At 58.2% G+C, this 41,829-nt stretch carries 32 protein-coding genes and 1 pseudogene; 13 read left to right on the top strand and 20 right to left on the bottom strand.

All coding sequences use genetic code 11. The annotated features are described in order from the left end of the window. A pseudogene (locus DC522_RS23270) lies at positions 1 to 609 on the bottom strand (IS701 family transposase); the annotation flags it as partial. A 480-nt stretch (positions 610 to 1,089) separates the two neighbouring features. On the opposite strand from DC522_RS23270, the gene DC522_RS23275 reads away from it, so the two are divergent. The 6 genes from DC522_RS23275 (at position 1,090) to DC522_RS23300 (ending at position 5,071) form a co-directional block, all read left to right on the top strand. Further along, the gene (locus DC522_RS23275) at positions 1,090 to 1,269 is read left to right on the top strand and encodes a Flp family type IVb pilin (RefSeq protein ID WP_116531000.1); all 180 of its coding nucleotides are present in this window, start codon (positions 1,090 to 1,092) and stop codon (positions 1,267 to 1,269) included. 111 nt (positions 1,270 to 1,380) lie between these two features. After that, on the top strand, positions 1,381 to 1,896 hold the full coding sequence (locus DC522_RS23280; RefSeq protein ID WP_116531001.1) for a prepilin peptidase: 516 nt from the start codon (positions 1,381 to 1,383) through the stop codon (positions 1,894 to 1,896). A gap of 61 nt (positions 1,897 to 1,957) precedes the next feature. Next, complete coding sequence (cpaB, locus tag DC522_RS23285) at positions 1,958 to 2,719, top strand: Flp pilus assembly protein CpaB (protein ID WP_116531002.1); 762 nt, start codon at positions 1,958 to 1,960, stop codon at positions 2,717 to 2,719. A 32-nt stretch (positions 2,720 to 2,751) separates the two neighbouring features. Next, entirely contained in the window at positions 2,752 to 4,095 is a 1,344-nt protein-coding gene (locus DC522_RS23290) for an AAA family ATPase (RefSeq protein WP_245444442.1), read from the top strand. 41 nt (positions 4,096 to 4,136) lie between these two features. Beyond that, positions 4,137 to 4,658, top strand: a complete 522-nt coding sequence (locus tag DC522_RS23295; RefSeq protein ID WP_116531028.1) for a TadE/TadG family type IV pilus assembly protein — start codon at positions 4,137 to 4,139, stop codon at positions 4,656 to 4,658. Positions 4,659 to 4,708: 50 nt separating this feature from the next. Further along, positions 4,709 to 5,071, top strand: coding sequence for a TadE/TadG family type IV pilus assembly protein (locus DC522_RS23300; RefSeq protein WP_165820270.1), 363 nt, complete (start codon positions 4,709 to 4,711; stop codon positions 5,069 to 5,071). Between the two features lie 61 nt (positions 5,072 to 5,132). Here the strand turns inward: DC522_RS23300 and DC522_RS23305 are convergent, their stop codons facing one another. Next, the gene (locus tag DC522_RS23305; protein WP_165820271.1) at positions 5,133 to 5,591 is read right to left on the bottom strand and encodes a pilus assembly protein N-terminal domain-containing protein; all 459 of its coding nucleotides are present in this window, start codon (positions 5,589 to 5,591) and stop codon (positions 5,133 to 5,135) included. Positions 5,592 to 5,806: 215 nt separating this feature from the next. Here DC522_RS23305 and DC522_RS23310 point away from each other — a divergent pair, with 215 nt between their 5' ends. The 3 genes from DC522_RS23310 to DC522_RS23320 are packed head-to-tail and all read left to right on the top strand — an operon-like array spanning position 5,807 to position 9,288. Next, entirely contained in the window at positions 5,807 to 7,306 is a 1,500-nt protein-coding gene (locus DC522_RS23310; protein WP_371680303.1) for a CpaF family protein, read from the top strand. 12 nt (positions 7,307 to 7,318) lie between these two features. Beyond that, on the top strand, positions 7,319 to 8,314 hold the full coding sequence (locus DC522_RS23315; RefSeq protein ID WP_116531005.1) for a type II secretion system F family protein: 996 nt from the start codon (positions 7,319 to 7,321) through the stop codon (positions 8,312 to 8,314). Between the two features lie 8 nt (positions 8,315 to 8,322). After that, the gene (locus DC522_RS23320) at positions 8,323 to 9,288 is read left to right on the top strand and encodes a type II secretion system F family protein (RefSeq protein ID WP_116531006.1); all 966 of its coding nucleotides are present in this window, start codon (positions 8,323 to 8,325) and stop codon (positions 9,286 to 9,288) included. 219 nt (positions 9,289 to 9,507) lie between these two features. On the opposite strand, the gene DC522_RS23325 is transcribed toward DC522_RS23320, so the two are convergent. The 16 genes from DC522_RS23325 to glgA (DC522_RS23400) all read right to left on the bottom strand — a co-directional run bounded on the left by DC522_RS23325 (position 9,508) and on the right by glgA (DC522_RS23400) (position 27,861). Further along, a complete protein-coding gene (locus DC522_RS23325; RefSeq protein WP_165820272.1) occupies positions 9,508 to 10,857 on the bottom strand; it encodes a pilus assembly protein TadG-related protein in 1,350 nt (449 codons plus the stop codon). 143 nt (positions 10,858 to 11,000) lie between these two features. Continuing rightward, positions 11,001 to 13,637, bottom strand: a complete 2,637-nt coding sequence (locus DC522_RS23330; RefSeq protein ID WP_165820273.1) for a hybrid sensor histidine kinase/response regulator — start codon at positions 13,635 to 13,637, stop codon at positions 11,001 to 11,003. Between the two features lie 62 nt (positions 13,638 to 13,699). Continuing rightward, entirely contained in the window at positions 13,700 to 14,431 is a 732-nt protein-coding gene (locus tag DC522_RS23335) for a response regulator transcription factor (RefSeq protein WP_116531009.1), read from the bottom strand. Between the two features lie 534 nt (positions 14,432 to 14,965). Further along, positions 14,966 to 15,538, bottom strand: a complete 573-nt coding sequence (locus DC522_RS23340) for a HupE/UreJ family protein (RefSeq protein WP_116531010.1) — start codon at positions 15,536 to 15,538, stop codon at positions 14,966 to 14,968. A gap of 16 nt (positions 15,539 to 15,554) precedes the next feature. Further along, the gene (ureG, locus tag DC522_RS23345; protein WP_116531011.1) at positions 15,555 to 16,178 is read right to left on the bottom strand and encodes an urease accessory protein UreG; all 624 of its coding nucleotides are present in this window, start codon (positions 16,176 to 16,178) and stop codon (positions 15,555 to 15,557) included. Further along, on the bottom strand, positions 16,175 to 16,876 hold the full coding sequence (locus DC522_RS23350; RefSeq protein WP_116531012.1) for an urease accessory protein UreF: 702 nt from the start codon (positions 16,874 to 16,876) through the stop codon (positions 16,175 to 16,177). Before DC522_RS23350 ends, ureG begins: the two co-directional genes overlap by 4 nt. After that, complete coding sequence (locus DC522_RS23355) at positions 16,869 to 17,354, bottom strand: urease accessory protein UreE (RefSeq protein WP_116531013.1); 486 nt, start codon at positions 17,352 to 17,354, stop codon at positions 16,869 to 16,871. The genes DC522_RS23350 and DC522_RS23355 overlap by 8 nt, the downstream gene beginning before the upstream one ends. A 1-nt stretch (position 17,355) precedes the next feature. Then, positions 17,356 to 19,083, bottom strand: coding sequence for an urease subunit alpha (gene ureC, locus DC522_RS23360; protein ID WP_116531014.1), 1,728 nt, complete (start codon positions 19,081 to 19,083; stop codon positions 17,356 to 17,358). Beyond that, the gene (locus DC522_RS23365; protein ID WP_116531015.1) at positions 19,083 to 19,703 is read right to left on the bottom strand and encodes an urease subunit gamma; all 621 of its coding nucleotides are present in this window, start codon (positions 19,701 to 19,703) and stop codon (positions 19,083 to 19,085) included. Before DC522_RS23365 ends, ureC begins: the two co-directional genes overlap by 1 nt. Positions 19,704 to 19,712: 9 nt before the next feature. Further along, entirely contained in the window at positions 19,713 to 20,567 is an 855-nt protein-coding gene (locus DC522_RS23370) for an urease accessory protein UreD (RefSeq protein ID WP_116531016.1), read from the bottom strand. After that, positions 20,542 to 21,237, bottom strand: a complete 696-nt coding sequence (gene urtE / locus DC522_RS23375) for an urea ABC transporter ATP-binding subunit UrtE (protein WP_116531030.1) — start codon at positions 21,235 to 21,237, stop codon at positions 20,542 to 20,544. The genes DC522_RS23370 and urtE overlap by 26 nt, the downstream gene beginning before the upstream one ends. Positions 21,238 to 21,239: 2 nt before the next feature. Further along, positions 21,240 to 21,992, bottom strand: coding sequence for an urea ABC transporter ATP-binding protein UrtD (urtD, locus tag DC522_RS23380; protein ID WP_116531017.1), 753 nt, complete (start codon positions 21,990 to 21,992; stop codon positions 21,240 to 21,242). 4 nt (positions 21,993 to 21,996) lie between these two features. Then, complete coding sequence (gene urtC / locus DC522_RS23385; RefSeq protein WP_116531018.1) at positions 21,997 to 23,133, bottom strand: urea ABC transporter permease subunit UrtC; 1,137 nt, start codon at positions 23,131 to 23,133, stop codon at positions 21,997 to 21,999. Continuing rightward, complete coding sequence (urtB, locus tag DC522_RS23390) at positions 23,130 to 24,719, bottom strand: urea ABC transporter permease subunit UrtB (RefSeq protein ID WP_116531019.1); 1,590 nt, start codon at positions 24,717 to 24,719, stop codon at positions 23,130 to 23,132. Before urtB ends, urtC begins: the two co-directional genes overlap by 4 nt. Before the next feature lie 63 nt (positions 24,720 to 24,782). Then, on the bottom strand, positions 24,783 to 26,057 hold the full coding sequence (gene urtA, locus DC522_RS23395) for an urea ABC transporter substrate-binding protein (RefSeq protein WP_116531031.1): 1,275 nt from the start codon (positions 26,055 to 26,057) through the stop codon (positions 24,783 to 24,785). Between the two features lie 274 nt (positions 26,058 to 26,331). Next, complete coding sequence (glgA, locus tag DC522_RS23400) at positions 26,332 to 27,861, bottom strand: glycogen synthase GlgA (RefSeq protein ID WP_116531020.1); 1,530 nt, start codon at positions 27,859 to 27,861, stop codon at positions 26,332 to 26,334. Between the two features lie 270 nt (positions 27,862 to 28,131). Between glgA (DC522_RS23400) and treZ the strand changes: the two genes are divergently transcribed. The 4 genes from treZ to glgX all read left to right on the top strand — a co-directional run bounded on the left by treZ (position 28,132) and on the right by glgX (position 39,487). Further along, positions 28,132 to 29,952, top strand: coding sequence for a malto-oligosyltrehalose trehalohydrolase (gene treZ, locus DC522_RS23405; RefSeq protein WP_116531021.1), 1,821 nt, complete (start codon positions 28,132 to 28,134; stop codon positions 29,950 to 29,952). Then, positions 29,949 to 34,805: a malto-oligosyltrehalose synthase gene (locus tag DC522_RS23410; RefSeq protein ID WP_116531022.1), complete on the top strand. Its 4,857-nt coding sequence runs from the start codon at positions 29,949 to 29,951 to the stop codon at positions 34,803 to 34,805. The genes treZ and DC522_RS23410 overlap by 4 nt, the downstream gene beginning before the upstream one ends. Positions 34,806 to 34,961: 156 nt before the next feature. Next, a complete protein-coding gene (gene glgB / locus DC522_RS23415; protein ID WP_205769739.1) occupies positions 34,962 to 37,205 on the top strand; it encodes a 1,4-alpha-glucan branching protein GlgB in 2,244 nt (747 codons plus the stop codon). 80 nt (positions 37,206 to 37,285) lie between these two features. After that, complete coding sequence (gene glgX, locus DC522_RS23420; RefSeq protein WP_116531024.1) at positions 37,286 to 39,487, top strand: glycogen debranching protein GlgX; 2,202 nt, start codon at positions 37,286 to 37,288, stop codon at positions 39,485 to 39,487. 9 nt (positions 39,488 to 39,496) lie between these two features. On the opposite strand, the gene glgA (DC522_RS23425) is transcribed toward glgX, so the two are convergent. Beyond that, positions 39,497 to 40,948, bottom strand: coding sequence for a glycogen synthase GlgA (glgA, locus tag DC522_RS23425; protein ID WP_116531025.1), 1,452 nt, complete (start codon positions 40,946 to 40,948; stop codon positions 39,497 to 39,499). Continuing rightward, positions 40,945 to 41,829 (bottom strand): sugar phosphate nucleotidyltransferase (locus tag DC522_RS23430; protein WP_116531026.1); only part of this gene is annotated, 885 nt, incomplete at its 5' end. The genes glgA (DC522_RS23425) and DC522_RS23430, both read right to left, overlap by 4 nt.

Genomic DNA, 41,829 nt, shown 5'->3' on the forward strand with positions numbered 1-41,829 from the left:
TCGGGCGGATAGACCTTCTGGATGCGAACCGTTCCGACGGCCCAGAGCAACCCGAGAGCCGAGAGCGCTTGGCGGAAAGGCGCGCTGATGCCGTAGCCGGCATCGGCCAGAACCGCCCCAAAGCTCACCCCCGCTTGCATGACCCGCCGCAGCTCCGCCAGAGCAATCTCGGGCTTGGCGCGTGCTGTCCACCCCCCTCGGGCACACCCGCGTGCTGCAGGCGCTGCGGATCGTTGGTCCAGGTCTCGGGCAGAAACAGACGCAAGCTGATCGGGATCGGCACCTCATCCTTGGCAAGCGCCAGCGACACCAATGCCTGACAGGTGGCCTTCTTGCCCACCGCTCCCGCCTACTGCGAGGCCACGCCCACGGAATGCGAGCCCATCTTCGGCAGCGCCGTGTCGTCGATCACCAGGATGGCGTCGGGTCCACCCACGAGCCGGTTGGCCTGGGCCAGGAGTTCGGCTTTCAGCGGCGTCTCGTTCCAGGGGCCGACCGCCAGAAGTGATGGAGTTGATCGTAATCAGCAGGCGCGACTCGAGCCGCCCTAGGCTGCAGGCTCTTGCGCTCGCCGGGCCCGATCAGACCCACCACATAGAGCGGGCCCATGCGCCGGCGCGCCGGATGATGAAGATGGGCGAGGAAGGGTTCAAGCCAGGACCGAAGTTCATGCTCCCAGGGCACTGAGGTGCTCATGGCTGGCCTCCAACTGAGATCCCTCAGCCAGAGAAGTCGCCAGAGCTCATCCAGCTCCTCAAACCTGCCAAAGTAGTGCTAGACCATTTGGATGAATGGAGCGCGCGACAAAAATGCGCGAGAAAGACCTCACTGGCACCTGCTTGCTCTCGCTAGCTCCGATGACGCGCTGCTAACGGAACTCCAAAAGATCTTTTCTTCCATCCTGAAGTAACGGCTCTCATCGCTAGGCCATTTGGCCGAACTCAGGCTCGTGGAAGCTCTAGGCCATCAGGCTGAATAGACCTGCCTACGAAAAAGTTCTTTAAATACCTTTAACACAGCCGCGAGGGCTTGTGGGGGGTCGCATCAAGCATGTGACAGACCAGTGTACTAAACCGAGGAACAAAAACTATGAAGTCTCTCGTTTCGCGCTTCCTGAAGAACGAGTCCGGCGCTACCGCTATCGAATACGGCCTCATCGCGGCCCTGATCGCAGTCGTTATCATTTTCGCAGTCACTTCGGTCGGCACTGAACTGACCACGACCTTCAATACAATCCAGAGCAAGCTCGCGGCCGCAAACAATCCGTAAGCTCAGCAAGAAGCGACGCCCATTCTTGGAGCACGGCGGAGGGGGCATCCCCTCCGTTCCTTTCTTTGGACCCTTTAAGCCTATTACGTCACAGATGTTCGAGGAGCAGCGATGACGATCTCCGCAGTAGCAGCGCTCACCGCAAGCATCTGCTTCGCTGCAGGGACGATCTGGGCGGGCCTCATGGATCTGGCCACGATGAAGATCCGTAATGAGCTGGTTCTTTTTCTTCTCGCCATCTATGCAGCCTTGGCACCGCTTGCCGGCTTCGGACCCGTGCAGATCGGGTGGAGTGCAGCGGTTGCATTAGCCGTCCTGGCCGGCATGTTTGTTTTCTTCGGCCTGGGATGGATCGGCGGCGGCGATGCCAAGCTCATCGCGGTGATGGTGCTGTGGCTCGGTGCAGAGCAGGCCCTGCCTTATGTCCTTTACATTGCCATCTTTGGCGGTGTGCTGAGCCTGCTCCTCCTGAAATTTCGTTCATTGCCGCTCCCGGCTTTCTGCACGCGCGTACCCTGGATCGTTCAGCTTCACTCGCGAGAGTCTGGCGTTCCCTATGGAATTGCTATCGCAGCAGCCGCTCTTTTCATGTTTCCGAATACGCCTTGGCTGACGGTGCTGTCATGAGACGGATCATCACCATGGCAGGCCTGAAAGCACCTTCTCACGTTCGACGGGGCCTTTGATCATGTTGCGAATTGCCATTCTCGTCATCGCTATCGCGGCCGGCAGCCTTGCCGGTTGGCTTGCATTATCGATGAGACCAGGTGTCGCCGTCACGACGGCTCCTGCACCGGCTCCCCAGGTCGCGATGATCGATGTTCTGGTTGCATCGGCAGAGCTGGGTCAGGGACAGTATCTGAACGATAAAAGCCTTCGCTGGCAGCCCTGGCCTGCCGATGCGGTCAGCCCCGGCTTCATCACCCGCTCTGCGCAGCCGGAGGCCATCAAAATTCTGACTGGCATCATGGTGCGTAGCCAGTTCGTCCCCGGGGAGCCGATCCGCGAAGAGAAGCTCTCCCGCAACGCGAGCCTGCTCGCCTCAATCCTCGCACCGGGCAAACGCGCAGTCGCCATCCGGATCTCGGTGGAGAGCACGGCCGGTGGGTTCATCCTGCCCAATGACCGTGTGGACGTGATCCAGACCGTCGCGCGTCCCGGACAGGGTCAAACCGACAATCTCAGCCGCACGATCCTCACCAATATCCGTGTGCTGGCTGTCGACCAGAAGATCGAGGAAGCCAAAGGACAGCCTGTCGCTGTCGGCAAAACGGCGACTCTTGAGCTCAGCCCATCTCAGGCCGAAGCCATCGCGGCAGCCCAGGCGTCGGGCATTCTCTCTCTTTCGCTTCGTTCGGCTGCCGACAACGACGACGAACCTTTGCTTCGTCAGGAGAGCGTGTCCGTGCGGATCCTGCGGGCGGGCCAAAGCGAAGTTGTGAAGTTCTAGCACGCGGACCTGCGACAGGATCGCTCTTTCAGATGACGGACATGACTTTCGACATGGCAGACGACCTTCCCCGCACTGCGACACGGCAGGGTCTTGACCAGACCGCACCGTCAACGGACACTTTGGAGGACATCGCTCGCACTCGCGAAGCCGTGCGTATCCCACGCGTCAACATCGATGCATTCTGCGACAGCTCGGATGTGGCTAGCGTCATCGAGAATGCAGCCCGTGATCGTTTGATGTCACGCACACGGGTCAATGTGCGCATGGGCGGCTTAGGGGCTGCCATCGAGCATTATCGCCAGACATCAACTCCTAACCTCGTCATCGTTGAGAGCCGATCGGCCCGAAATGTTTATCTTGCCGATCTCGACCGTCTTGCCGAAGTGTGCGATCCAGGAACACGCGTCATGGCGATTGGCCATGCCAACGACATCGTGTTCTACCGTGAGCTCATCAAGCGGGGCATCAGCGAATATCTCCTCGCGCCGGTGGATCCTGTCTCGCTGATTGCATCGATTTCCGGCGTCTATGGCGAGAACAGATCAAGCAAGCTCGGCCAGACCTATGCCTTCATCGGCGCCAAGGGCGGTGTCGGCTCGTCGACCCTCGCACACAATGTCGCTTGGACGATTGCCCGTCAGCTCAGCTCTGACGTGATAATCGCCGATCTGGATCTCCCCTTCGGAACTGCCAGCCTCGATTTCAATCTTGATGGCGGGCCGGGTATCTCGGAAGTGCTCCAGGACACGGGCCGCCTCGACGAGGTGCTTCTGGACCGTCTTCTGGCCAAGTGCGGTGATCATTTGAGTCTCCTTTCCGCTCCGACGGACCTTGAGAAGGCCTATGACCTCCACGAGAGCGCGCTCGAGCCTCTGATCGACGTTGCGCAATCGAGCATTCCCTTCACGGTTCTGGATATGCCGCATATGTGGACCTCCTGGGCCAGGAATGTGCTGGTCGCCGCGGATGAGATCGTCATCACGGCCGTGCCGGATCTCGCTAACCTGCGCAATGCGAAGAACATGATCACTGTTCTGCGGCAGGCGCGCCCTCATGATCCTCCGCCCAAGCTGGTTCTGAACCAAGTCGGCATGCCGAAGAGGCCCGAGATCAAGCCTAAAGAATTTGCCAAAGCCATTCAGCTTGAGCCGATTGCCTGCATAGGTTTCGAAGCACAGCTGTTTGGAACGGCCGCAAACAAGGGACAGATGATCGCCGAAGTCTCTGGCAAGGGAGCAGCGCCCAAATCCTTTGGGGAGATCGCTGATATCCTGACGGGTCGAAAGGATGCGAAGCGCTCGCAGAAGAAGGCTCTCAGCCTGGGATCTCTGTTCGGCACGATGAAGCGCGGCTCCGGCTCAGTGAGGAAGTAAGCGAGGTCACGGCCGTGCAACGGGATCTTGCGCCACTCACGATGATTGGGAGAACCCTCTCGGCACTGGGGCTTTGTCGGCCCAGGACTGCATCCACCAGGTTTCTGAGCGATCAGTCTGGCGTCTCGGCGCTTGAGTTCGCGCTTCTTGCGCCGGCCATCCTGCTCGGTTCCGTTTTTGTCGCGGACTTGGCATTTCTCGCTCATCAACGCATGGCGATCGATCAAGTCCTGAGAGCCGGCGCTCAGCAAGCCATGCTGGATAAATCCGCAAGTCCTGCCGCCGAGGAGGTCGTAAAGGTCCTCAACATCATGGCAGCTTCGGGAAACTTTGCTGTTGGCAGCACAATTCCGGTGAAAGAGAAGCCGCCCCTTATCGTCGGTGCCTCTCGCTATTGCGCATGCCCCGATGCAATCGAGGCCCCTCCCGTCGCGTGTTCGACAATATGTACAGGCTCTAAGCCGACCCTCGCCTTCTACTCGATCTGGGCCAAGAGCAGGTCCTCGAACATGCTCCTGCCGGATCTCCCATTCGAACCTCAGATCAGGGTACAGGTTCGATGAGAAGGATCGCCCGCACCTTCAGACGTCTGGGCTCCTGCGAGAATGGATCCGTGGCCGTCGAATTCGCTTTCATCGGCTTGCTCCTGATTGCGGGATCCTTGATCGCCATCGACTTTGGCCGCGCGTTCTATCTCTACAATAAGGTGTCGAACGCCATGGATAGGGCTGCCCGAAAAAGCCTGGTCTTCAACGCGAGCAATGAGCAGCTGATTGCGGAGATCATGAAAGATTTCCCGAAATTCGTGATCACAGACCCGAGTCAGTATCCGGATGAGATCCCGAAGGTCACGGTCGTTGAGGATACGGATTTCCGATCCGTAAAAGCCGATGTGATCTTCAGGCCAGTCGTGCCTGCTTTCGTGAGTGACAAAGTTACTATGTCACTAACCCGCCGCCTCCCGAAAGCATCGTGAGCAATAGGCCTAGGCTTGGATCGGGATGGTCGGGCTTCGGTTTGGAGAGGCGGATCGTCCCTTATTTTGCAGAGGCCGCTTTTCCGATCGACCGGCAGGTATCGATGCAGGAATAAGTCTGCTGCACGCCACCATGATCGACCGTGGTCATCTGTCGCAGGCTGGTGGACACGTTCACGCGCAAATTGGCGATCTCCCGTCCGCTCTCCCCCAGAACGATCATATTCGTAGCCCCCACCGCCTTACCTGTGAGCACGATGGTGGTTTCATCGCTCAAGGTGCCATCGACGATTCCTGGGTTGCCGATGATGATCGTCCGTGCGGGCTGATCGAAGGTCAGGATCTTGGCGAAATCCAGAACGATCGGAAGAGTTGTCTGATCCCGAGTGACCTTGAGGCGAGCGATAGATGAGCCCGAAGGCGCTTGGACGACCGCCTCATCTCCCCAGCCCTGTTGTGAAAAGAAAGAGATCCCCAACAGGAGAACCGCACCGATGAATTTAAGAGAACGGCGTTGCATGAGGAATGTCCGGTCGTCTGGCATCCTTCTTTCAAACCATTTCCTGCACCAGAGGAGCAATTAGGCCATTTGGCCGAGGGCCTGTCTCGGCTGGTCCTAGACCATGAGGCTGAATAGACCCTCACGGCAGCTAGGTTCTAATAAACATTAATGAATTGTGGCAATCAACCTGATGGGCAGGTCGGAGAGCCGAGATACAAAGCGGGGCTTGTAGCATGTTCGGCAGGAGAAGTTTGCAGAACGAGGGCATCAAACAGCCCCATGCCCTTCCGCCCGGATTGCAGACCGATAGGCCGATCCAGGTCATGCCCCCTGGCGCATCGAAACCGGCCCGTCCGACTGAGCCACCCTCTCGCACCTCATCCGCAACAGTTTCACCTGCCCAAAATCTGTCGGAGGGATCAGCGGCGCGTTCGCAAGGCAGCCGAAGGACTGACGAGTATTATGGCCTGAAAGCCCAGGTTTTTACGGCGCTGATCGAAGCCATCGATGTTGCCCAACTGGGCAGGATGGAGCTCGGGGAGGCACGCGAGGCGATCGGTGAGATCGTCAAGGACATCGTGACGGCCAAGAAGCTCGTGATGTCGATTGCCGAGCAGGACGAACTCCTTCAAGACATCTGCAATGACGTTCTGGGTTATGGCCCTCTCGAACCTCTTCTGGCTCGGGACGACATTGCCGACATCATGGTCAACGGCGCAGACACAGTTTACATCGAGGTAGGTGGCAAGGTTCAAAAGACGGATATCCAGTTCCGTGACAATGCACAGCTCCTGCATATCTGTCAGCGCATCGTCAGCCAGGTTGGACGCCGTGTCGATGAATCCAGCCCCATCTGTGACGCGCGCCTCCCGGATGGCTCACGCGTCAACGTGATCGCTCCACCGCTCGCCATCGATGGGCCGACCCTCACGATCCGCAAATTCAAGAAAGACAAGCTCACCCTTGATCAGCTCGTCAAATTCGGCTCGATCACCCCGGAAGGCGCGCAGATCCTCGAGATCATCGGACGTGTCCGCTGCAACGTGATCGTTTCCGGAGGTACCGGCTCCGGCAAAACGACACTGCTGAACTGCCTCACCCGCTATATCGAGCCTGGCGAGCGCATCGTGACCTGCGAGGACGCCGCCGAGCTTCAATTGCAGCAGCCCCACGTTGTGCGCCTGGAAACACGCCCGCCGAATATCGAAGGCGAGGGACAGATCACCATGCGCGATCTCGTGAAGAACTGTCTGCGCATGCGCCCGGAGCGCATCATCGTCGGCGAGGTCCGCGGCTCCGAGGCATTCGATCTTCTTCAGGCTATGAATACGGGCCACGATGGATCCATGGGAACCCTTCACGCCAACTCCCCTCGAGAGGCGGTGTCCCGTATCGAGTCCATGATCACGATGGGCGGATTCAGCCTGCCGTCAAAGACGATCCGTGAGATGATCGTTTCTTCTGTCGACGTCATTGTTCAGGCCGCCCGTCTGCGCGATGGCTCGCGTCGCATTACGCATATCACCGAGGTCCTCGGCCTCGAAGGCGATGTCATCATCACCCAGGATCTCTTCACTTATGAAATCCTCGGCGAAGATGCGAAAGGAAACATCATCGGACAACATCGCTCGACGGGTGTCGGTCGCCCACGCTTCTGGGATCGTGCTCGCTACTATGGAGAGGAAAAGCGCCTCGCAGCTGCCCTTGACGCCGCCGAGAAATCCAGCACATAACGAGCTGCCAGCATGCTGACGCAAGAGCTCATTCCCGTCTACATTGCCCTGCTCGTCACCTTCTGCGCGGGCGGCATCGTGATTGCCTTGTTCTATTCCTACATCGAGCGCCGCTCCGAGAGCTACAAGCGCTTCGCAGCCATTGCCGCAACAGGGCCGGTGGCCAGCCGTGTCGCAGGGAATGACGAGTCCAAGAGAAGAAAGGCTGTTGAGGCTACCCTGCGCGAACTGGAAAACAAGCAAAAGATCAAGAGGACATCCAAGCTCACCTTGACAGCCCGCATGCGTCAGGCAGGCCTGAGCTGGAGTCTCAGAACATATAATGTGATCTGCCTCATAGCTGGTGCCGTCTCTTTCCTGATGTCTCTGGCTGTCTTTGGTGTCGGCGTCATCCCTTCCATCGGTTTCGGCATAGCGGGAGGACTTCTTCTTCCCTACCTCTACGTGAGCAGTAAGAGGAGCAACCGCTTCAAGAAATTCTCTGAGGAGTTCCCGAATGCTGTCGATGTGATCGTCCGAGGCGTCAAAGCCGGATTGCCGCTGGTGGATTGCCTGAGGATCATCTCCCTGGAGGCGCAGGAGCCTGTCAGAAGCGAATTCCGTGTGATCTTAGAGGACCAGACCCTCGGCGTGCCGATGGACGAGGCCGTCCAGAAATTTGCTGAACGTATCCCTCTTCCGGAGGCGAGTTTCTTTGCCATTGTCATTGCCCTGCAAAGCAGGACGGGCGGCAGCCTCTCAGAGGCTCTTGCGAACCTCTCGAAGGTGCTGCGTGAGCGCAAGAAGATGAAAGCAAAGATCAAGGCCGTCAGTTCCGAGGCCAAGGCCTCGGCGGGCATTATCGGCAGCCTGCCCGTGGTTGTCGCCGTTCTCATCTATCTGAGTTCGCCTGAGTATATCGGCCTTCTCTTTACCACCACCACAGGGCATTTGACGCTTGCGGCATCCGGCTTCTGGATGATGATCGGCATTCTCGTCATGCGCAAGATGATCAACTTTGACTTCTGAGGCATACGATGCTCGGAGCTATCTTCACGAATACCGATCTCATCATTGCTTTCTCGTCAGCAGTTTCGGTCTGCGGCGCGATTCTTGTCCTGTCGTGGCCCTACTTCGCTCGTGACGAACTCAACACCCGAATGGCGCAAGTCGCCAGTGAACGTGAGCGCATTCGCCTGCGAGAGCGCGCCCGCCTGAATGCCAAGAGCAAGCAGCCGTCTCTGCGGAGCGAACCGAAGAAGCTATTCAAGGCGATTGTGGACTGGCTCGACCTCGAAACACGCATGGAGGATGGAGACCTTAGCCAGAAGCTGCGGATGGCAGGCTATCGTGGACAGAGTCCCGTCATCACGTTTCTGGCTGTCCGGGCGATTGCGCCTCTGGTGATGTTCCTCGTCGCCATCTTTTATGTCTTCGTTATGCTCCGTCTGCAGCACCCGCTCTTCGTCAAGCTGGGTATTGCGGTCGCCTCTGCCTGGTTCGGCTACTTTGCTCCTCAGCTTTACGTGAAGAACAAGATTACAAAGCGGCAAGAAGCGATCCGCAAGTCCTGGCCCGACGCGATGGATCTTCTCCTGATCTGCGTCGAGTGCGGCATGAGTATCGAGAGCGCCTTGCGGAAGGTATCGGAGGAGATCGGCTCCCAGTGTGTCGAGCTTGCTGAAGAGCTCAGCCTGACGACGGCAGAGCTGTCGTATCTTCAGGACCGCCGAAAGGCCTACGAGAACCTGGCCGAGCGCACCGGCCTCGACGGTGTCAAGGGCGTCGTGACAAGCCTGATCCAGTCGGAGAAATACGGCACCCCGCTTGCTCAATCCTTAAGGGTTCTGGCGCAGGAGAACCGAGACATGCGCATGAGCGAGGCCGAGAAGAAAGCCGCAGCGCTTCCGCCCAAGCTCACCGTTCCGATGATCCTGTTCTTCCTGCCCGTTCTCTTCGCAGTCATCATCACACCTGCCGTGATCAAGATCATGAGCATCTAGGGCATCGTGCTTAAAATGTGGCCCCGGTTTTCACTGACGTGGCCCTTCGGGTCGCTGACGCGGACATCCGGTTCCGCTTTCAACGACGCGCTCTCTCTAGAAGGGAGTATCGGACCCAAAAGTGGATTCCACTTTTCTCGCCCGATGCTTTAGCGAATTCGACGCTGGTTCAGCTTCGTAAAGAGCACTCTTGGAGACCTGAGTAAACCTCGCCCAGTCTTATTCGACGAGCTTAACAACTTCCCCAATAAGGACGGTCTTTGTCCCGGTTCCCGCGCACGCCGCTCCCATTTCGATCTCTGAATTGCCCGTGAAGGTCACTTTATCGGCAATGATCTGAAGGCAGCTCGACGATGCATTTGTACCTCCAAGAAACTCGATCGTCGACCCGGGCAGATAGATGGCTCCTTTGATGCTGGTGGTGGACGAGTTGCCCGTTATCTTGAACACCTCCCCACATTCCGTCGGAGCATCCTCACAGCTCGCACCGTAGAATACGAGGCCTGCGAACATTCCGGTCGTTGGCGCAGTCAGATCGAGGACTGCTGAACCTGATATTGAAGCTGTCGTATTGTTGGCAAAGAAGAAAGTCGCTCCAGTCGCCTTCAATGTAGCATTGTTGTTGACCTTCAACTCTCCACTAGTGATGACATAAAGACCGGATTTGAATTCGGCGGTCGTGTTTGCTTCAACCTCGATACCCGAGCAGAAGATCTTTATTGGACCGTAGATGGGATCCGTGCGCTCCGTCTCGACAGAACCTGATACAACTTTGTTGGCTTCATCACAGCCTGTAGTGACCGGCTCGGGAACGTCGGCATAGGGATCCGCGACTGGGGGCGCGTTCTCCTGCACGCTCTCGCAAACCTTCAGTTCCAATAGCCCACTTGATGGATCTTTGATGGAAGAGCCACCGACTGTGCTGATGCAATCTGCCGTGAGATCTGCCGTGGAATTCGGCATATAGTAGGCATCGGGCTGCACCGAATTGGCAGCGATGCTGCAATCGTTGAGAGTCACACTGGTATTACCGGAGACCTCAACGGCTTTCGGCTTCGTCTCAGACAGTGCCACGACACATGCAGGAGAGCCTCCATCGAGCCTTACAACAGCGCGTGCTTTGATCTCGACAGCCTCGTTAGAGAAGATTGATGACAGAAGGCGCGGCTTGGTCTCCGAGAGGACAACTTCGACCGCCTTGGTATTGCCGACGAAGCTCCCGGTCTGTGGTGGATTGTTGATGGTTAGGTTGGTGGCGATTGGTTGTGTAATGGCGGGGTCAGGATCGGCATCCGTCATCACGGGCAGAAAGCCCGACGCGGCGGCCACTTGAGTGGCCGCTGCTCGAAGCGGCACTCCGCTTTCCCCAGCTCGCTTGCGGACGCCTGCCGCATGAGCAGCGACGTCGGCAGCATGCTGGAGTTTGCGTTGAGTATAGTACCAGTATCCTGTCTCCCCTCCCAAAGCCATTCCGCCGATAACGACGGGAGACATGAGGCCCACTGCGACGGCTGTTGCCCCGCCTTCATTCTTCCAGAACTTGCTCACACGAGACAGAACGCCCGACATCCGAAGTTGCGGCCGATGGGTTTGGGTCATTCTTCTGCTCTCCGAGGGGGCGCCCGGAAGCACCCCACTCAAGCCTAGGATATTAAACTCTGACTCATTTCGAAGACCGGCTCCATTCCCCTGAATGGCCTAGGCCGATTGCGCTATGCCGGCTGCGGAGAGGTCATTCCGGCGATCACGTCCCGCGCCATTCGGGCGGCATGGCACACATTCTTCAGAGGTACGGAAATGTCGTTATTTGATCCGCACTCCCGCTCGAGAACAGTGCAAAGCTCAGCGAGATCCGAGAAACCCAGGAGGGCCGCTTGGGACGTAATGGCATGGGCTGTCCTGGCGATGCGGCGACGGTCTGCCGTCATGAAGTCGTCGCTGGCGAAGGTTGCCGCCAACTGCTCATCGAGGCGCACGAGCCATTGAAGGACCCGATCTGCGCCAATCGTGTTCTTGAAATCGGCAAAATGTCTTTCCTGAAAAACGTTCATCCCTCCGGATCGCGCATCCGAATGGGGCGGCGCCTCGCCTGTGGTATCGGGAAGCCATTCCCTCATTTTTCGGAAAAGATCGTCGCGCCGAAGAGGCTTGCCGATATGATCGTTGAAACCGGCGTCGATGAAGTCACGGACCTGCTGCGGTAGGACATTTGCCGTCATGGCCACAACGAAAGCCTGACTGGAGGGATGGCCAAGGCTGCGGATCTCACGGATAGCAGTAATTCCGTCCATTCCCGGCATCTGGATATCCATCAGCACCAGATCATAGGACGTGGCCCGGACAGCTGCGACTGCCTCCTCCCCATTGGAGACGGCGTCGATGATGTGGCCCGCGGCCTCGAGCAGGATCTGCACCAGCTCCCGGTTTATATCCACATCCTCGACAATGAGGATACGGGCAGGTTTCGCGGCCATAGGCAAACCAGCTTCCGCCGAGAGTGGGAGTTCCGAGTCAGCCCGAGGCAAGGCCAACTCGATCCAGAAGGTTGAGCCCTTGCCCTGCTCGCTCTCCACGCCGATCTGGCCGCCCATCAATTCGACCAACCGCTTGGAAATGGCAAGTCCTAGGCCCGTGCCACCGAACTCACGGCGAATGGACGAGTCGCCTTGAGAAAAGCGCTTGAAAAGACGATTGTGTTGCTCCGGCGCGATACCGATGCCGGTGTCGATTACGGAAACGCGGATCACATCCCCAACCTCAGAAGTCCCTTTGCTTTCCAAGCGCGTCGTGATGTGCCCTTCGCGGGTGAACTTCACAGCATTGTTGAGGAGATTCAGCAGAACCTGACGCAGGCGCGCCTCATCGCCTAGAACCATCTTTGGAATGCTCGGATCCCACTCGGTCCGGATTGGCACGCCTTTCTTGCCTGCGCCGCTGCTGACAATCGAAACCGTGTTGTCGACGAGGGAGACGAGCGGGAACGGCTCAATCTGCAACTTGATCTGATCGGCTTCGATGCTGGAAAAATCGAGAATGTCGTTTGCAACCGTCAGCAGGGCAGAAGCTGACACCTGGATGAGGTCCGCGCAACGCTTCTGCTTGGCATTGAGCTTCTCATCGAGCAGCTGTTCCGTGTACCCGATGATGCCGTTCAAAGGTGTGCGAATCTCATGGCTCATCGAAGCCAAGAAGTTTGTCTTTGCTTGGCTGGCGATATTGGCTTGGCCGAGAGCTTTCTCGGCAACATCCTTGGCGGCCAGCAGCTCTTTCTCTCGTTCTGCAACGGCTTGGGCCATCCTGTTGAAGGCGCGCTCAAGAATGCGAACCTCACCTGCCCCTTTATACGGTGAGCGCACATTGAATTTTCCGTGCTCGAGTGCCTCTGCCGTCTGAACCAGATTCCGCAATGGTCGCAGGATCAGCCCTTCGACACCGAGCATGCCGAGGAGGAGCGAGCCACTGACGATCACGATGACCAGGAAAATCCTGTAACGCAATGTCTCATCAATGGGGCCAATCACGGATGCTCTGTTCAAACCGATCGCGAGTATCGCCTCGGTATCCGGCAGAGTTCGAAATACAAAGAGCCGGGAGGCTCCCATAAGGTCCGCCGCCTCCGCATTGCCTTGTGGGGCCGCAAGAGCCTTCTGCACGACGGCGTGGCCCTGAAGGTTCTTGCCAACGAGTTCCTTCCTGGAAGGATAATGAGCGACAAGCGTGCCGTTTCGGTCGATCACCAGCATGTTGATATCGAGACCAGGGTCGAACCGGGTCAGAGAATGCTCATCCAGCAGGCCCGGCCTGATATCGGCAGAGATCACGCCCGTAATCTGCCCGTTCTGAAGGATCGGCACTGCCGCAGTCATGTTGAGGTTGCCGCTCGCCGAGTCTACGACGAGTTCACTCAGCGCAAACCGTTCTCCATTCGAGACACGGCGAAAGAATTCACGTTTTGCGATGTTTCGAGCCTTGGCACCGGCAGGGATGCCGCAGATCTCACTTCCGCTTGGATCTGAGACGCGAACTGCGCTCATCCATCGATACATGCTCAGATGCCGTTGCAGGGTTGCTTCACACCTCCCCCTGTCGGATTGGAGCGCCTCTGCCTCGCTCATGAAACCCAAAGCGGTTTTCGCCTCGCTGATGATATGGCTCTGGCTATCAATGGCGTAGGAGATGAGAATCTCAGCGCGTTCCCGCGTGGCCTTCATCGCGAGCTTTCGCTCATCGCCTGCGAACTGGACGAGAGCGGCGGTCAATGGTGCCAGAGCCGCGACACCAATCAGCAAGAAGCGCCAGAGAAGGCTATCCCGATGCAGGCGGAGCAGTTTGGTCCCTGCTCGTATCATTCTGACCTTGTAGCCGAGCCCCATCGCGACGCACTTCTATTGAATTACATGCCGCTATTGAATTACATGCCGCTCATCAGGCTACGACGGCGGTTCGGATAGGGGCGCGCGCCGGCAACAGCCGCCGCGGCACGGTTGTTCACGCCGAAATAGCGAAAGATCGCCGCCATATGGATCTTGACCGTTCCCTCCCCGAGGCCGAGAGCCAAGGCGATCTCCTTGTTGGTCTTGCCCTGCACCAGAAGATCGAGCACGTCTTGCTGGCGCGGCGTCAGAGGGCTGACAGGCTCAGCATGCTCCGGTACGGGCTCGGGTGCTGGTGGCCCCGTCTTTTCTGCAACTCTCTGCGGTTCACCTTCGGTCGTTTCCACAGGCGCCCCGGAAATATCCGCCAGACAGGGAGGAACATAGATCCCCCCATCGAAGATGGTCTGAAGTGCAGCAGCAAGATCCGTAATGCTCAGGCTCTTGAGCATATAGCCATGCACTCCTGCCTCAAGAGCCAGGAGGATATTGCGGCGATTGCTGGATGCCGAAATGACCGCGACCCGCGTATCAGGAAAGCATTCTCGGACCGTGCGCAGGTTTGTGGGCGTCCTCATACCCGGCATGGAAAGGTCGAACAGCGCCACGCCAATGTTCGGATACTCGCCCAGTCGCTCCAAGGCCTCATCCAAAGAGCCTGCCTCGATGATCTCTGAGAAACCGAACTGCCGATTGAGAATTGCACTCACGGCCATCCGGAAATACGCATCATCATCGGCAATAAGGCCGACGCGCGCAGGCGCCCCCATTATTATTCTCCCCCTTCAAAGCACATGTCTGATCGACAAGGATAGGACAGAAAGTCAATTTTTATTATCTACACGGTTCAACTTGCCGCACTCTTAACTGAAAAACAGCCTCGTATTTTGTTCTAAAGTATCAAAGCAACGACAATGCTGTTTCTTGAGGATTTCTGCGCCTCCCGCAGAAGACTTTGAGGCACTAGGCTGTCTGGTTACGTAATTACATTCATAAGTTGCGGAGTTGGCGTGAGTAGCACTTGTCTTCGTTCTGCGGGTAGGAGCAACAGATGCATATAGACAGGAAATTAGGGAACTCCCTGAGATTATAAGTTTATCCGGGATACTGACACATCAAGCAGCGCTATTACATATGAGGAAGCGCATATAGAACTTGCAGGAAAGCAAGAATGAACACCGCGGAAGCGGTGAAAGCGGCCAAATAGCAGGAGAATAAGTGCACTCCCTGTAACTCAGCCTGCATAAACGCAAAATTTTCTCAACTAAAAGAAGCCGCGCGTTCTTCAGACCGCGCGGCGATGGTCATCCGAAGGCAACCCACAGGCCTGCCAAAGTGACGGCCACGCCCGAAATGCGCGATGCCGGACTTTGCCTCGCTAGGCCAGCGCCCATAGCAAGGCCAAGAAGGTGCAAGGCAAGGCTCGCAAGAGCAAAGCCAACGCCATAAGAGAGAACGCCGCTTCCTTCGGGAATCTCAATGCCATGCGCATAGCCGTGGAAGAGAGCAAAGGAGCCCGCAAGCGCCGTCGCTGCAGCCGGATGCCAGGAGTGCCCCCACGCAATAAGTGCCCCAAGAATAGTGATAGAGGCTGCAATGCCAGCCTCTACAGCAGGAATGTTCATTTCCATCATTCCCATCGCTCCACCCATGAGCATCATGGCGATGAAACCTGCAGGCATAGCCCAGGCCGCTCTGCCACCGGTTAAGGCTGCCAACAGGCCGACACTGACCATTGCCAATACGTGATCCAACCCTGCGAACGGATGGCTCAAGCCGGCTGCGAAGCCGGAAAAATGATGCTGTTCTGTATGGGCCAGTGATGGCGTGGTGATGGCTATGATGGTGATGGCAAGAATTGAACGCACTGGTCTCATCGATCTTCCCCTCTTCTCACGCAGCCGCGGCCAGACCACCGCCTTGCTCGATGAACTTCGCGATGGCATCGACCCCGACGCCTTCACGGATATTGCTGAACACATAAGGACGCTGGCCGCGCATGCGCTTCGTGTCCTCCTCCATGATCGAGAGATCTGCACCGACGAAGGGTGCCAGATCGATCTTGTTGACGACGAGCAGGTCGGAACGGGTGATGCCGGGACCGCCTTTGCGCGGGATCTTCTCCCCACCCGCAACATCGATCACATAGATCGTAAGATCGGCGAGCTCCGGCGAGAAGGTCGCGGCGAGGTTATCGCCACCGGACTCCACCAGCACGATATCGAGAGCCGGAAAACGCTTTCGCATCGTGGCAATGGCCGCCAGGTTGATGGATGCATCCTCGCGAATGGCCGTATGCGGGCAGCCGCCCGTTTCGACACCCATGATGCGTTCGACCGGTAGAGCGCCTGCGACCGTCAGAAGTCGCGCATCTTCCTTGGTATAGATGTCGTTAGTGATAGCGCAGATATCGTAGCGCTCGCGGAAAGTCTTGCAGAGCGCTTCCATCAAAGCCGTCTTGCCGGAGCCGACCGGCCCACCGATGCCGACGCGAAGGGGTCCCGTGTGAGAAATCATGAGCGGAAGAGCCTCGTATATTGATTTTCGTGATGGAAGGAGCCGAGATCAGCACGGAAGGTTGCACTGCCGATATCATCGAGCGACAGATCAAGGGCCTGGCACGCCACATCCAGGACAGTGGCGGACAACGATGCACAGACACGAATACCCGCCGTCTGGCCAATCGGCGCAAGGCGTATCGCGGCGGAAACGAGGGTCTGAACCAGTCCGAAGAGATAAGCTGCAGCGGCAGTCGATAAAGGGATTTCATGAGCTGCCGCTGCCATGCCGACAGCGATGGGAAAAGCAACATCTCCTTCAAGCGGCATCAATAAAGGAGAAGGCCAAGCTGATAGCGTTGCATCCAGAAAGCTTCTCCCCTGCTGGCTCGTCTCAAGATGGAGCTCGGTGGAGGGCGAGAGAGCAAGCGCGAGTTCATTGACCTCATCGAGAGCAGCGGCATCGCCTGCCCTAACAGCACGATACGCATGAGCGAGCAGAATGGCATCATTGCAGCCGAACCCAAATGTCAGCAGATCCGTGAGCCAGGCAACGAGCGTCTCATCGTTCGTGACGTCCCCTGCTTCCACTGCCCATTCCAGAGTATGGGAATAGGCATAACAGCCAACGGGATAGGACGGCGACAGCCAGGCAAAGAGCGGCAGGATCGCCATTGCCTCATGATCCGTCATCTGAAGCGGAATGCGATTATCCATGAGCATGTTCATGGTGATGATGGCTCTCCGAATGATCGCCGTGGTGGTGATGATAAGCGCCACGAACGGGGCGGAAGGGACGCTCGACGATATCGATCTGAGCTCCAAGACCGCGCAACATGTCGATCAGCACATGATCATAGCCGATATAGATCGCGGCCCGAGTGATCTCCGCGGGCACATGCCGGTTTCCGATGTGCCATGCCAGTGTCAGGAGTTCGACAGGATCTTCAGCCCTGATCTCGACAAGGCGTTCGGGTGCCGCCCTCACCTCCACGAGCCAGCCTGTGTCCAGGCAGATGGCATCGCCGTCCTCCAGCACGTCTGCCTTGGCAAGATCGAGTAGAAACGTGGTGCCGCCATCGGCATTCAGCACAATGCGCCGTCGATGGCGATCCCCGTGGTCGAGGGTGATCACGTCGACGATGCGGTCGACGTCAACGTTCTCGCGGCGAATGATGGATGTGGCGTGGATCATGTCAGAACAGGAAGTAGCGTTGAGCCATGGGGAGAACCTTTGCGGGCTCGCAGACCAGCAATTCGCCGTCGGCACGGACGTCGTAGGTTTCGGGATCGACCTCGATCACGGGCGTGGCGTCGTTGAGCACCATGTCTTTCTTGCCGATGCCGCCGCGAACATTCTCGACCGCCACAAGCGGCTTCTGGACGCCCAGCTTTGAAGCCAGCCCGTTCTCGACGGCCGCCTTTGACACGAAGGTCAGCGAGGTCGTGGCGAGCGCCCGGCCATAAGCCCCGAACATGGGCCGGTAATGGACCGGCTGCGGGGTCGGGATCGAAGCATTGGGATCTCCCATGAGCGCAGCCGCAATTGCCCCTCCTTTCAGCACGAGATCGGGCTTCACGCCGAAAAAGGCGGGTGTCCAGACCACGAGATCGGCGAGCTTTCCGACTTCCACCGAGCCGATGTGATTGGAGACGCCATGCGCAATCGCCGGATTGATCGTATATTTGGCGATATAGCGGCGCGCGCGAAGATTATCGTTGTCGCCTGTTTCACTTGGCAGCTTTCCTCTTTGCATCTTCATCTTGTGAGCCGTTTGCCAGGTGCGGATGATGACCTCACCGACACGGCCCATGGCCTGGCTGTCGGAGGACATCATGGAAAGCGCCCCGATATCGTGAAGAATATCCTCCGCCGCGATGGTCTCTTTCCGGATACGACTCTCGGCAAAGGCCAAATCCTCTGGAATCGAGGGCGAGAGGTGGTGGCAAACCATGAGCATGTCGAGATGCTCGTCGATGGTGTTCACCGTGTAGGGCCGCGTCGGGTTGGTGGATGACGGCAACACGTTGGGCAATCCCGCCACCTTGATGATGTCCGGAGCGTGTCCACCGCCTGCACCTTCCGTGTGGAAGGCATGGATCGTACGCCCCTTGAAGGCAGCAATCGTATCTTCGACGAAGCCCGATTCATTCAGGGTATCCGTGTGGATCATCACCTGCACGTCGTAGGCATCGGCTACCGAGAGGCAGCAATCGATGGCGGCAGGCGTGGTACCCCAATCCTCGTGCAGCTTGAGAGCGCAGGCGCCGGCCCGGATCATTTCCTCCAAAGCGCCAGGCTGCGAGGCGTTGCCCTTACCGGTGAAAGCCAAGTTCATCGGGAAAGCATCTGCCGCCTCGATCATGCGCGCGATATGCCATGGACCGGGCGTACAAGTGGTGGCGAATGTGCCTGTCGCCGGCCCCGTGCCGCCGCCGAGCATCGTGGTGACGCCCGACATGAGCGCCTCTTCGATCTGCTGCGGGCAGATGAAGTGGATATGGGAATCGAAGCCGCCCGCCGTGATGATCTTGCCCTCGCCAGCAATGATCTCCGTGCCTGGCCCGATAATGATACCGACATTCGGTTGCACATCTGGATTGCCAGCCTTGCCGATAGCCGCAATACGTCCATCCTTGATACCGATATCGGCCTTCACCACGCCCCAGTGATCAAGGATCACTGCATTGGTGATGACCGTATCGACTGCTCCCGCAGCCCGTGTCGTCTGCGACTGCCCCATCCCGTCACGGATGACTTTGCCGCCGCCGAACTTCACCTCCTCACCATAAATGCTGAAATCCTTTTCCACCTCAATCATGAGGGAGGTATCAGCAAGACGGATCCGATCCCCCTTGGTTGGGCCGAACATATCCGCATAAGCCGCGCGTGGGAGAGAGGAAGGCTTTCTCGTACTCGACATCAGAGCGCTCCCATCACGCTTTGGCGGAAGCCATAGACCTCGCGTTTGCCGGAAAGCGGCACCAGCACCACCTCACGTGTTGCTCCAGGCTCGAAGCGCACCGCCGTGCCCGGCGCGATATCGAGACGCATGCCGCGTGTTTTCTCGCGGTCAAAAGACAGAGCCGGATTCGTTTCATAGAAATGATAGTGACTGCCGACCTGGATGGGCCGATCACCCGTATTGGCGACGGTCAGTGCAATACGTTCGGCACCTTCATTGAACATGATCTCACCAGCTTGGGCCTTCACCTCGCCCGGCACATCCAACGAGGCGGCCCCGCGGATGGGATGATGAACGGTGACGAGCTTCGTTCCATCCGGGAATGTGGCTTCGACCTGCACGTCATGGATCATCTCAGAGACGCCTTCCATGACCTGATCGGCGGTGATGACATGGGCGCCTGCTTCCATCAGCTCCGCAACGGATTTTCCATCACGGGCCCCCTCCACCACCGTATCCGTAATAAGCGCGACGGCTTCTGGATGGTTGAGTTTGACGCCGCGCTCGAGGCGCCGGCGCGCGACCATGGCGGCCATTGCGATGAGGAGCTTGTCTTTTTCACGCGGTGTGAGTTGCATGAGGGTATCCTAGCTGAGCCAGACACGCGGCAGAGGTTCACCGCGAAATGCGAAGAGAAATGGGATGGCGGCAGCGCGCAGCGCTGCGATGCTCATGGCGCAGAACCGCACGGCCAGCAGCCCGTTCCAGGCGCTGGCTGCCGCCTCACAGCCATTCCCGGAAACAAGATGTTCGCGAGCGAAGTCGAGACGCGCCTCGGCCCCGGGCGACACATGAAGCAAGGTTGCGAAAGCACGAGCCCCATTGCCGACACTCGGCCTTTTCAGCAGATCCGCGATAGGTCCATCCAACCGTAACGTATCGGCGTAAACCAGACGCGGTCCGCGGCGGATACGCCAGCGATCTTCGAATAGACCATTGGCGATATGCTCGGCACGCGCTTCACGCCCGAACACAACCGCCTCGAACAAGGTCAGGCGCGCATCCTCCTCGATTGTTGCATCGAGCCGGCGGGCTAGGCGTGCTTCATCGAACAGAAGGGTCTCCTGCGGGAGCCAATCGAGACGCGCTCGAGAATGCACATTCAGCGATACGGCTAGCTCCGAGACAGGTCCGTCAGAGCGGTAAACCTTCTCCGCTGCCGGTGACGCTATCGTGACAGCCGCTCCGGTCCGCGCCTCAATATCAACAGTGAAACGGTCGCCACAAGCGATGCCGCCTGCGGTGTTCACGAGAACGGCGTCGAGACCGGCTCCCTCACCCCTCGGTATCCTGAGGCGCATGGAACCGCTTTCCTCAATACGCATCGGGCGCGTGGATCCATTCAGATCCGCCACACTGAATGCGACACGTCCGATGGCGCGCTGACGCTGAGGAGCGGTCGACTGCGAAGCGTCGTCAAATGGCCAAACGTTGACGTACATCGTCGCCCTCAAGCGCGTTGCGATCTCCCCTCTGGACGATCTCACCACGTTCCATGACCACGAAGCGGTCCGCCAAGTCGCGCGCAAAATCGAAATACTGCTCGACCAGCAGAATGGCCATGTCCTTCCGCCCACGCAGATAGGCAATCGCCCGCCCGATGTCCTTGATGATGGACGGCTGAATTCCCTCCGTTGGCTCATCGAGCACGAGAAGCCGGGGCCGTGTCACGAGCGCTCTGCCAATGGCGAGTTGTTGCTGCTGGCCGCCAGAGAGATCCCCGCCCCTTCGATGCAACATCGACTTGAGAACAGGGAACAGCTCAAACACCTCATCAGGGATCCGACGTTCCGAGCGCCTCAACGGCGCAAAGCCCGTTTCCAGGTTCTCTCGAACCGTTAGCAGTGGGAAAATCTCTCTCCCTTGTGGAACATAGGCAATGCCTAAGGCCGCGCGCTCAAACGGCTGCAGACGCGCGATATCCTTACCGTCGAGGCGGATCGTCCCGTCGGAGATCGGCCGATGACCTGCAATAGCCCGCAGAAGAGATGTCTTTCCTACACCGTTACGACCAAGAATGCAGGTGACCTCACCCAAAGCAGCGTTGACGGACACCCCGCGCAGGGCCTGAGCCGCGCCGTAGTATAAGGACAGATTTTCAACCGAAAGCATCGTCATCGGCCCAGATACACCTCAACCACGCGCTCATTTGAGCTGACCGCATCAAGCGAGCCTTCTGCGAGAACCGAGCCCTCGTGAAGACACGTGACCTTGACATCAAGATCGCGCACGAAGGTCATGTCGTGCTCTACCACAACGACCGCTTTTGTCTTGGCAATGTCGCGCAGGAGTTCGGCTGTATCGGCGGTCTCCTGGTCGGTCATGCCGGCCGCAGGCTCGTCGATCAGCAGGAGTTTAGGCTCCTGCGCGAGCAGCATCCCAATCTCGAGCCACTGCTTCTGGCCATGAGACAACTCACCTGCCTTGCGATGGCGGTGGGCGGTCAGGCGAATGCGTTCGAGAAGTGCATCAATTCTCTCCCGCTCCTGCGCTGTGCGTCGTGAGAACAGGGTCGAGAAAGGCCCGCGCTTGTCTTTGAGTGCGAGAAGAAGATTGTCCTCGACAGAATGCATCTCGAACACGGTCGGCGTCTGGAACTTACGGCCGATGCCGAGGTCAGCGATGGCTGCCTCGTCCAGCGCCGTCAGATCATGAGATCCTTCGAAGAGCGCGGTTCCTTGGTTGGGTCTGGTCTTTCCCGTGATCACATCCATCATCGTCGTCTTTCCCGCCCCATTGGGGCCGATGATGGCGCGCATCTCCGCATGGTCGATGACGAGCGAGAGTGAATTCAACGCCCGAAAGCCGTCGAAGGAGACAGTGACGTTGTCGAGATAAAGAAGGGTCGGCGTGACGGGGGCGTTCATGGTGCTACTCCGCCGCCTGAGAAACTGCTTCGGGGGAGGGCTTTGATCCAAGCACCCGCTTTGTTCTCTCCCACAGGTCCTGCCCCGCACCGAGAATGCCGCGAGGCATGAACAGCGTGACGAAGACGAAGAGACCGCCCAGAGCGAACAGCCAGAATTCTGGAAGCGCCCCCGTGAACCAGGTCTTGCCGGCATTCACAGCCAGTGCACCCAGTATAGCACCAGCTAACGTTCCACGCCCGCCAACGGCCACCCAGATGACGAGTTCGATGGAGTTCGCAGGAGCGAATTCGCTTGGGTTGATGATGCCGACCTGTGGCACGTAGAGCGCGCCAGCGATACCCGCGAGCATCGCGGAGATCGTGAAGACAGCCAGCTTGTAATGCTCAACCCTGTAGCCCAGAAATCGTGTTCGGCTCTCAGCATTGCGGACTGCCACGAGGACCTTGCCGAATTTCGAACTGACGAGCCAGCGACACAGCAGATAGCCTGCCCCAAGTGCAACGACGGATAGAACGAACAGGACAAGGCGCGTCGAGGCAGATTGCAGAGGAAAGCCCAAGATATCTTTGAAATCTGTCAGACCGTTGTTCCCGCCGAAGCCCATGTCATTGCGGAAGAAGGCCAACATCAGCGCATAGGTCATCGCTTGCGTGATGATGGAGAGATAGACGCCTGTTACACGGGAGCGGAAGGCGAGCCAGCTGAAAATGAAGGCGAGGATGCCAGGAACCAGCAACACCATGAGCATCGCGAATGGAAGGACGTCAAAGCCGTACCAGAACCAGGGAAGCTCCTTCCAGTTCAGGAAAACCATGAAATCCGGCAGGACAGGATGAGCATAGACGCCGCGGGATCCGATCTGACGCATGAGGTACATCCCCATGGCATATCCGCCGAGCGCGAAGAAGGCGCCGTGCCCCAACGAGAGAATGCCGCAGAAGCCCCAGATCAGGTCAACAGAGAGCGCCAGAAGGGCGAAGCAGATATATTTTCCAAGCATCAGAACAAGGTGATCGGGCAGATACAGAGCCGAATTTGGCGCAATCAACCCATTGAGCACCGGCACCAAGGTAGCCGCCGCAGCCAGGAGGGTTAAGACGATGATGGACTGCTTATCGAGCACAGATTGTGTCTTCATGCTTCTACCGCCCTGCCCTTCAGCGCGAACAATCCACGCGGACGTCTCTGGATGAAAAGGATGATCGCGATGAGGAGCACGATCTTGCCGAGGACAGCGCCTGCATAAGGCTCGAGCATCTTGTTCGCGACACCAAGAGTCATCGCGCCGACCAGAGTGCCCCAGAGATTTCCGACGCCACCGAAGACGACGACCATGAAGCTGTCGATGATGTAACCTTGTCCCAGATTGGGGCTGACATTGTCGATCTGCGAGAGGGCGACACCGGCAATGCCGGCAACGCCCGAGCCTAAGCCAAAGGCAAGCGCATCGATTCGGTTGGTTCGGATCCCCATGGATCCCGCCATACGGCGGTTCTGCGTGACGGCTCGGACGTAAAGCCCAAGCGATGTATAGCGCATCACGAGGAGCAGAACCGCAAACACCGAGTAGGCGAAGACCACGATGGCTATGCGATTATAGGTCAGGCTCAACCCACCAATTTCAAGCGCGCCGCTCATCCAGCCCGGTGTACCGACCTCCCGGTTGGTTGGACCGAAAATCGTCCGCACCCCTTGCTGCAGAATGAGCGACAGACCCCAGGTTGCCAGCAGGGTTTCGAGCGGACGTCCATACAAGAAGCGGATCACTCCGCGCTCGATCAAGATGCCCACAGCCCCAACAACCAGGAAGGCGAGCGGCAACGCGATGAAAAGCGAGGCATTGAAGAGGCCCGGTGCGTAGACACGGATAAGTTCTTGCACCACGAAAGTCGTGTAGGCCCCGATCATGACCATTTCACCATGGGCCATGTTGATCACGCCCATGGTTCCAAAGGTGATGGCAAGTCCGATGGCAGCCAGAAGCAGAACCGATCCAAGAGAAATGCCGTACCAGACATTCTGAAGTGCATTCCAATACGCCAAGCGTATCTGAATATCCCTTGCGGCATCACCTGCGGCCTTGATGAGTTCTGACGGTACATCGGATGGGAGCGTGGTGAGGAGAGCAAGCGCATCCTGGTCACCGCGTGCCTCCAGGACCTCGATGGCTGCTTTCTTGTCCGCAACCGAAGCGTCGGACCTGCTCAGGACGACTGCCGCGCGAGCACTCTCCAGCGCATCTCGGACATGGACATCGCTCTCTTGAGCAATGGCACGCTCCAAAATCGGCAAGGCGGCGACATCACGAGAGCGAAATACAGCACGAGCTGCATTGAGACGGGTTGCCGCATCGACGCTGAGCAACGTGAGGTTTCCCAGGGCTGCCTCAATGGCACGCCGAATGCGGTTGTTCACCCGAACCGGCTTAAGGTTTCCTGTCGAACTTGCCGCCTGTCCTGTTGTCGCATCAACGACCCCGCCGGAGATCGCTTTGATATAGACCTGTCCTCCCCCGACCAGGAGGCGACCATCCCGCAGTGCCTCGACAACAGTCAGAGCCCGAGTGTGGCCGCTGCTTGCGATTGCTGAAAGGGCAGCCTCCGCATCCGCATAACTGTCGGCAGCAAATTTCGGCAGCGCCTCCTCATAGGGGCCAGCCATGGCACTGGCAGCCATACCGATTAGCAGAACAAAGACCTGCAGAACAATGCGTAAGCTGGTCATGAATCGAACTTTGACAATGAGAAAGGGTGAGAGCGGCCATACAGCCGCCCTCTACTCACACGATCAGGCGCCGCACTTCTTGGTGACGGTGTTGTAGTTGCCGCACTTGAGCGCCTTCCAATCGGCGATCAGGTCCTTCGATCCTTCGAGATACTTCGACCAGGCATCGCCCGGCACCAGGGCATCGGTTTGCGACACAGTCTCGAACTGACCGTCTTCCTTGATCTCACCGATGAGAACAGGCTTCGTGATGTGGTGATTCGGCAGCATCTCCGATACACCGCCGGTCAGGTTCGGAACCTGAATGCCGACAATGGCATCGATCACCTTGTCCGGATCGGTCGTTTTGGCCTTCTCAACCGCCTTCACCCACATGTTGAAGCCAATCACGTGAGCTTCCATGGGATCGTTGGTGACGCGCTTCTCGTTCTTGGTGAATGCCTTCCACTTCTCGATGAAGGCCTTGTTCTCAGGCGTATCAACCGACTGGAAGTAGTTCCACGCGGCCAGGTGGCCGATGAGAGGTTTCGTGTCGATGCCGGCGAGCTCCTCCTCACCGACCGAGAAGGCAACTACGGGGATATCCGTGGCCTTGATGCCCTGGTTTGCGAGTTCTTTATAGAAGGGCACGTTGGCATCGCCGTTGACAGTGGAGACCACGGCCGTCTTCTTGCCCGCCGAGCCGAACTTCTTGATGTCTGCGACGATCGTCTGCCAGTCGGAGTGACCGAACGGCGTGTAGTTGATCATGATGTCCTCAGGCTTGACACCCTTGGATTTGAGATAGGCTTCAAGGATCTTATTCGTGGTTCGCGGATAGACATAGTCGGTGCCGGCAAGCACCCAGCGCTCCACCTTCTCTTCCTTCGCCAGGTAGTCAACGGCAGGAATGGCCTGCTGGTTCGGCGCGGCACCAGTGTAGAACACGTTGCGCTCGCTCTCCTCGCCTTCATATTGCACGGGATAGAACAGGATGCTGTTGAGTTCCTTGAACACCGGCAGGACGGACTTGCGCGACACGGAAGTCCAGCAGCCGAAAACGGCCGCAACCTTGTCCTGACTGATCAGCTGGCGGGCTTTCTCGGCAAAAAGCGGCCAGTCGGAAGCAGGGTCGACCACCACAGCCTCGAGCTTCTTGCCCAGCAGGCCGCCCTTCTTGTTCTGCTCCTCGATGAGCATCAGCATGACGTCCTTCAGCGTAGTTTCGCTGATCGCCATGGTGCCCGACAAGGAATGAAGAACGCCAACCTTGATCGTTTCCTGTGCTTGTGCGGCCCCCGCCATCGTGCCCGAAACCAATGCGGCCGAAGCCAGCGCGATCAGGCGTCTACGTGTCATCTTCAACATCGACATGGTCCTCTCCCTCGCCTGCCCTGTTTGAGGTGCAGCACGGGATCAGAAGCAATAACCATGCCAATATGGGCTTGGAGGCGGAGCGAGCCTTTCGAGGGCTCGATTCCCCCTCTCTAGGATGAGGATTGAGCACGCTGACTGAAAAAGCGGCAGAGATTGGAGGATTGAGTCTGCAACTGTCTTTCAGCTCGCTTGCACACGAAAAAAGCGGCTGAACGGCAACCGCTCACCCGCCTCATTGTCCGCTAACAGAGTGGCATTAGACGTATGCTGCCGTCTGACAGGCCCGCTCGTAAACCTGCCTGTATTTAGAGGCAGAGCGGTCCCAGCCATGAGGCCTGTTCATCGCGGCGCGACGCATGGCTGAGAGGCGCTGCCGTGAACGGAAGGTCTCAAGTCCTCGCTTGATTGCATCCGTGAACCGATGGACACAGGGTGCCCCGAAAAGAAAGCCATTCACGCCATCTTCAATAGTGTCAGCCAGACCGCCCGTTTTATGAGCAATCGGCAACGATCCGAAGCGCTGAGCATACATCTGGCTCAATCCACATGGCTCGAACCGGGACGGCATGAGAAGGAAATCGCTGCCAGCATACATGCGGCGCGCATCACCCTCATCATAACCGATCTTCACGCCCACAGATCCCGGGTGGCGATGAGCTAGCGCCTGGAGCTCCGCTTCGAAACGGGGTTCGCCCTGACCGATCACGGCGATCTGACCACCTTGTGACACGATGGTTTCGGCCGCAGAAATCGCGAGATCCACACCCTTCTGATGAACGAGACGGGAGACGACAGCAAAAAGCGGGCCATTGGAGAGACCAAGCCCGAAGCTCTTGCGCACATTGTTGGCATTAGCGCGCTTGCCCCGGAAATTCTCTGCCGAGAAGCGACTCACCAGATAGGGATCCTTGGCAGGATCCCAGCTCGGATCGATGCCATTGATGATGCCGTCGAGACGACCTTGTCTCGCGCGCGTTCTTAAGAGGCCATCGAGGCCGCAGCCGAACTCAGGCCTGGTGATCTCCTGGGCATAGGTCGAGCTCACGGTCGTGATATGGGACGCATAGAAAATTCCGGCCTTCAGGAAAGACAGCTTTCCATAAAACTCCACACCATTAATGTGAAAAGCGGCATCCGGAATGCCGAGTCGCTGCAGACGATCGCGCTCGAAGATACCCTGGTAGGCAAGATTGTGAACAGTGAGGATAGTCGGGATATGCTCTCCGCGCCAAGCGAGGTACGCGGCTGCCAAGCCCGATGGCCAATCGTTGAGATGCAGAAGGTCTGCACGCCATAGAGGATCGCCGTTACCGCAAGCGATATCGGCAGCGGCCAGGCCAAGACGCGCAAACCGGATATCGTTGTCGCCCCAGTCTACACCGAAAGGATCGACATAGGGAGAACCGTCACGCTCATACAATTCGGGGCATAGAAGGACATAGACGGTCAACCCATCCTTCGTCATCCCACGGCCAAGGCCACATGTTGGAATGCCAAAAGATGCCGGCAGCCGCGCAATCTCCTCAACCGAACCGATTTGCGAGAGAACCTGTCGGTATCCTGGTATCAGAATACGGACATCGTAGTGCTGCCTCAGTGCCCGTGGCAGAGCAGCCGAGACTTCTCCGAGACCACCCGCTTTTATGTAGTCGGCTATCTCGGACGTCACAAAAAGGATGGACTGTTTACGCGTTACGGAAATCGAAGGCGGACGATCATGATGCAGCTCGGCACGTCCTGTCGCCGCGAAAGCCGCACCAGCTTCCGGTCGAAATGTTTCTAACATGTTATCACGAGGGCGCGCTCCCCAACGACCCCCCGCGCCCAAAGCAGGTCGCGCTTTTAACGCACTTACCTGCAGAATGTTCCACAAAAATTTTGATTATTTTTAGGTATTCCGAGGGTGTCGATTTTGTCGCAGGGTCCGTGGAACCTATGCTCCATGAGCATCTCACATCGTGAAGATGGCTCCCGCAACCTTAGCTGTAATTTTTCAAAGCCGGGAACATTGCACAGCGAAGCTCGTTCGCAAGTGCCTCGATTATTTGGAGATCCTATGCGGCGTATTCACCCGATGCCTTTCGGGGCAGAAATTACGACAGACGGTGTTCGCTTTGCACTCTGGGCACCCACCGCAGGTGATGTGAAGCTTGTGCTTGACGGGACAGATCAGGCAATGGAAACCCACGAGGACGGCTGGTATCGCATCGTTTCAACAAGTGCCCAGGCAGGCAGCCGTTATGGCTACAGGATCGATGGAAAGCTTGTGGCGCCGGATCCCGCCTCCCGCTTCCAGCCAGACGACGTGCACGGGTTGAGCCTTGTTGTCGATCCACACTCTTATGAGTGGTCTGACATCTCCTGGAGAGGACGGCCTTGGGAAGAGGCTGTCCTCTATGAAGTGCATGTGGGCACGGCAACACTCGAAGGCACTTATGCAGGCCTCATGAAAAAACTCGATGCTCTGCGCGATCTGGGCGTCACGGCTATCGAACTGATGCCGGTTGCCGAATTCCCTGGCCGCCGGAACTGGGGATATGATGGCGTCCTTCCCTACGCTCCTGAGGCTGCCTATGGCAGCCCGGAAGACTTGAAGCGGCTCATTGACCATGCGCACGAGCTTGGCCTGATGATGTTCCTCGACGTGGTCTATAATCACTTCGGCCCATCCGGGAACTATCTCCACGCCTATGCGAAGTCATTCTTCACCGAACGGCACCCGACCCCTTGGGGCGCTGGCATCAATGTGGACGGCGAAGGCAGTCGCATTGTGCGCGACTTCTTTATTCACAACGCACTCTACTGGTTGGAAGAATATCATTTCGATGGGCTGCGCTTCGATGCCGTCCACGCAATTGTTGATGACAGCAAGCCGCACTTCCTCGAGGAGCTTGCCACACGCATCCGTCAGGCCATTCCGGACCGACACATCCATCTCGTGCTGGAGAACGAAGCCAATCAAGCGCGATGGCTCGAGCGGCACGCCGGCAGAATCCCTCGCCTCCACACGGCGCAATGGGCGGATGATATCCACAATTCCTGGCATGCCTTGCTGACCGGAGAGAATGAAGGTTACTATCAGGATTATGCGGACGAACCGCTCAAACGGCTCGGCCGCGCGCTCGCCGAGGGGTTTGCCTATCAGGGCGATCCATCGGCCCATAAGCCGGGCGTTACCCGCGGGGAGCCCTCCGCTCATCTGCCGCCGACGGCTTTCGTATCCTTCCTTCAAAATCATGATCAGGTCGGCAACCGTGCGTTCGGGGAGCGCCTCTCCCATCTCATTCCCCGGGATCGCCTTGCGCTGGCGCAGGCCATCTTTCTTCTCTCACCCCACATTCCGCTGATCTTCATGGGTGAGGAATGGTCAGCCTCAGCCCCATTCCAATTCTTCGTCGACTTCGAGTCAGAGCCTGATCTCGCCAAGGCCGTGCGCGAGGGACGCCGGGATGAGTTCAAGCACTTCAAAGCCTTCGCCGATCCTGAAACAGCACAGGGCATTCCTGACCCCACGGACTGTGCGACCTTCGAACGCTCTAGGATCGATTGGACGGAGCTCGAGCGCTCTCCGCATCGGGAAGCCCTGTTTGAGGCAAAGCGCCTGCTGCAGATACGGAAAGATGCGGTCATTCCTCTGCTCAGAAGCAAATATCGTGGCTCTCGCCACACGATCTCATCTGAGAACATGCTTGATGTAACTTGGGCATTTGCAGGCGCAGAACTCCGTCTTCTGGCCAACTTCGGAATTCGGCCTATTTCGATAGACGTCGGAAACAACGCCCAGGTGCTCTGGTCAAATGAAAGCTCTCTACCTGCCCGTGGAAGCGGGCAGCTCGAACCCTGGAAGGGTATCATCGTAAAAGAGGCATCGGCATGAGCAAGCTGAATGCTCTCTTGGAGCGCATGGCTGAACTGGTCGGCATTTCACCGGACTACGCAGATGCATTCGGTCGGAGCATCGAGACGAGCCCGGAAACACGCAACGCCCTTCTAACGGTTCTCGGTCTCAGAATCGGCTCTGAGGATGAAGCGCAGCAGAGCCTTGCCCGGCTGGAGGGATTGAAAGCAGGTCCGATTTCCGCGGTGATTTCGGTTTCCTCTGATCGCCTAGCAGCCATCCCGCTGCGCGGCAAAGTCGAACAGACCAGCTGGTTGATTACGGAAGAGACGGGAACAACGCATGAAGGAACTATCCCCAGAGGCGAAGCGACGCTAAAGCTCCCTGCCCTGCCTATGGGCTATCATCGCCTGCGGCTCGGGGAGTTCGAAGCAACGATCATCTCAGCACCCGACGCCTGCTGGCAGCCTCAAGCATTGGAAGGTCAGAAGCGTCTGTGGGGAGCCACTGCTCAGATCTACTCTCTGCGCTCGGAGCACGATCTCGGCATCGGCGATTATGCCGATGTCGCTCTCCTCGCTGAAGGTGTCGGAGCACTTGGCGGAGCCTTCTTAGGCCTCAGTCCCGTTCACGCGCTCTTCTCAGCCGACCGCACGAAGATCTCGCCCTACTCGCCCTCTTCCCGCCTTTTCCTAGAAGCACTTTATATTGATCCAACCCGTGTGGAGGGCTTTGACGAGAGTGGGGCCAAGCAGAGCCTGGAGCGATCGGATGTCCAGGAGCGTTTATCCCGCCTTCAGGAGGCCCACCTCATTGATTATGCGGAAGCTTGGGGGATCAAGCGTCCGATGCTTGATGTCTTGTGGGGGCACTTTCAGAAATCCGGCGACCATGCTGCGTTCGAAGCCTTCAGGCGCGCAGGAGGAGAAGCACTTGAAGCGCATGCGACATTCGAGGCGCTCTCCGAGTATTTCCATGGGCAAGGACGTGCGTGGGTCGGCGAGTGGCCTGAGGCCTTTCGCAATATCCGGTCAACCGAGGTCGGCCGCTTCCGCAACGACCAGCAGGAACGCATCTCGTTTTATGTGTGGCTTCAATGGCTGGCCGACCGTCAACTGGCACAAGCCGCCAAGCGCGCGCGGTTAGCAGGGCTCACGATTGGCCTCTACCGGGATCTTGCTGTCGGGGCTGACGGCGGCGGCTCTGAAATCTGGGCAACGCCCGATCGATTTGCGCCTGGGCTTGCAGTCGGGGCGCCTCCAGACCCCTTGGGACCGCAGGGGCAAAACTGGGGCTTGCCGCCCTTCAATCCTCTGACGTTGGAAGAGCAGGGCTTGGCAGCCTTCCGCGACCTTGTGGCGGCGAACATGCGCCATGCCGGTGCGATCCGCATTGACCACGCGTTCCAGCTGCAGCGTCTCTTCCTCATTCCATCCGGAGCGCCGGCATCGCAAGGGGCCTATGTCGATTATCCGTTCGAAGCCATGCTCGCGGTTCTGCGCGTAGAGAGTCACCGCTCCCGCTGCCTGGTTATCGCGGAAGACCTCGGCACGGCGCCGAAGGGCTTCTCGGATGCCATTATGGCATCGGGCCTCCTCAGCTACCGGGTACTGCCCTTCGAGCGTGATGGACCCGACTTCAAGAAGCCAGAAGATTACCCGCGCTCAGCGCTTGCCGTTCTCACCACACATGACCTCCCGACATTCAAAGGATGGTGGCGCGGGCTCGATATCGATTTACGCCAGACGTTCGGTATATTCGATCCCAAGATGGCAGACTGCGAGCGCGCCGCACGTGAAGCGGATAAGCAGCGCTTCACGAAGGCTCTTGCCGAAGGCGGCCTACTCCCATCACCAAGCACGCCGGAGGAACCGCCGCTCGAGGGAGCCGTACGCTATCTCGCGCGGACATCATGTGTGCTCACGGCCTTACAAGTCGAGGATGCTTCAGGTGAGCTGAACCAACCGAACATGCCAGGCCAGGATGCGGGTCACCCCAACTGGCGCCGGCGTCTTTCGAACACTATCGAAACCATCACGGCTCCCGGTCAACTGATGGCGAAGTTATCCGCCGCTCTGACGGAAGAAGGACGGGACGTGCGGCCTAGAAGAAATGCCCTCGCGTCTCCACCACCTCATGCCACATACCGGCTGCAATTTCATAAGGACTTTACCTTTGATGATGCCGTAAAGATCGTGCCGTATGTGGCCAAGCTCGGCATCAGTCATGTCTACTCGTCACCCATCCACGCAGCCAGCCCTGGCTCGACGCATGGCTACGACATCGTCGATCACTCTGCCATCAATCCGGAACTTGGCGGCGAGGAGGGATTCCGCCGCTTGTCGGATGCTCTGACGGCCCACGGACTAAAGCTTCTGCTCGACATCGTGCCTAATCATATGGGCGTGGGCGGGAGCGCCAATGGGTGGTGGTTGTCAGTTCTGGAATGGGGTCGGCTTTCGCCTGCGGCGGATGCCTTCGACATCGACTGGGAGAGGCCCGGGGCTCAGGGCAAGCTGATCGTGCCCGTCCTCGGCGGCCTTTACGGAGAGACCCTGGAAAAGGGCGAGCTGCAACTGAAATTCGATACGGATGAAGGCAGCTTCAGCGTCTGGCATTGGGAGCACCGACTGCCCATCTGCCCGACAACCTATCCCATGGTGCTCGACCAGGCCTTGGCAGTTCTCGACGAGAGGGCAAAGGCCGGTGACTTGCTTGCATTGACGGAACGCCTGCGCGCCATGGGAGGGCGGATATCGCTACAGCATCTTTCGTCACTTCTGAAAGAAGGCGAGCATTTGAAGTGGCGATTGTCGCGCATTGCTGCCGATCAGCCATTGATCAGGAAAGCCATCGCCCACGTATTAAAGGCTATCAATGGCACTCGAAGCCTTCCTGATAGCTTCAACGCCCTGCACCACCTTCTTGAGGCTCAATCCTACCGACTGGCCTATTGGCGGGTTGCGTCGAGCGAAATCAATTATCGGCGCTTCTTCGACATCAACAATCTCGCAGGCATGCGGGTCGAGATTCCGGAGATTTTCGAGCGTACGCATGACCTCATCCTGGATCTGGTGAAGGAGAGCCGGATCCACGGCCTGCGGATCGACCACATCGACGGTCTTGCCGATCCGGAGGGATATGCCCGCGCGCTGCAGCGTGAGGTAGGCCCCGGTTTCTATGTCGTTGTCGAGAAAATTCTGGAACCGGGAGAGGAACTGCGTGCTTGGCCCGTTGCTGGGACGACCGGCTATGACGTTCTCAACCTGATCGACGGCGTTCTTCTCAACGAGCAGGCGGGCGAAACCTTCGAGTGCATCTACCGCGAGGCATCCGGCTTAACGGATGAATATGAAGATCTGCTGAAGCAGGCGAAGCTCGAAATTACGCAATCGAATTTTGCCAGTGAGCTTGAGGTCCTGGTCTCCGACATCAAGGCGATTACGGATGCCAGTCGTCACACCCGGGACTACACGGCTTACGCCCTGCGCTTGGCTCTGGTGGAGATCATCGCCGTGTTCCCGGTCTATCGCAGCTATCTTGGCGAAGGAGAGCCTTCGCCCGCAGATTTGCACCTCGTCGAGGGAGCCATCCAAGCGGCCAAGCAGTCCAGCGCCCTGCCCGATCGAAGCGTGCATGACTTCATCGCTACCGCTCTACTCGGCAGGGCGGAAGCAGCCGATCCTGCCGATGTCCGACGCTTCCGCCGACGGTTCCAGCAACTGACTGGCCCAGTCATGGCCAAGAGCCTGGAGGACACTCTGTTCTACCGCTATGGGCGCCTCATTGCTTTGAACGAGGTCGGTGGCGATCCGGGACATTTTGGTATCACGCTGCAGGCTTTCCACACGGCCAATGCCAAGAGGGCACGTGACTGGCCCCATGCCATGATTGCGACCGCCACTCACGACACAAAGCGCGGCGAGGATGCCCGCGCCCGCCTGCTGGCGCTCTCCGAAATGCCCGAAGAATGGGAAGAAGCCGTAAGCCTCTGGCGTGAGTCCATCTCCCCCTATCTCTCTGACGTGAACGGTGCCCCAGCCCCGGATGCGAATGATCAAGTGATCCTGCTTCAGGCGCTTCTAGGCGCATGGCCACTGGAGCTTCTCGATGGTGACGACAGCCGACAACTCACTTCTTTGCACGAACGCATGAAAGGCTATGTCACCAAAGCTCTCCGGGAAGCAAAGCGGCAGACGAGTTGGATCAATCCTGATATCAAGTACGAAGAAGCAGCGCTAAGCGTGTTACACGCCGTGCTCGACCCGAAAAGCCGCATCCTCGATCGACTGCGTCCCTTTGCTCGGCGGATTTCAGTTCTCGGCATGCTGAACGGTCTCTCGCGAACCATACTCAAAATGACCCTGCCAGGCGTGCCGGATATTTATCAGGGCACTGAATTCTGGGATTTTTCTCTTGTCGATCCCGACAACCGCCGGCCCGTTGATTATGATACCCGCACTCAGGCGCTTGCTGAGATGCCATCTCTGAAATCGCTCCTATCCGAATGGCAGGATGGCCGTGTTAAGCAGTACATCCTGGCCCGCCTTCTGCGGGATCGTGCCTCAATTCCCAGCCTCTATTCCGATGGTGATTATCAAGCGATACCGGTTGAGGGCGAGCGCGCCTCTCATGTGATTGCCTTCATGAGGCAGCATGGCGACGACAAACTCGCCGTCATTGCTCCCCGCTTTTGGAACAGTCTTATCAATACTGACCGCCTCAAATTCGACCCTGCAATTTGGAGCGGATTAAGTCTCGCCTTGCCTGACGGCCAGTGGAGGAATGTGATAACAGATCAAGTTAGCGCCATCACAGCCGGTGAACAGAAGTTGGGCGAGCTTTTGCCCTCCTTTCCCTTTGCAGTCTTGAGGCAGGATCAGTCCAAATGAGGGCTTCCGCCACTCTGCTGCCCCCTCACCTCCCTTTGGCCCTCCTCCGTCTGGTCCCGGATCGGGACCGCCCCATAATGGTGTTCTCTCATAAAGCAAGAACGCCGCCGGGAAGACTCATCCATGGCAGCGGAAGCAGACCAAGGGAAAGTTAGCATGGCCCAGCGCAGGGGTGGATCGCAGAGCGTGAAGGAGCGTTCGGTCGAGCCGCAATCGGTTGCTGACATCATTGTATCCGGTGATCCCTTTTCCGTGCTCGGTCCCCACGAGATTTTACCGGGCACCTGGGAAGTTAGAGCCATTATTCCCCATGCGGATGCCGTCACTGTCGTCGCGCGTGACGGACAGACCGCTCTCGCCCTGATGGAGAAGAGGTTCGCCGATGGGCTGTTCGTCGGCACTCTGAATGCTTCGGAACGTCCAGATTACAGGCTGAAGGTCGAAAGCCACGATCATGTGGAGATCCGGCACGACCCCTACAGCTTCGGCACGTTTCTCTCTCACCACGATGTCACGCAGTTCCGCGATCCCGGCAGTGATGCGATCTACCGAAAGCTCGGCGCCCATCATTTGGATTTGGGGGGCATCCAAGGCTTTCTGTTTGCCGTGTGGGCTCCGAACGCGCGGCGCGTGAGCGTTGTCGGCGAGTTCAACAACTGGGACGGACGATGCCACCCGATGCGGCGCCGTCATGAAGGCGGCGTTTGGGAGCTCTTCATTCCCGACGTCATGGCGGGCCAGCGCTACAAGTTCGAGATCATCGGCCTCCACGGCAATCTGCTGGCGCTCAAAGCCGATCCACTCGCCTTTGTGGCGGAGCACCCTCCCGCCACCGCTTCTATTCTGAAAGGCGACCCGGATTTTGAATGGAGTGATAGGGAATGGATGAGGGCACGCGCCGCGCAGAACCAGCGCAAGGCCCCCATGTCCATCTATGAGTGCCATCTCGGCTCTTGGGCGCGCGTGCCGGAGGAAGGCAACCGCTATCTCACCTATCGAGAGCTCGCCGTCAGGCTCATCCCCTATGTGAAGGATTTGGGCTTCACGCATATCGAACTCCTGCCGATCACCGAGTATCCCTTCGACGGATCCTGGGGTTATCAGCCGATTTCTCTTTATGCACCCACAAGCCGCTTCGGCACGCCTGAGGACTTTGCAGCTTTCGTGGAGGCGGCCCATGCTGCCGGGATCGGCATCATCCTCGATTGGGTGCCGGCCCATTTCCCGAACGATCCGCATGGTCTGAGCTATTTCGACGGCACGCATCTTTATGAGCATGCCGATCCGCGTCTCGGCTTCCATCAGGATTGGGGCACCTATATCTACAATTACGAGCGGCAGGAGGTTGCTACTTTCCTTGTCGCGAATGCCCGCTTCTGGCTGGAGCGCTACCATCTCGACGGCCTGCGCGTCGATGCCGTGGCCTCGATGCTCTACCTCGACTACTCTCGCAAGCCTGGCGAGTGGATTCCCAACCGCTATGGCGGCAATGAGAACTTGGGGGCGATCGATTTCCTGCGTCGCATGAACGAGGTCGCCTATGCCTCGGCACCGGGTGCGATCACGATAGCGGAGGAATCCACCGCATGGCCCGGCGTTTCGCAGCCGACCTATACTGGCGGTCTTGGCTTCGGCTTCAAGTGGAACATGGGGTGGATGCACGACACCCTGCGCTACATCAGCAAGGACCCGATCTTCCGCCGTTATCACCATCATGATCTGACTTTCGGTCTTCTCTACGCTTTCTCGGAGAACTTCATTCTGCCGCTCAGCCATGATGAGGTCGTTCATGGCAAAGGCTCACTCATCGGAAAGATGCCGGGTGATCAATGGCAGCGTTTTGCGAACCTGCGCGCTTATTTCGGATTCATGTGGGGCCATCCTGGAAAGAAGCTGCTGTTCATGGGCGGAGAATTTGCCCAGGAGCAGGAATGGAACCACGACCAGAGCCTCGACTGGCACCTTTTGGATGATTCGTACCATAAAGGAGTCCAGGCTCTTATCCGTGACCTCAATGCCGCCTATCGCTCGATACCGGCGCTGCATGAGCGTGACTGCGAGTGGAAAGGCTTCGAGTGGATCGTCTCCGACGACAGAGACAACAGCGTAGTCGCTTGGCTGCGACGGGGAGATGATGAAAATTCCATCGCGGTGGTCATCTCGAACTTCACGCCTGTGCCGCGGGAGGACTATCGCATCGGCGTGCCGCTGCCCGGTTTTTATCGGGAGATCGTGAATACGGACGCATCCATCTATGGCGGCTGCAATGTTGGCAATCTCGGCGGGGTCTCAGCTGAGGAGACACCCAGCCATGGACGCCCCTGCTCCCTCTGCCTCACCATCCCGCCTCTGGCCACTCTCATCCTTGGTCTGGAGCGCACCTGGCAAGCGGGAACCTAGCATCGAGCTTTCAGCGGGACTTCCTGCCTCCCGGCGCGTTGATGATGTGAACCGATCTGCTCCGCTTCCTGAGACCTGCGATGAACGACAAAATCGAGACCCGAGAGCCAGCCCCAGTCGAAATCGTTGCTCCCACCGTGCGGCGGACGTCCCGGCTTCGGGAGGGGCTGCCCTATCCTCTGGGGGCAACCTGGGACGGCCTCGGCGTGAACTTCGCCCTTTTCTCTGCCAATGCCACCAAGGTCGAGCTCTGCCTCTTCGACCTTGAGGGCAAGCGCGAACTGGAGCGGATCGAATTGCCGGAATACACGGACGAAGTCTGGCACGGTTACCTGCCCGATGCGCGTCCCGGCACCACCTATGGCTACCGTGTACACGGGCCTTACGAGCCCGATGCCGGACATCGCTTCAATCACAACAAGCTGCTTCTCGACCCTTATGCCAAGCAGATGATCGGTAACTTGAAGTGGGACTCTGCCCTGTTCGGCTATAAGGTCGGTTCGCCCGACGCGGATCTGTCTTTCGACGAGCGTGACAGCGCAGCGTTCATGCCCAAATGCCGTGTGATCGACATGGCCTTTACATGGGGGAATGAACGCAGGCCGCAGATTCCATGGGAGCGCACGATCATCTATGAGGCGCATCTGCGCGGTTTCACCATGAAGCATCCCGCGATACCGAAAGAGTTCCGTGGTACCTTCACGGGCCTGATGCATCATGAATCGATCAACTACATCAAGAGCCTTGGCGTCACTACCGTCGAACTCCTGCCGATCCACGCCTTCGTGGATGACAGTTACCTGATCGAGAAAGATCTGCGCAATTACTGGGGTTACAACACCATTGGTTTCTTCGCCCCGCAGCCGCGTTATCTCGCGACCCCATTCGTGAACGAAGTTAAGGAAATGGTCAGCCATTTCCATGATGCCGGGATCGAGGTGATTCTCGACGTTGTCTATAACCACACGGCTGAAGGAAATGAATTGGGTCCAACCCTTTCCTTCAAGGGCATCGACAACGCCTCCTACTACAGGCTTGCTCCCGAGAAGCGCTACTACATCAACGACACCGGCACTGGGAACACGGTCAACTTGAGCCATTCGCGGATCCTGCAAATGGTCACCGACAGCCTGCGCTATTGGGCGCAGGAGGTCCATGTGGACGGTTTCCGTTTTGACCTCGCCACCATCCTCGCCCGTGAGCCACATGGCTTCGAGGAGGATGGACGCTTTCTCGATGCCGTAAGGCAGGATCCCGTGCTCAGTCGCGTCAAGCTGATCGCCGAGCCGTGGGATTGCGGCCCGGGCGGCTATCAGGTCGGCCGCTTCTCGCCCGGCTGGGCAGAATGGAATGACCGCTATCGCGATACGGTCCGCGCTTATTGGAAGGGCGAGGATGGGAAGCTGCCCGAGCTTGCCTCTCGTCTGACCGCCTCCGCCGACCTCTTCAACAAGCGTGGCCGCAAGCCTTGGGCCTCGGTGAACTTCATCACGGCCCATGACGGGTTCACGCTCCGCGACCTCGTCTCCTACAATGACAAGCACAACGAGGCGAATGGCGAGAACAACAAGGACGGGCATGATCATAATCTGTCCTGGAACCACGGTGTCGAAGGTGAGACGAACGATCCCGAGATCCGCGCCCTGCGATTCCGGCAGATGCGCAACATGCTCGCCACCCTGCTCTTCTCCCAAGGCACGCCCATGTTGCTGGCTGGTGATGAATTTGCCCGCACACAGCACGGCAACAACAATGCCTATGCGCAGGACAACGACATCTCCTGGATCGACTGGGAGGGAGTCGACGAGGATGGCGCGGAACTCTTCGAGTTCACCCGCAGGCTGATCCAACTGCGCCAGAGCCTGCCGATCCTTCGTCGCGGACGCTTCCTCTCAGGTGTCTACAACGAGGAACTCGACGTCAACGATGTGACATGGCTCACCCCCCTAGGCGATGAAATGACTCCCGAGCACTGGGAGGATCCTCACGCCCGCTGCATCCTTATTCTGCTGGATGGTCGCGCGCAGCCGACAGGTATCCGCAAACGTGGTACGGACGTCACCTTGCTCCTGATCCTCAATGCCCATCATGACGTGGTGAAGTGCAAGCTCCCCGCCGTCACCGGCGGCCGGGCATGGGTATGCCTTGTCGACACGAACAGGCCGGACTTGAATTTCCCGACACCCTTCAATTTCGGTAAGGTATACACGGTGACCGGTCGTTCGCTGCTGCTGTTCCAGCTTCAGCCGGAGGATCAGCCGAAGAAGAAGCGGGGCACCTGATAGGTCTTCTCAGACATCCTCGAGGCATGAACGGTAGAGATGGGCATATTGGCGAGCAGGCCCGCCCCATCCAACCTCCGCTGTCATGCCGTTTCTTTGCACCCGGCCCCAGGCCTCCACGTCAGACCAGAGGATCTTGGCCCGGTTAACTGCATCAATGAGGCCCGTCAGATTGACGGGCGAAAACTGAAAGCCTGTGGCGACGCCCGCCGCCACGGCCATTTCGTTGGCATCAATCACGGTGTCAGCGAGGCCTCCAACACGAGAGACGATGGGCACGTTGCCGTAGTGCAAGGCGCAGAGCTGTGTCAGCCCGCAGGGTTCGAAACGCGAGGGCACGAACAAAGCATCGCTCCCACCCTGGATCAGGTGTGCCAATCCTTCGTCATAACCGAAGAAACAGCCCACCTGTCCCGGATAGACGATGGAGGCAGCCCGAAAGCTCTCCTCAAGCATCCGTTCACCGGCGCCCAGGAGAGCAAGCTGCGCTCCATCGGCCAGAAGTGAAGGCAAAGCCGCGAGCACGAGATCGAGCCCCTTTTGTTCCGACAAGCGGCTCACCACGCCGAAGAGCATTGCGTCGGAATCTACATCGAGCCCCAGCCGTTCCTGCAGAGCCCGCTTGTTGGCGTCGCGCTTGTTCAGCGTATCACGGTTGAATGTCGCAGCAAGAGAAGGGTCCTTCGCCGGATTCCAGACGTCTTCATCAATTCCATTGAGAATGCCGAACACATCCCTTGACCGGGAGCGCAGAAGACCATCGAGACCCATTCCACCTTCTGGGGTTTGGATTTCCTTCGCATAAGTCGGAGACACTGTCGTGATGCGATCTGCAAGCCGCAAGCCTGACTTCAGGAATCCAATTTGGCCGTAATACTCAACTCCGTCCACCGTGAAGGAGTGTGGCGGAAGGCCCAGTTCGTAGAGCAGATCGGCAGGGAAAATTCCTTGAAAGGCGATGTTGTGGATTGTCACGACCGTTCCCGGTCGGGGCGTATCGCTGTAATGCAGATAGGCTGGAGCGAGACCTGCCTGCCAGTCATGGGCATGGACGATATCGGGAATGAAGCCGGGCACATGGCCCTGCCCGATATCGGCTGCGACACGTCCCAGAGCTGCGAAGCGCCGCGCATTGTCCGGCCAGTCTCGCCCGTCAGGCGTCAGATACGGCGAACCTGGGCGCTCGTAGAGATGCGGCGCATCGATGACGAAGAGATCGAGCCCCTTCACCGTTGCCGAGAGGAGACGAGCCGAGCCTCCGAAAAGATGCGGGTATTCACGAACCGTTTCAGTGTGACCCAGCACTTTCAGGACCGCGGGGTAGCCGGGAAGAAGAGAGATGACCTCCATCCCCTCGCGCGCCAGCGCGAATGGCAACGCGCCGGCCACATCAGCCAAGCCGCCTGTCTTAATGATGGGAAACAGCTCCGATGTAACGGACAGAACGCTCAGGGACTTCATCCAGAGAGCCTGTCGATCATCGGCTTCGTGATGAGGCAGATCCCGCGCTCCGTGCGCCGGAACCGCCGAGCGTCCTCGTCAGGATCCTCACCCACGACCAGGCCGTCCGGGATACGCACGCCGCGGTCGATCACCACATTCTTCAGTCGCGCTCCCCGGCCGATATCGGCATAGGGAAGAATGACCGCACCCTCCACATGGGCGTAGGAATGAAGGTGCACGGCGGTGAAGACAAGGGACTGGCGCAAGGATGCGCCGGACACGATGCAGCCGCTGGACACGAGGGAGTTGATCGCATAGCCACGCCGTCCCCCGTCTTCATCATGCACGAACTTGGCGGGCGGCCACGTTTCGGAGAAAGTCGAAATCGGCCAGTCGCGGTCGTAGAGATCGAGCGTCGGAACGATGGCAGTCAGGTCGATATTGGCCTCCCAATAGGCGTCAACCGTTCCAACATCGCGCCAATAGGCCGGCGCATCGCTTCCGCCTGCCTCTGCACCCGAGCGAACGCAGGAATTGGTGAATCGATGCGCGACCGCTTTTCCGTGCTGGACGAGATAGGGAATGATGTCCTTGCCGAAGTCCCGGCTCGAGCCCGGGGTAGCCGAATCCCGCCTCAACTGGTCGAACAGAAACCGCGTATTGAAAACGTAGATCCCCATGCTGGCCAGCGCCATGTCAGGTTTGTCGGGCATGCCAGGTGGATCGGCAGGCTTCTCCAGGAACGAGACGATGCGCTCCGTTTCATCGATAGCCATCACCCCGAAGCCCGTTGCTTCCATGCGTGGAACCTCGAGGCAGCCAACGGTCACATCCGCACCGGAATCCACATGCTGGCGGAGCATGATCTCATAATCCATCTTGTAGATGTGATCGCCGGC

This window comes from Microvirga sp. KLBC 81 (assembly GCF_003075415.1).
Taxonomy (GTDB): Bacteria; Pseudomonadota; Alphaproteobacteria; order Rhizobiales; family Beijerinckiaceae; genus Microvirga.

Excerpts from the sequence above, each read along its gene's own strand:
- treZ (WP_116531021.1), top strand. The coding sequence starts at position 28,132 with ATGCGGCGTATTCACCCGATGCCTTTCGGGGCAGAAATTACGACAGAC.
- DC522_RS23315 (WP_116531005.1), top strand. The coding sequence starts at position 7,319 with ATGCTGACGCAAGAGCTCATTCCCGTCTACATTGCCCTGCTCGTCACC.
- ureG (WP_116531011.1), bottom strand. The coding sequence starts at position 16,178 with ATGATTTCTCACACGGGACCCCTTCGCGTCGGCATCGGTGGGCCGGTC.
- ureC (WP_116531014.1), bottom strand. The coding sequence starts at position 19,083 with ATGTCGAGTACGAGAAAGCCTTCCTCTCTCCCACGCGCGGCTTATGCG.
- urtE (WP_116531030.1), bottom strand. The coding sequence starts at position 21,237 with ATGCTTTCGGTTGAAAATCTGTCCTTATACTACGGCGCGGCTCAGGCC.
- glgA (WP_116531020.1), bottom strand. The coding sequence starts at position 27,861 with ATGTTAGAAACATTTCGACCGGAAGCTGGTGCGGCTTTCGCGGCGACA.
- DC522_RS23330 (WP_165820273.1), bottom strand. The coding sequence starts at position 13,637 with ATGATACGAGCAGGGACCAAACTGCTCCGCCTGCATCGGGATAGCCTT.
- DC522_RS23290 (WP_245444442.1), top strand. The coding sequence starts at position 2,752 with ATGACGGACATGACTTTCGACATGGCAGACGACCTTCCCCGCACTGCG.
- DC522_RS23320 (WP_116531006.1), top strand. The coding sequence starts at position 8,323 with ATGCTCGGAGCTATCTTCACGAATACCGATCTCATCATTGCTTTCTCG.
- urtD (WP_116531017.1), bottom strand. The coding sequence starts at position 21,992 with ATGAACGCCCCCGTCACGCCGACCCTTCTTTATCTCGACAACGTCACT.
- urtC (WP_116531018.1), bottom strand. The coding sequence starts at position 23,133 with ATGAAGACACAATCTGTGCTCGATAAGCAGTCCATCATCGTCTTAACC.
- DC522_RS23295 (WP_116531028.1), top strand. The coding sequence starts at position 4,137 with ATGATTGGGAGAACCCTCTCGGCACTGGGGCTTTGTCGGCCCAGGACT.
- glgA (WP_116531025.1), bottom strand. The coding sequence starts at position 40,948 with ATGAAGTCCCTGAGCGTTCTGTCCGTTACATCGGAGCTGTTTCCCATC.
- DC522_RS23310 (WP_371680303.1), top strand. The coding sequence starts at position 5,807 with ATGTTCGGCAGGAGAAGTTTGCAGAACGAGGGCATCAAACAGCCCCAT.
- DC522_RS23350 (WP_116531012.1), bottom strand. The coding sequence starts at position 16,876 with ATGGATAATCGCATTCCGCTTCAGATGACGGATCATGAGGCAATGGCG.
- glgB (WP_205769739.1), top strand. The coding sequence starts at position 34,962 with ATGGCCCAGCGCAGGGGTGGATCGCAGAGCGTGAAGGAGCGTTCGGTC.
- cpaB (WP_116531002.1), top strand. The coding sequence starts at position 1,958 with ATGTTGCGAATTGCCATTCTCGTCATCGCTATCGCGGCCGGCAGCCTT.
- DC522_RS23410 (WP_116531022.1), top strand. The coding sequence starts at position 29,949 with ATGAGCAAGCTGAATGCTCTCTTGGAGCGCATGGCTGAACTGGTCGGC.
- DC522_RS23370 (WP_116531016.1), bottom strand. The coding sequence starts at position 20,567 with ATGTACGTCAACGTTTGGCCATTTGACGACGCTTCGCAGTCGACCGCT.
- glgX (WP_116531024.1), top strand. The coding sequence starts at position 37,286 with ATGAACGACAAAATCGAGACCCGAGAGCCAGCCCCAGTCGAAATCGTT.
- DC522_RS23340 (WP_116531010.1), bottom strand. The coding sequence starts at position 15,538 with ATGAGACCAGTGCGTTCAATTCTTGCCATCACCATCATAGCCATCACC.
- DC522_RS23335 (WP_116531009.1), bottom strand. The coding sequence starts at position 14,431 with ATGGGGGCGCCTGCGCGCGTCGGCCTTATTGCCGATGATGATGCGTAT.
- DC522_RS23325 (WP_165820272.1), bottom strand. The coding sequence starts at position 10,857 with ATGTCGGGCGTTCTGTCTCGTGTGAGCAAGTTCTGGAAGAATGAAGGC.
- urtB (WP_116531019.1), bottom strand. The coding sequence starts at position 24,719 with ATGACCAGCTTACGCATTGTTCTGCAGGTCTTTGTTCTGCTAATCGGT.
- urtA (WP_116531031.1), bottom strand. The coding sequence starts at position 26,057 with ATGACACGTAGACGCCTGATCGCGCTGGCTTCGGCCGCATTGGTTTCG.
- DC522_RS23280 (WP_116531001.1), top strand. The coding sequence starts at position 1,381 with ATGACGATCTCCGCAGTAGCAGCGCTCACCGCAAGCATCTGCTTCGCT.
- DC522_RS23355 (WP_116531013.1), bottom strand. The coding sequence starts at position 17,354 with ATGATCCACGCCACATCCATCATTCGCCGCGAGAACGTTGACGTCGAC.
- DC522_RS23365 (WP_116531015.1), bottom strand. The coding sequence starts at position 19,703 with ATGCAACTCACACCGCGTGAAAAAGACAAGCTCCTCATCGCAATGGCC.
- DC522_RS23275 (WP_116531000.1), top strand. The coding sequence starts at position 1,090 with ATGAAGTCTCTCGTTTCGCGCTTCCTGAAGAACGAGTCCGGCGCTACC.
- DC522_RS23305 (WP_165820271.1), bottom strand. The coding sequence starts at position 5,591 with ATGCAACGCCGTTCTCTTAAATTCATCGGTGCGGTTCTCCTGTTGGGG.